Here is a 54,839-nt window from a genome sequence, read left to right as displayed (position 1 = left end):
TACATCGAATTCCGCGCGGTGAAGCAGCTCTCCTACGCCCAGGCCGAGGAGGTCAGCACCCAGGTGCAGAAGCTCTTCGCCGACGGCCAGTTCGACATCGCGACGCTGTTCTTCTCGAAGTTCAAGTCGGTGATCTCGCAGATCCCGACGGCGCAGCAGATCATCCCGGCGCAGGTCGCCGGCGAGGCCGCCCCGGCCGGCGCCGACACCGCCCCTTACGAGTTCGAGCCCGGCGAGACCGAGATCCTCGCCGATCTCCTGCCGCGCAACGTGACCATCCAGATCTTCAAGGCGATCCTCGAGAACGCCGCGTCGGAGCAGGGCGCCCGCATGTCCTCCATGGACAATGCGACGCGCAATGCCGGCGAGATGATCAAGAAGCAGACGCTCAAGTACAACCGCGCGCGTCAGGCGATGATCACCAAGGAACTCATCGAAATCATCTCGGGCGCTGAGGCGCTCTGAGCTCACGTCATTGAACGAGGACCCCATCATGGCAAAGACAGCGACCAACGCGCCGGCGGGTACCGGCCGGATCAGCCAGGTCATCGGCGCCGTCGTCGACGTGCAGTTCGACGGGCATCTGCCGCAGATCCTGAACGCGCTCGAGACCAGCAACAACGGCAACCGCCTCGTTCTCGAGGTCGCCCAGCACCTCGGCGAGAACACCGTCCGCTGCATCGCCATGGACACGTCCGAGGGCCTGGTGCGCGGCCAGGAGGTCAAGGACACCGGCCAGCCGATCGCCGTTCCCGTCGGTGACGAGACCCTCGGCCGCATCCTCAACGTCGTCGGCGAGCCGATCGACGAGGCCGGCCCGGTCAAGACCACGCTGACCCGCGCCATCCACCAGCCGGCCCCGACCTTCGCCGAGCAGGCGACGGAAGCCGAGATCCTCGTGACCGGCATCAAGGTCGTCGACCTCCTCGCCCCCTACGCCAAGGGCGGCAAGATCGGCCTGTTCGGCGGCGCCGGCGTCGGCAAGACCGTGCTCATCCAGGAGCTCATCAACAACGTCGCCAAGGCCCACGGCGGCTACTCGGTGTTCGCCGGCGTCGGCGAGCGCACCCGTGAGGGCAACGACCTCTATCACGAGTTCATCGAGTCCGGCGTGAACAAGAAGGGCGGCGGCGAAGGCTCCAAGTGCGCCCTCGTGTTCGGCCAGATGAACGAGCCGCCGGGCGCCCGCGCCCGCGTCGCCCTCTCGGGCCTGACCATCGCCGAGCACTTCCGCGACCAGGGCCAGGACGTGCTGTTCTTCGTCGACAACATCTTCCGCTTCACCCAGGCGGGCTCCGAGGTGTCGGCGCTTCTCGGCCGCATCCCCTCGGCGGTGGGCTATCAGCCGACGCTCGCCACCGACATGGGCGCCCTCCAGGAGCGCATCACCACCACCCAGAAGGGCTCGATCACCTCGGTGCAGGCGATCTACGTGCCGGCGGACGACCTCACCGACCCGGCGCCGGCCACCTCCTTCGCCCACCTCGACGCGACGACCGTGCTCAACCGCTCGATCGCCGAGAAGGGCATCTATCCGGCGGTGGACCCGCTCGACTCGACCTCGCGCATGCTCGACCCCCGCGTCATCGGTGACGAGCACTACGCGGTGGCCCGCAAGGTCCAGCAGACCCTGCAGCGCTACAAGGCGCTCCAGGACATCATCGCCATCCTCGGCATGGACGAGCTCTCGGAAGAGGACAAGCTCACCGTCGCCCGCGCCCGCAAGGTCGAGCGCTTCCTCTCCCAGCCCTTCCACGTCGCCGAGGTCTTCACCGGTGCTCCCGGCAAGTTCGTCGACCTGAAGGACACGGTGAAGGGCTTCGGCGATCTCGTCGAGGGCAAGTACGACCACCTCCCGGAGGCCGCCTTCTACATGGTCGGCACCATCGAGGAGGCTGTCGAGAAGGGCCGCAAGCTCGCCGCCGAAGCCGCCTGAGCGGCTTGAGAAAGAGGATCGCACGACATGGCGACCTTCCATTTCGAACTGGTCTCGCCCGAGCGTCAGCTCTTCTCGGGCGCCGTCGAGCAGGTGGTGGTGCCGGGTTCCGAGGGTGACTTCGGCATCCTCGCCGGGCACTCGCCCTTCGTCTCGACGCTGCGGCCGGGCATCCTGACCATCCACGCCGATGGCCAGCCGAAGCGGCTCTATGTCCGCGGCGGCTTCGCCGAGGTGTCGTCGGGCGGCCTCACCGTGCTGGCCGAGCGCGCGACGCCGGTCGAGGACCTCAACGCCGCCCATCTCGACCAGGACATCAAGAACGCCGAGGAAGACCTCGCCGACGCCAAGGACGACGCGGCGCGGCACAAGGCCTCCGAGCGCCTCGACCAGCTCAAGGGCGTCAAGGCTGCGCTGGGCACCGCCTCCTCGACGCACTGACCCGCGTTGGGTTTCAGACTTTCGCGAAGGCCGCCTCCGGGCGGCCTTTTGCGTTGGGGGGGGCGCTTGGGGTTTGAGGGGGACCCTTTGCGCGGCTGGGGGGCGTCGTCCCGTTGCCCGTGGCGCCTGCGCCTCTCCGGCTCCGGACGCAGGATGTTCCGATCAACTCGTCCCGGCAGCGCTCCGATGACCTCTCTTCGTTGGCGCTCCGATCACCTCTTCTCGCGGGCGCACCGACGACCTCCCTTCGCGGGGCGCGTCTCCCACCTCTCCCCAGCGGGGAGAGGTCGGCCGAAGGCCGGGAGAGGGGGCTTCAGACCGATCCAGAGAAGGCTCCCCCTCTCCCGCCTCGCTTCGCTCGTCGACCTCTCCCCGCTGGGGAGAGGTGGGGCGGACCGCGTCTGTCTGAGGGGTCGAAGCTCATCCGGGGGCGTTGGCGGGGGCAGTGCGGTTCGGAGCGGGCGTGGTTGCCTCGAACCGGTCCTGGTCGCGTTGCAGCGCCCAAGTGCGTCCTTCGAGGCTCGCCATAGCATCGAGCGAACGCGAGATGCGTTCGCCTCTCGCTATGCGCTCGCACCTCAGGATGAGGACGGGGGTGAGCTGCATGCTGCCGAGACGACCGGGTTGTTGTCGCATCGGCCGCGCCCGATGCCAGACACAACCCACCTCATCCTGAGGTGCGAGCGACAGCGAGCCTCGAAGGACGCACTTCGGCAATGCAGCGCGGTAGTGGGGCAGCCCCGGTTGGCGCATCAGGCGCAACACCGGAACCTGCCTCAACACCTATCACCGAGCGCGACGCTCGTCAAGGACAAAAATCCTATCTCGGGAACCCGGGAGCCTGCCGGCACTCACCCCAGATCCGTCACCTTGATCCGCTTGACCCCCAGCGCCGCCATGTCGGCCCAGGCCTTGTCCAGCGAGCCGCCGAGGTCGATGGCCCGGCAGGCCTCCTCGACAACGAAGGTTTCCAGCCCCGCCTTGGCGGCGTCCTGCGCCGTCCAGTTGACGCAGAAATCGGTGGCGAGGCCCACCAACACGGCACGGGTGACGCCGCGCTCCTTGAGGTAGCCGCCAAGCCCCGTCGCCGTCCGCCGGTCCGCCTCCATGAAGCCGGAATAGCTGTCGACCTCCTTGCGATAGCCCTTGCGGATGATGGTCTGGGCATGGGGCAGGTCGAGCCCCTCGTGGAATTCGGCGCCGGCCGAATCCCAGGTGCAGTGGTCGGGCCAGAGGACCTGTGGCCCATAGGGCATCTGCACCACCTCGAAGGGCTTCTTGCCGGGATGGCTGGTGGCGAAGGAGGAATGGCCTTCCGGGTGCCAGTCCTGGGTGAAGACGACGTTCTGGAAGCGCCGGCCGATCGTGTTGCAGATGGCGACGACCTCGTCGCCCTTCGGCACGGCGAGCCGGCCGCCGGGGCAGAAGTCGTTCTGCACATCGACGACGATGAGCGCGGTCTGGCCGTCGATGGTGGGGCGTCCCTGGCCGCGGGCGGCGCTGGTGGCGGCCGTGGCGGTGAGCACCGAGGCCCCGGCGATCATGGTGCGGCGGTCGAGGGTGAAAGATCCGGCAGCGGGTATTCGGGGTTCGGTCACGGCGGCCTCCTCAGGGGCATGGTCCTGGAGGGTGAGGCTACGCCGATCGCCGGATGGTGCGATGCGGGAGAACCCGGATGCCACTGGGTTGCGTTTAGGGTGCCGGTCGGGCCGGTTCTCAATCTTCTGGAGGATGCCGCGCCCTTGCCGTCATGCCCGGGTTCATCCCGGGCATCCACGACTTGAACACCGCCGTCTGAAGAGAATTCGTGGATGCCCGGCACAAGGCCGGGCATGACGGGTGTGTTTCCGCGAAAATACTGTCAGGCGTCGGTATTCCGGCGGCTCAACCTTGCCCCGCTCACACCGGATGGGCGAAGGGCCGGAAGGCCTCGACGACCCGCTCGTAAACGCCGCGCTTGAAGGGGATGATGAGCCCCGGGGTTGCGTGCAGGTCCTCCCAGCGCCAGGCCTCGAATTCCGGCTTGTGGTGGCCGCCGCCGGGGCGCAGCACGTCGATCTCGCTCTCGTCGCCGTCGAAGCGGAAGGCGAACCATTTCTGCGTCTGGCCGCGATACTTGCCCCGCCAGGCCTGGCCGGCGACCACCTGCGGCAGGTCGTAGGCGAACCATTCGGAGGCCTCGGCGAGCAGCGTCACCGAGCGGACATTGGTCTCCTCGAAGAGCTCGCGGCGGGCGGTGGCCAGGGGCTCCTCGCCGGGATCGATGCCGCCCTGCGGCATCTGCCAGGCATGGCTCGCATCGACATGCTCGGGCGCCGGGCCCTTGCGGCGGCCGACGAAGACGCGGCCCTGGCGGTTGAACAGGGCGACGCCGACGCAGGGCCGGTAGGGCAGGTCTTCGAAGCGGGGCATGGCGGTGTTCCGGTCGGACAGGCAGCTTAGCCGGTGGGGGAGCGGCGGGCCACTCCGGCGGAAACCGGCACCAGCAGGATGCCCTTGGCTTCCAGCGCCCGCGCCCAGCGGGCGACGCGGTCGATGGTCACCGGCAGGGCGGCGCCGACGCCGAGGGCAAAGCCGGTCTCGCGGGCCCTCGCCTCGAGGCGGGCGAGCTGGACATCGACCTCGGCCGGGGTCGGCACGCGGTCGAGATGGACATCGCCGCGCAGGGCCGGCTGCTGCAGCCCGGCGGCGATCTGCGGGATGAGGCTGCGGGCCGAGGTGCCGTCGTCGATGACCATCAGGCCGCGGCGGTTGGCCTCGCGCAGCACCGGCGCCAGCGCGCTCTCGGAGGCCGAGAACTTGGCGCCCATGTAGTTGACGATGCCGGCATAGCCCTGGAAGCGGGCCATCGACCAGTGGAGCCGCTCGATGTTGCGCTCGGCTGGCAGGGTGGTGAGCAGGGTCCGCGGGCCGGGATCGTTTTCGGGATAGTCGAGCGGTTCCATCGGCACCTGCAGGAAGACCTCGTGCCCTTCGGCGCGGGCCCTGGCCACCATGCGCTCCAGGTCGCTCGGATAGGGCGCGAAGGCGAAGGAGACCGCGCCGGGCAGCTTGGTCATCGCCTCGGCGGTGCTCTGCTGGCTGATGCCGAGGCCGCCGATGAGGATGGCGACGCGCGGCTGGGCCGGATCGGCGCCGGGAGGCAGGCGCACGGCGCGGGCATAGACGTCGCGCGGCCGGCTGCCGTCGGGGGCGACCCGCGGCAGGATTCCCTGCGCCGTGCGCTCGACGAGGCGCGGGTCGAGGCCGGCCGTCTGTTCGGGCGGCGGCGCCGCCACCCGCACCTGGCGGGACTGACCGGACATGCCGTCGATGATGGAGATGGTGTTGCCCGGCTCCTCGGCCGGCGTGGCGGCCGGCGGGGGAGAGGCCTGCTGCTGCGGCGCCGGTTCGGCGGACCGCGGCGGGGCGGCTGCGATGGCGGCGATGGCGCGCGGCTCGCCGCCGAGCGGATTGTGGATGAAGGCGATGGCGCCGGCGATGCCGAGGATCATCACGCCGACCACGCCGGCAGCGATCGGCACGAGCGGAAGCGCCGGCCACCGCCGCTTCGTCTCCTGGTCGCTGGCCACCCCGAGCGGGGCATTGAGGTCGTCGGTCATGGCGCCCGTGTCGGCGCGGTTCGGATCACCGCTCCCCTAGATCACGGGTCAAGCGTTAAACCCCGGTTAACCAAACCGCCGAAACCCTCCACCTTCCCCTGCGGCCTCGGTGATTTTACCTGTTTTGCCGGCCGTGCTACGCACGGTCCCCTAGAGGACCAGGGAAGCGGGGCGTGCGATGAGCGCGACGACCTTCGCCGGCGTCGCCGCCATCGGCGAGGCGGCAGGCACCGAAGAGCAGATGCTGGAGATCGGCCGCAAGGCGAAGGCTGCCGCGCGGCGCCTCGCCCTTGCGACGCCGGCCCAGAAGGATGCTGCCCTCGCCGCCATGGCCCAGGCCATTCGCGCCCGCTCCGCCGCCATCTGCGAGGCCAATGCCGAGGACGTGGCCGAGGCCCGCCGGCAGGGCATGACCGCCTCCTTCGTCGATCGCCTCGCCCTCGATCCGGCCCGCGTCGAGGCCATCGCCGCGGGCCTCGACCTCGTGCGCTCGCTGCCCGATCCCGTCGGCGAGGTGATGTCGGCCTGGGACCGGCCGAATGGCCTGCGCATCGAGCGCGTCCGCGTACCGCTCGGCGTCGTCGGCGTCATCTACGAGAGCCGGCCGAACGTCACGGCCGATGCCGCAGCGCTCTGCCTCAAGTCGGGCAATGCCGCCATCCTGCGCGGGGGTTCGGACAGCTTCCGCTCGTCGCGGGCGATCCACCAGGCCATCGCCGCGGGGCTGGAGAAGGCGGGCCTGCCGGCCGCCGCCATCTCGCTCGTGCCGACCCGCGACCGCGAGGCCGTCGGCCTCATGCTGCAGGGCCTCGGCGGCACGATCGACGTCATCATTCCGCGCGGCGGCAAGAGCCTCGTCGCCCGCGTCCAGGCGGAGGCCCGCGTGCCGGTCTTCGCCCATCTCGACGGCAACAACCACGTCTATGTCCATGGCGCGGCGCCGCTCGGCATGGCCCGCGACATCGTGCTCAACGCCAAGATGCGGCGCACCAGCGTCTGCGGCGCGGCGGAAACGCTGCTGGTCGACGAGGCCTGCGCCGGCACCCACCTGAAGCCGCTCGTCACCGCCCTCATCGATGCGGGCTGCGAGGTGCGCGGCGACAGCCTCACCCGCATCGTCGATCCGCGGGTCAAGCCGGCGAGCGAGGAGGACTGGTCCACCGAGTTCGGCGACGCGATCATCGCCGTGAAGGTGGTCTCCGGCCTCGGCGACGCCATCGCCCATATCGAGCGCTACGGCTCGCACCACACCGACGCCATCGTCACCACCGACCAGGTGGCCGCCGACCGGTTCCTCGCCGAGGTGGACAGCGCCATCGTGCTGCACAATGCCTCGACCCAGTTCGCCGATGGCGGCGAGTTCGGCTTCGGCGCGGAGATCGGCATCGCCACCGGCCGCATGCATGCCCGCGGGCCGGTGGGCGTCGAGCAGCTCACCACCTTCAAGTACCGGGTGCGCGGCGCGGGACAGACCCGTCCGTGAGACCGCAGGGCAGCCGCATTGCCCGCCGCCGGCCGCGGCCGGGCGCCCGCCTCGTCCTGCCGCCGCATGCGCCGGGGATGCGGATCGGCCTGTTCGGCGGATCCTTCAATCCGCCGCATGAGGCGCATCGGCTGGCGGCGCTGGCAGCGCTGAAGAAGCTCGGCCTCGACGCGGTCTGGTGGCTGGTGAGCCCCGGCAATCCCCTGAAGAGCGGCCGGGGCCTCGCCCCGCTGGATGAACGCATCGCCGCGGCGAAGCGCCTCGCCCGCCACCCGCGTATCGCCGTGACCGGCATCGAGGCGGCGCTCGGCACCCGCTACACCTCCGACACGATCGCCGCGCTCAAGGCGCGCTGCCGCGGCGTGCGCTTCGTCTGGATCATGGGGGCGGACAACCTCGCCCAGTTCCATCTCTGGCAGAACTGGCGCGGCATTGCCGCCATGCTGCCGCTGGCGGTGATCGACCGCCCGGGCGCCAGCCTTCGCGCCAGCGCCGGTGTCGCGGCCCAGACCCTCGCCCGCCATCGCCTCACCGAAAGCGACGGCCTGCTGCTCGCCGATGCCCGCCCGCCGGCCTGGATCTTCCTGCACGGATTGAAGTCGCCGCTGTCCTCGACGGCGCTCCGCGCAAAAATGCAACTTCATTCAAATTGACTCGATCGGCTTAGCCGGGGTTCAAGCCGCGGCCCCTAGTGTGCCCCCAACAGCCACAGGGGCGGCGGACACATGAACGGCCTGATTTCCAAAAAGGCGGAACAGCTTCTGTCGAGCGTCGACGTGCTGATCGTCGACGACAACCAGTTCATGCGCAAAGTCGTGCGCAACATCCTCACCAATATCGGCATCAAGACGATCCACGAGGCCGCCGACGGCCTCGCCGGCCTAGAGCACATCCGTGTCCACGCGCCGGACATCGTCATCCTCGACTGGGAGATGCCGATGCTGAACGGGGCGGAGCTGCTGCGCATCGTGCGCAATCCGCGCTCCTTCCCGATGCCGGACGTGCCGATCATCATGCTGACCTCGCATCTGGAGCGCTGGCGCGTGATGGAGGCGACGCGGCTCGGCGTGCATGAATTCGTCGCCAAGCCGATCTCCGGCAAGGCGCTGCTGGAGCGCATCATCTCCATCATCGTCAAGCCGCGGCCGATGGTGCAGCTCGACGGCTATTACGGTCCCGAGCCGCGCAAGCTCCTGGTCGAGCCCCGTCTCAAGGCGCGCGCCCAGCAGCAGCCCGCCAACGTCGCCTGACAGGCGCGACGATTTCGGCGGGAGCCTTGCACCGGCGGGTCTTGCAAGGGCCCATCGATCCGGTTCCAATCTCCTTCGAACCATTCGAAGGAGCATGACCGTGACCACCGAGACCGCCGCCGCCACGCCGCCCGCCCATCCCGCGGGCCTCTCCATGATCGAGAAGCGGCGGATCGAGGCGGAAATCCTCAAGCACGTCTACGACCAGCTCAAGGCGAGCCACGGCGTCGAGGTGGCGCGCTCCACCATCGGCGAGGCGGTGCGCCGGTCGGCCCTGGAACAGGCCTCGCGCTTTGCCGCGCAGCAGGGCAGCACCTCGCTGCAGGCCTTCATCGACATGCAGTCGCTGTGGACCGCCGAGGGCGCGCTGACCATCGAGGAGGTCGGCCGCTCCGAGAGCACCTACGCCTTCAACGTGGTGCGCTGCCGCTATTCCGAGATGTACAAGGCGATGGGCCTCGGCGAGATCGGCGGGCTGCTCTCCTGCCAGCGCGACGGCACGTTCTGCGAGGGCTATGACCCCAAGCTGAAGCTGGAGCGCACCCAGACCATCATGCAGGGCGCCTCGCATTGCGACTTCCGCTTCACCTACGAGGCCGACCAGCCGAAGGCGTGAGGAGAAGGCTGAGGGGCGCCGCGTTCTTCGTGGCTGGTGCCTTGGCTCGCCCCTCACCCTTCCCTCTCCCCGCAAGCGGGGAGAGGGGTCAACAGCGTCATGACTCCCTCGACGACGGTGAGGCCTGCGCGACGCAGACGAACTGCCGCGACGCCGACGTCCCCTCTCCCCGCTTGCGGGGAGAGGGAAGGGTGAGGGGTCCGGCACCACGGTCCAACACTCCCTCCGCCTCCTGCCACCTCGGGGGTGGCGCGGCGCGGCACGGATCGCCATAAGGTCCCCATGGCGGAGGCGATTCACCAGGTAGACGAGACGGGCATGGGCGCACAGCCCATCCGCGGACGTGTCACGCGCCTCGCCCTCTCCCGCTTCCGCAGCTACCGCGCCGCGACGCTCGAGCCGCGCGCCGATCTGGTCGCGCTGGTCGGCCAGAATGGCGCGGGCAAGACCAATGTGCTCGAGGCCCTCTCCTTCCTGACCCCTGGCCGCGGCCTCAGGCGCGCCACCCTCGCCGAGGCCGCCCATGACCAGGGCGATGGCGGCTGGGCGGTCAGCGCCACCGTCGAGGGCCCCTATGACGAGGCGGTGCTTGGCACCGGCATCGACGGCGGCGATCCGGAGACGCGCTCGCGCCAGTGCCGCGTCGACCGCGTGCCGGTGGGCTCGGCCGCCGCCTTTGCCGATCATGTCCGCGTTGTCTGGCTGACCCCCGCCATGGACGGGCTGTTCCTCGGTTCGGCCGGCGAGCGGCGGCGTTTCCTCGACAGGCTGGTGCTGGCGGTCGACGCCGACCATGGCAGCCGGGTCAATGCGCTGGAGCGGTCGCTTCGCTCGCGCAACCGCCTGCTGGAGGAGGTCGCCCCTGATCCGGCCTGGCTCGACGCGGTCGAGCACGAGACGGCCGAGCTTGCGGTAGCGGTGGCTGCCGGCCGCGCCGAGACGGTGAGGCGCCTTGCCGGGCTCATCGAGGCGACCAAGGATCCGGCCTCACCCTTCCCCTTCGCGCTGCTCGCCCTCGACGGCACCCTCGAGGCCGGCGTGCTGGAACGCCCTGCGGTGAGCGTGGAGGACGAGTACCGCGCCGTGCTGCGCGACAACCGGCATCGCGACCGCGCCGCTGGCCGGACCACGGCCGGGCCGCACCTGACCGATCTCCTGGCGGTGCACGGGCCCTCCGGCGCGCCGGCCGAGCGGTGCTCCACCGGCCAGCAGAAGGCGCTGCTGATCGGCCTGGTGCTGGCCCATGCGCGGCTGGTGGCGGAGATGGCCGGCTTCACGCCGGTGGTGCTGCTCGACGAGGTGGCGGCCCATCTCGACCCGGCGCGCCGCGCCGCGCTCTACGACGCGCTGGAGGGCTTGCGCGCCCAGGTCTGGATGACCGGGGCCGACCCGCAGGCCTTCGAGGCCCTCGCGGCCCGCGCCGATATCTTCACCGTCGCCGACGGCGTCGTCTCCCGCTGATCCCCCCAAACGACGAAGCCCGCCACGAGGGCGGGCTTCGATGCATGTTCCGGTCGCTTGCCCGTCAGTGGGCGGCCGAGGCCTCGGTGCGGCGGCGGCGCACGATGAGGCCGATGGCCACCACCAGCACCGCGCCGGAGACGGCGGCGATGTAGTGCGGCAGCGGAGCGGCCTTCCAGCCGACGGCGGGGTTGACCAGGTCCTGGACAACGAGGGCCGGGTTGAAGGCCTGGAGCTGCTTCAGGACGAAGGGGTCGTTCAGCAGCATGTCGCCGGCGATCCAGCCGAGCAGGGCCGCGCCGGCCCAGACGAAGAGCGGGAAGCGCTCGATGATGCCGAGGATCAGCGCCGAGCCGAAGATGATCAGCGGGATGGTGAGCGCCAGACCGAAGACGAAGAGCCAGACATTGCCGTGCGAGGCGGCGGCGATGGCGAGCACGTTGTCGAGGCTCATCACCGCATCGGCGATGGCGACGGTGCGCACCGCGGCCCACAGATTGTCGGTCTCGGCGATCTCGCCATGGCCGCCCTCTTCCTCGCCGATCGCCAGCTTGGCGGCGATCCAGAGCAGCAGCAGGCCGCCGACGAGCTTCAGGAAGGGGATGGCGAGCAGATAGGTGATGATCAGGGCGAAGATGATGCGCAGGCCGACGGCCGCACCGGCGCCGAGCAGGACGCCCATCTTGCGCTGCTTCTCGGGCAGGCCGCGGCAGGCCAGCGCGATGACGACCGCGTTGTCGCCGGAGAGCAGGAGGTCGATCCAGATGATCTGGAGAAGGCCGATCCAGAATTGATTGTCCATGCCGCGTCCATCCGATGCGACCGCGGAAGGGCGGCCGGGGGTGGTGCGACATAATACGTAATTGTGCCGATGTCAGCAGGGGCCCGCAGTTTTTTTGCGAGCCCCGCCGGGATCAGACGGCTTCGGCCGTTCGCGTGCGTCGAATCAGGTAGGCGATGCCGATGACGATGGCCGCTCCGACCACTTCGGCCGGCAGCTCGAAGCGATGGACCACCTCGCCGCCGAGATAGCCCTTCACGATCGGGTCGTTGAGCATCATGTCGCCGGCCAGCCAGCCGAGCAGGCCCGCGCCGGCCCAGACGAGGATCGGCAGGCGCTCCAGCAGCTTCATGATGAGCGAGGCGCCGGCGACGATCAGCGGGATCGAGATGATCAGGCCGATGACCAGCATCGCCTTGCTGTCGCGGGCGACGGCGGCGATGGCCAGCACGTTGTCGAGGCTCATGACAGCATCAGCGATGGCGACCGTCTTCACCGCGTGGAAGAGCTTGTCGGAGGCCTGGATGTGGTCGTCGCCCTCACCCTCGTCGGTGACGAGCTTCACGGCGATCCAGAAGAGGAGCAGGCCGCCCGCGAGCCGCAGGAAGGGCATGTCGAGGAGCGTGGCGACGAAGAGCGTGAAGACGACGCGCAGCGCGATGGCGACGCCGGCGCCCAGCACCATGCCGATCAGCCGCTGGCGTTCGGGCAGGCCGCGACAGGCCAGAGCGATGACGACCGCATTGTCGCCGGAGAGGATGATGTTGATCCAGATGACCTGGAGAAGACCGATCCAGGTCAGAGTCGAGAAATCCATGGGGGCGCCCTACCGTTTGGGCGTCAAAACTAGGCAATTGCCGCCTTCATGGACATACGCAGTTGTTGCTACGTAAGGGCTTTTGCTCAGCAGGCGGCTTCTCGAAATTACGTACGTGGAAGAATCTACGTACGTAATTTCAATTAATCGTCGAGCTCCTTGGAGGGCTGCGGGAACCACCACGCGTCATGCCCGGCCTTGTGCCGGGCATCCACGAATTCTGTCGATGACGTTGTGTTCAAGTCGTGGATGGCCGGGACAGGCCCGGCCATGACGGTGGAGTTTGGGTGGAACTGCGACGGGCGGGCCGGACTGCCGTACCGGCCCCTCACCCTTCCCTCTTCCCGCGAGCGGGGAGAGGGTGACGACAACGTCTCACGGCTTCTTCGTCGTTCTGCCTGGCAGCTTGGTTGCCGATAAGCGCGCGACGCTCGTTGCCCCCTCTCCCCGCTTGCGGGAAGAGGGAGGGGTGAGGGGCCCTTTCGCCCGCGAAAGCTGCGAAGGCCCGCGAACCCTCTCGTGACGGGTTACGCCAGGGCGTCGGCCACCGCCTTGCCGCAACCGACCGTGTCGGCCGTGCCGCCGAGGTCGCGGGTGCGGTACTCGGCCTTCGCCAGAACCTCCTCGATGGCACGGACGATGGCCGCGGCCGCCTCCGGCTCGCCGAGATGGTCGAGCATCATCGCCGCCGACCAGATCTGGCCGATGGGATTGGCGATGCCCTTGCCGGCGATGTCCGGGGCCGAGCCGTGGACCGGCTCGAAGAGCGAGGGGAACTTGCGGTCCGGGTTGATGTTGCCCGACGGCGCGATGCCGATCGTGCCGGTGCAGGCCGGGCCGAGGTCGGAGAGGATGTCGCCGAAGAGGTTCGAGGCGACGACCACGTCGAAGCGGTCGGGGTTCAGCACGAAATGCGCGGTGAGGATGTCGATGTGGTACTGGTCCACGGCGACGTCCGGATAGGCCTTCTTCATCTCGGCGACGCGCTCGTCCCAGTAGGGCATCGAGATCGAGATGCCGTTGGACTTGGTGGCGCTGGTCAGCTTCTTGCGCGGCCGCTTCATCGCGAGCTCGAAGGCATATTTCAGGATGCGGTCGACGCCGATGCGGGTCATCACCGTCTCCTGCAGCACGAATTCGCGCTCCGTGCCCGGGAACATGCGCCCGCCAACCGAGGAATACTCGCCCTCGGTGTTCTCGCGCACGACGAAGAAGTCGATGTCGCCGGGCTTGCGGTTGGCGAGCGGCGAGGGGACGCCCGGCATCAGCTTCACCGGGCGCAGGTTCACGTACTGGTCGAACTCGCGGCGCATCAGCAGCAGCGAGCCCCAGAGCGAGATGTGGTCGGGGATCTTGTCGGGCATGCCGACGGCGCCGAAGAAGATGGCGTCCGAGCCGCCGATCTTCGCCTTCCAGTCCTCGGGCATCATGCGGCCGTGCTTCTCGTAATAGTCCCAGGACGAGAAGTCGTGGTGGTCGAGATCGACCGAGAAGCGGAACTTGCGCGCCGCGGCCTCGAGAACGCGCAGGCCCTCGGGCATGACCTCCTTGCCGATGCCGTCGCCGGGAATGACGGCGAGCTTGTAGGTGTTGGAACGGGCCATGGGGATCTCCTCGAGCCTCGCGCGCCGTGATCCGGGCGCCGCGCACTTCACGTCATGCCCGGCCTTGTGCCGGGCATCCACGACTTTGTCTCGCGCCGTCGTGGTCCAGTCGTGGATGGCCGGGACAAGCCCGGCCATGACGCGACGAGGGACCGTTCCAGCCGTTGGGGCGGCATAGACGGGCTGCGCCCGGCAGGCTAGAGGCCGGCGAGCCGACCTGCTATTCGTTGTCGGCGCGGATGGCGGCGATTACCGCATCGGTGACCTTGCGCGTCGTCGCCTGGCCGCCGAGATCCGGCGTGTGAAGCGACGCGTCGGCGGTGACGCGTTCGATGGCGCGCATCAGGCGGGCGGCGGCGCCGAACGCCCCGAGATGGTCGAGCATCATGGCCGATGACCAGAAGGTGCCGATGGGATTGGCGATGCCCTTGCCCATGATGTCGAAGGCCGAGCCGTGGATCGGCTCGAACATCGAGGGGAATTCGCGCTCGGGATTGAGGTTTGCGGTCGGGGCGATGCCCAGCGAGCCGGCGAGGGCCGCGGCGAGGTCGGAGAGGATGTCGGCGTGGAGGTTGGTCGCCACCACCGTGTCGATGCTCTCGGGCTTGAGCGTCATGCGCATGGTCATGGCGTCGACGATGGCCTTGTCCCAGGTCACGTCCGGGAATTCCTTGGCGACCTCCACGGCGATCTCGTCCCACATCACCATGGCATAGCGCTGGGCGTTGGACTTGGTGACGACGGTGAGGAGCTTGCGCGGCCGCGACTGGGCGAGCCGGAAGGCGAAGCGCATGATGCGGGTGACGCCGGCGCGGGTCATCATCGACACGTCGGTCGCCGCCTCGATCGGCAGGCCCTGGTGAACGCGGCCGCCGACGCCGGCATATTCGCCCTCGGAATTCTCGCGGACGATGACCCAGTCGAGCTCCGGCCCGGTGACGTGGCGCAGCGGCGAGGTGATGCCCGGCAGGATGCGGGTCGGCCGCACATTGGCGTACTGGTCGAAGGGCTGGCAGATGGCGAGCCTCAGGCCCCAGAGCGTGATGTGGTCGGGAATGTCGGGATGGCCGGCTGAGCCGAAGAGGATGGCGTCGTGGCGGCGGATCTGCTCGCGGCCATCCTCCGGCATCATGCGCCCGTGCTTCTTGTAGTACTCGCCGCCCCAGTCGAAATGGTCGAAGGCCATGGCGAAGCCACCGTCGCGGGCGGCAAGGGCCTCGAGCACCTCGACGCCGGCGGACACCACCTCGGTGCCGATGCCGTCTCCAGGAATGGCGGCGATGCGATAGGTCTTCATGGGGCGTCGGTCCTCGGGCGCCGGATGGTCGTCGGGGCGGTGTGATGCGCCCTCCGATACCGGCTTGTCAATGATCCATTGCAGCTTCCATGGAAGATGATATGGATGTTTCAGCTTTGCCGGTGACCTCCAGTGACCCTGTCGCGCTCCTCCGATCCGCCCAGCCGCCCGTCCCGGGGCGACGACGCCTATGCCGCCATCAAGGAGGCGATCCGCGACGGCACCTTTGCGCCCGGCTACCAGGCGTCGGCGCAGGAGATCGCGCTGCGCCTCGGCGTCAGCCGCACCCCTGTCCACGAGGCGCTGCTGAAGCTGCAGGAGGAGGGGCTCGTCCGCATCGTGCCGAAGCGCGGCATCGTCATCTGCGCCCTTGCCCCCGACGATGTCCGCGAGATCTACGACGTGATGATCGCCATCGAGGGCCGCGCGGCCGAACTCGCCGCGGGCCTGTCCGAGGAGCGCCGCGCGGCGGTGGCCGATGCGCTGGCCGCGGCGACGGACCGCATGGAAGCCGCGCTCGCGGCGGGCGACATGCGGGCCTGGGGCGTGGCGGATGAGGACTTCCACCGCGGTCTTGTGGAAGCCTGCGGCAATGGCCGCATCGACCGCATCGCCCGCACCGTCGCCGACCAGATGCACAGGGCCCGCATGCTCACCTTGAACCTGCGCGGCAACCTGACGGCCTCCACGGCCGAGCACCGGGCCATCGCGGCGGCCATCCGCGGCGGCGACGGCGCCGCGGCCGACCGGGCCGCGCGCGCCCATCGCCAGCGCACGCAGGGCGAACTCCTGCCGCTGCTCGCGGCCTGGGGCCTCAAACATCTCTGATCCACCAGGGCAGCCGGGCCAACCGGCGCTCCATCACCGGAGGAACGACATGACACGACTGACCCGACGCACCACGCTCGCTCTTGCCGCCCTGGCCGGTCTTGCCGCCATGCCGGGGGCGCAGGCCCAGACCTTCCCGGACCGCCCCATCACCCTCGTCGTGCCCTTCGCCGCGGGCGGGCCGACCGACATCATCGCCCGCATCATGGCCGAGCACATGGCCCGCACGCTTGGCCAGTCCATCGTGGTGGAGAATGTCGCGGGGGCCGGCGGCACCACCGGCTCGACCCGCGTCGCCCGCTCAACGCCCGACGGCTACACGCTCGTCATGGGCAATCTCGGCACGCATTCGGCCTCGGTCGGCCTCTATCCGCGCCTCGCCTATGATCCGCGCACCGATTTCGAGCCGGTGATCAATGCCGCCGGCACGCCCATGCTGATCGCCGCCCACAAGGACTTCCCGGCCAATACGCTGCAAGAGCTCATCGCCCTCATCAAGGCCAATCCGGGCCGCTACAATTACGGGCATGGCGGCGTCGGCTCGACCTCGCACCTGACCTGTGTGTTCTTCCACCACCTCGTCGGCGCACCGGTCCAGCACGTGCCGTTCCGCGGCTCCGGCCCGGCCATGGCGGCGCTGCTCGGCAAGCAGCTCGACTATGTCTGCGACCAGACGGTCGGCATCGTGCCGCAGCTCGCCAACCTCAAGACCTTCGTGGTGGCGACGCCCGGCCGCCTGCCGACGGCGCCCGATGTGCCGACCAGCGCCGAGGCGGGCCTTGCCGCCTTCCAGGCGGTCGGCTGGAACGCCATCTTCGCGCCGAAGGGCACGCCGAAGGAGATCGTCGACCGGCTGAACGCCGCCGGCCGCGCGGCGCTGGCCGATGAGGGCGTGCGCCGCCGTCTGCTCGAGCTCGGCTGCGAGATCCCGGATGCGGCCGGCCAGACGCCGGATGCGCTGCGGGCGCATGTGGCGGCGGAGGTCGACAAGTGGACGCCGGTCATCCGGGCCGCGGGTGTGACCGCGAACTGAGGCTCGGCGGTGTCGCGCGAGACAGCAGCGACATCGATCATGCGCCTGAGCCTCACCCGTCATGCCCGGCCTTGTGCCGGGCATCCACGACTTCCCTTCAAGCGGCTGTGTTCAAGTCGTGGATGGCCGGGACAAGCCCGGCCGTACCGGTCGAGGTGCACCCGCCCCAAGACTGAGGGGCGCCGACCTTCACCTCTCCCCAGCGGGGAGAGGTCGGCCGCAGGCCGGGAGAGGGGGCTCTGTAGGGGCAACGCTCTCCGCCTCTCCCGCCTCGCTGCGCTCGTCGGCCTCTCCCCGCCGGGGAGAGGCGGCGCTCCAGCCCGCGGACCTCACCTCAGCCGAAGAACGCCTCCAGCTCCCCGGCAACCTCCTCGGGAAGCTCCTCGGCGAGGTAATGCCCGCCGGGCAGGGCGCGGCCGGAGACCTCCACCGCCCGCTGCCGCCAGAGCTCCAGCGCGTCGAAGCAGCGCTCGATGACGCCATGCTGGCCCCAGAGCACCCGCATGGGGCAGGCGACCTTCCTGTCGCCGTCGGCATCGTCATGGGCGATGTCGATGGTGGCGGCGGCGCGGTAGTCCTCGCAGCTCGCATGGATGGTGGCGGGGTCGCGGAAGCAGCGCAGGTATTCGGCGAGCGCCTCCGGCGTGAAGGGCGACAGGCCGGCCGAGCCCGAGCCGCATTTCTTCAGCCAGTAGGCATCCGGGTCGGCGGCGATCATCCGCTCGGGGAAGGGCGCGGGGGTGATGAGGAAGAACCAGTGCCAGTAGGCGCGGGCGAAGGTGTCGGTCGTCCCGGCATACATCTCGCGGGTCGGCGCGATGTCGAGGACGCAGAGCTTCCTGACCCGCTCGGCATGGTCGAGGGCGAGGCGGTGGGCGACGCGGGCGCCGCGGTCATGGCCGCAGACGAAGAAGGTCTCGTGGCCGAGGGCCGACATCACCTCCGCCATGTCCTTAGCCATGGCGCGCTTGGCATAGGGCGTGTGGCCGGCATCGGTCGCCGGCTTGCCGCTGTCGCCATAGCCGCGAAGGTCGGCGGCGACGACGGTGAAGCGCTCGGCGAGCCGGGGTGCGACCTTGTGCCAGAGCACGTGGGTCTGCGGGTAGCCGTGGAGCAGGAGCAGCGCCGGGCCGGTGCCGCCGGTGCGCAGCCGGATGGTCGTGCCGGACGTGGCGATGTCCAGTTTCCTGAAGCCGGGGAAGAGACGGTCCGTCACCGCATGCTCGATCATTGGTCCTCCTCGGTGCCACACCCTGATGCCGCACCCATTGCCGCGAAGCGTCGCAGCCCTAGCTCCTGACTATCCAACCCGCCGGGAATTGGCTATGCCGGGCCGGAACCGGGCATAACACGACCCGGATGCGGACTTTCCAGAGTTCAGGAGGACCTCCATGAATCGTCGTCATCTCGTTGCCGCGACCGCTGCGGCCCTCGTCGCCGGCGCCATGCCGGCTGCCGCGCAGACCTATCCGGCACGGCCCATCACCATGATTATCCCGTTCGCCGCCGGCGGCCCGACCGACGTCGTCGCCCGCATCGTGGCTGAGGCCATGTCGAAGAACCTCGGCCAGGCCATCGTCATCGAGAACGTCGCCGGCGCCGGCGGCACCACCGGCTCGACCCGCCTCACCCAGGCGGCTCCGGACGGCTACTCGATCATGATCGGCCATACCGGCACCCACGCCGCCTCGGTCGCGCTCTATCCGAACCTGCGCTACAACCCGGTCTCGGATTTCGCGCCGATCGGCCTGGTCAACACCAACGCCATCCTGATCACCGCCAAGAAGGCGCTGCCGGCGAACAACCTCACCGAGTTCGTCGCCTGGCTGAAGGCCAATGAGCGCACCGCCAACAACGCCCATGCCGGCATCGGCTCGGTCAGCCACACGACCTGCCTCCTGCTGCACGCCATCATCGGCGTGAAGCCGCAGTCGGTCCCCTATCGCGGCACCGGCCCGGCCATGAACGACCTCGTCGCCGGCCAGGTCGACTATCTCTGCGACCAGGTGGTCAACGTCGCCCCGCAGGTCCGCGCCGGCACGATCAAGGCCTTCGCCGTCGCCCAGCCGCAGCGCAACGCCGCCCTCCCCGACGTCCCGACCACTGCCGAGGCCGGCCTGCCCGCCTACCAGGTCGTCGTCTGGAACGCGATGCTCGCGCCGAAGGGCACGCCGGATGCGATCGTCACCCGCCTCAACCAGGCCCTCGTCGCCGCGCTGAACGATGATGGCGTAAAGGCCCGCCTCGCCGAACTCGGCGCCGACCTGCCGACCGGCAACCTCGCCACCCCCGCTGGCCTGCGCGCCTTCCTCGAGGCCGAGATCGCCAAGTGGACCCCGGTCATCAAGGAGGCGGGCGTCACCGCCTCCAACTGAGGACGCGGCCGACAGCCGGCCACCGACCCTCTCGAACCGAAAGGCCCCGTCGTCACCGGCGGGGCCTTCTGCTTTGTGGGGGATCAGCGGGGGGCGGGAAGGCGCTGGTCGAAGCGTCGCGACCATTCGCTGAGGATCCGGTCGCGGTTCTGCGCCATCCAGGAGAAGTCGCTGCGCAGCATGCGGGCTTCGGCGAAGGGCGGATAGTTCGCCGGCTTGTTGGCGACGTCCCGGTGCGCCACCACGGCGTAGAACTGGGCATAGAGCTCGTTGGCGCGCTTGCTCGCCGCCCAGTCGGCGATCCGGCGGGCGGCTGCGGCCTGGGCCGGTGGCCGGTTGCGCATCAGCGCGAAGGCCTCCATCTCCCAGCCCGCCCCGTCCTCGGGCACCACGACGTCAATGGGCGCGCCATTGGTTCGCTCGCGGGCGCCACGCATGTCGAAGGACAGGCCGACGACGCGCTCGCCGCGCCCGGCCTGGACGCAGGGCGCGCTGCCGGAATGGGTGTAGAGCGCGATGCTCTCGTGCAGCTGTTCCATGAACCGCCACGCCGCCTCCTCGCCCATCATCTGGATCCAGCCCGAGACCAGCAGGAAGCCGGTGCCGGAGGAGGCGGGATGCGGCATGACGATGCGCTGGCGCAGCGAGGGATGGAGCAGGTCGCTCCAGCGGTTGATGGCGGGCGCGCCGACCTTGCGGGCCTCGTCGCGGTTGAAGCAGATGGCCGCTACATAGGCGTCCATGCCGGTCCAGCGATAGGCCGCGCTGCGGTCCTGGAAGGCGGGCTTGAGCTGGTCCACCCCTGCGGGACGATAAGGCTCCAGAAGGTCCTGTTCAGCGAAGAGCAGCAGGCTGGTGGCCGCAAGGCCGAGGATCATGTCGGCGCGGGGCGTCGCGCGTTCGGCCAGCACGCGGGCGGTGATAACGCCGGTCGAGTCGCGCACCCAGCGCACCTCGATATCCGGCATGTCGGTCTCGATCGCCTGTTTGAGGACGGAGAGCTGATCCGTCTCGACTGCCGAGTAGAGCGTCACCAGCGTGCGTTGCTGGGCAGCGGCCGGCGCCGCAGCAGCGACAAGCGACACGGCGATGGCGGCGAGCCAGCCTCTCAGCCCCGATTTCGCCCCCCCGACCATGCGCCCTCCCGCTTCGCGACGATCAGTCTGGCACCGGAGCTTCGCCTATTCCACCAGGACCGCGCGGAAATCGTTGACGTTGGTGTGTGACGGCCCGGTGACAACGAGCCCGTCGACGGCGGCGAAGAAGCCGAAGCCGTCATGGCGGTCGAGGAAGGCGCGGGGGCTGAGGCCTTGGGCTTCGGCGGCCGCGAGGATGGCGGGCGTCACCAGCGCGCCGGCATTGGCCTCGATGCCGTCGATGCCGTCCGTGTCGAGGGCGATGGCGTGGATGCGGTCGCGCAGGGGCCGCGGTAGCGGCTGGATGGCGGCGGCGAAGGCGAGCGCGAACTCGGAATTGCGGCCGCCGCGCCCGGTCGTGCCATCGCGCGGCAGGGTCACGGTGGTCTCGCCGCCGGAGAGGATCAAGAGCGGGGCAGGGAAGGGCAGGCCATGCTCCAGCACCGAGCGGGCGAGCGCCGCGTGGACCTGCGCCACGTCCCGCGCCTCGCCCTCGATCGTGTCACCGAGGACGAGGGTGCGCAGGCCCTCCCGCTCGGCGATGGCCTGGGCCGCCCGCAGGCTCTCCACCGGACGGGCGATCATGCGGATGTCGAGACCATCGGCGAAGGCGGGGTGGTCCGGCTTCACGCTCTCGCACACCGGGCTTTCGAGATGGGCCATGACCGCGGAAGGCAGGTCCATGCGGTAGCGCCGGACGATGGCGAGGGCTTCCTCGCGCGTCGTCGGGTCCGGCACGGTGGGGCCGGAAGCGATGACGGCCGGGTCGTCGCCCGGCACGTCGGAAATGGCGATGGTGACGAGCTTCGCCGGATGGGCCGCCGCGGCGAGGCGTCCGCCGGCAATGGCTGAGACATGCTTGCGCACGCAATTCATCGCGGTGATGTCGGCGCCGGAGGCGAGGAGGGCGGCATTGACGGCCTTGAGGTCGTCGAGCGTGAGGTCGCCGCCGGGCAGCGCCAGCAGGGCCGAGCCGCCGCCGGAGATCAGCGCCACGACCAGGTCGTCGGCCTTCAGCCCGTCCAGCCGTGAGAGGATGCGCCGGCTTGCAGCGAGGCCGGCGGCATCGGGCACGGGGTGGGAGGCTTCCAGCACCTCGATGCGCGAGCAGGGCACGGCATGGCCGTAGCGGGTGACGACGGTGCCCTCCAGCGGCGCCGGCCAGAGCTTCTCGAAGGCGGCGGCCATGCTGGCGGCAGCCTTGCCCGCGCCGACCACCACGGTGCGGCCGGCCGGCACCTGCGGCAGGTGCTCGGCGATGCGATCCGGCAGGGCGGCGCGGATGGCGGCATGGCCGAGGGAGAGGAGGAAAGCGCGGGGATCGGTCACGGCGGGGTCCTCATTCATTGCCGGTGGCGCCGCGGTTGAAGCGCTGGCGGATGCGCTGCAACAGCATGTCGCGCACCTGGCGATAGGCGGCGAGCCGCTGCTCGCGCGAGCCTTGCGCGAGCGTCGGATCGGGGGTCGGCCAGTACTCGACCTCCATGTCGTTGGTGCGGGTGAGGTCGAGGGCGCGGTGATGGGCGTCGGGAGCGAGGGTGACGACGAGGTCGAAGTTCAGCCCCTCCCATTCCTCCAGCTCCTCGATGGTCTTGGGCCGGGTCTTCTGGGTGTCGATGCCGATCTCGTCCATCACCGCATCGACGAAGGGGTCGTGCTCGCCTTTGTGGACGCCGGCGCTCTCGGTGAAGATCCGCTGGCCGAAGAAATGCTTCATGATCGCGGCGGCCATGGGCGAGCGCACCTGGTTCATGCCGCAGGCGAAGAGCACGGCCTGGGGGTTCTTGCGCCGGTCCGAGACCACCTCAGCCCTTCCAGTGCAGGACCGAGACGAGGGTGAAGAGGCGGCGGGCCGTGTCGAAGTCGAAGTCGAGCTTGTCCTTCAGCCGCTCGCGCAGGGTCTCCGAACCCTCGTTGTGCAGGCCGCGGCGGGCCATGTCGATGGTCTCGATCTGCGACGGGGTCGCGTGGCGGATGGCATCGTAATAGCTGTCGCAGATCATGAAGTAGTCCTTCACGATCCGCCGGAAGGGCGTCAGCGACAGGATGTGGGTGACCACCTGCCGGCCATCCTCGTGCTTCACGTCGAGGACCAGCTTGCCGTCGGACAGCGAGATGTGGAGCGTGAAGGGGCCGCTCTCCACGCCGACCGGGCAGAAGCTGTTCTCCTCCAGCAGGTCGTAGATGGCGATGGCCCGCTCGTGCTCGATGTCGGGCGAGGAGCGGCCGATGGAGGCCTCGTCGATCGTGACCGCCACGAGGCGCCGGCCGGGTGCCTTGCCTCCGTCCTGTCCCTCCCGATCGGTCATGGTCGTCCTTTCCGGTGGATCAGCCGCCGAGGTTCATGCGGATGGCGACGGAGCGGGCATGGGCGGCGAGCCCCTCCGCTTCGCCGAGCGCGATGGCGGCGGGCCCGAGGGCGCGCAGCTGGTCCGGTCCGCATTTGAGGATCGAGGTGCGCTTCATGTAGTCGAGCACGCCGAGGCCGGAGGAGAAGCGCGCCGAACGCGCCGTCGGCAGGACGTGGTTCGATCCGCCGACATAGTCGCCGATGGCCTCGGGCGTATGGCCGCCGAGGAAGATGGCGCCGGCATTGCGGATGCGGCCCGCCAGGGCGTCGCCGTCGGCGGCGATGATCTCGAGATGCTCGGCGGCGATCCGGTCGGCGAGCGGCACGGCCTCGTCCAGGGTCTCGACCTCGATCACCGCGCCGTAGTCGCGCCAGCTGGCGCCGGCGATCTCGGCCCGCGGCAGGGTGGCGAGCTGGCGGGTGACGGCGGCCTCGACCGCTGCGCCGAGAGCGGCATCGTCGGTGATGAGCAGCGACTGGGCGGCGGCATCGTGCTCGGCCTGGGCGAGGAGGTCGGCGGCGATCCAATCGGGATTGGCGGTGCCGTCGGCGATCACCAGGACCTCGGAGGGGCCGGCGATCATGTCGATGCCGACCGTGCCGAAGACCTGCTTCTTGGCGGCGGCGACATAGGCGTTGCCCGGGCCCATGATCTTGGCGACCGGGCGGATCGTCTCGGTGCCATGGGCGAGGGCGAAGATCGCCTGGGCGCCGCCGATCCGGTAGATCTCGTCGACGCCGGCAAGCTCGGCCGCGGCGAGGACCAGCGGGTTCAGCGTGCCGCCGGGGGCGGGCACCACCATGACCACGCGCGGGCAGCCCGCGACCTTGGCCGGGACGGCGTTCATCAGCACCGAGGAAGGATAGGCCGCCGTGCCGCCCGGCACATAGAGGCCGACCGCCTCGATGGCGGTCCAGCGATAGCCGAGCTCGACGCCGAGCGCGTCGGTGAAACGGTCATCCTTCGGCTTCTGCCGCTCGTGATAGGCGCGGATGCGGTCGGCGGCGAGGCGAAGCGCATCGAGGGTGCGCGGGTCGCAGGCGGCGACCGCCGCAGCGATCTCCTCGGGCGTGACGCGCAGCGTCGCCGGGGTGAGCATCAGCTTGTCGAACTTGGCGGTGTATTCGATCACCGCCGCATCGCCGCGGGCGACGACATCGTGGCCGATCGCGCGCACGACATCGTTCACCTCTTCCGACACCTCGCGTTTCATCGCCAGCAGGCTGGCGAAGCGGGTGTCGAAATCGGGGTCGCGGGTCGCGAGGCGCAGGGGCATGAGGGGGCCTTTCGGATCGCAGGCAGGCATGGGGGAGGCTCCCCCTCCCGTCAAGTCCCGGAGCGCTCGCCTGCGGAGCGGCCGGTATCCCGCAGCGGGGGCTTGAAGCGGCCCGGAGCCTTCGCCATGGTCCGCGGCCGGAGAGACCCCATGACCGATGCGACCCGCGACACGCCTGCCCCGCTGCCCGGCATGATGCCGGGGAACCTGCCGGAAAATGCGCCTCAGGCGCGGGATTTCAAGCCGGTGGAATGGGCGCGCGACCTGCTGCGCACCATCCGCACCGGCGCGCTCGGCACGCTCGACCGCAATACCGGCCATCCCGTGACGACGCTCGCCAATGTCGCCACCGACACGGATGGCGCGCCGGTCATCGCCATCTCGAAGCTCTCCAGCCACACCGCCAATCTCGCGGCGGACGGTCGCGCCTCGCTGCTGCTGGCGCGCATGGGCAAGGGCGACCCGCAGGCCCATCCGCGGCTCACCGTGCTCGGCCGCTTTGTGCCGGTGACGGACGAGTCAGTGCGGGCGCGGCTGCGCGGCCGGTTCCTCGCCCGCCATCCGAAGGCGCAGATCTACATCGACTTCCCGGACTTCTCGCTCTGGCGGATGGAGGTCGCGGCGGCGCATCTCAATGGTGGATTCGCCCGCGCTGCGGACCTCACGGCCGCGGACCTGATGCTCGACGTGGCGGATGCCGGGGGACTGATGGAGGCCGAGGCGGGCGCGATCGAGCACATGAACGACGACCATGCCGAGGCGGTGGCGCTCTACGCCACGGTGCTCGCCGGCGAAGAGCCGGGCCCGTGGAAGCTGACCGGTGTCGATCCCGAGGGATTCGACCTCGGCGCTGGCGACCGGACGGCACGGGTGCTGTTCCCGGAGAGGATCACCACCGGCGAGGCGCTGCACAAGGTGCTGGTGCAGATGGCGCGGCAGGCGCGGGCGAAGGGGTAGGGTCCGTCGAGGTCAGGCGCGCCCCTCACCTCTCCCCAGCGGGGAGAGGTCGGCCGAAGGCCGGGAGAGGGGGCTGTTCGTTTGCGCGAAGGCTCCCCCTCTCCCGCCTCGCTGCGCTCGTCGACCTCTCCCCGCCGGGGAGAGGTGAACGCGGTGCCGTCCCCGTCATGGACGGGCCTGACGGTTGGAGGTTCCGGCGCCCAGTGGATGAGGGCTCGCAGCCGGTCGCTTTACGCCAGATATCCCTGCAGCACCTGGTCGACGATGCCATCGGCCAGCGTCTCGCGATGGGCGCGGGTTTCGCCATGCCGGGGCGAGTACCAGACGGCGACCCAGTTGATGGCGCCGAGCAAGGTGCGCATGGCGAGCGAGGGATCGGGCGCGGCCAGCGAGCCATCCGCCTTGCCGGCCGCGAAGGTGCGGCGGAAGGCGTCCTCATAGGCGCGGCGCAGGTCCATCAGCTCTTCCAGCGTCGCCCGGTGCTCGGCGCTGGTCTCGCCGAAGCGATAGAGGTCGACGCCCAGCGTAAGGTTCCGCTGGAAGGTCTGCGTCTCCATCATGCAGAGCACATGGGCGCGGGCCATGCGCCGCAGCCGCGCCGCGGCCGTGCCCGGTCCCGTCTCGTGCACGCCGGCCTCGCGCGCGAGGATCGAGATGGCCCGCCGGAACACCTCGAAGAAGAGCTCCGGCTTCGAGCGGAAGTGGTGATAGACGCGGCCCTTGGTGGCGCCGAGCATGTCGGCGACGTCGTCCATCGAGGTCGCCTCGTAGCCGCGCCGCATGAAACATTCGGCGGCGGCGGCGAGAACCTCCTCGCGCCGGTCGGGGCTCCCCCCGTCATTGGCTGCGATCGGATGCGCGGTCATCCCGCCTCCGGCAGCGCATGGTCGGCGAACTGGCGGCGCAGGGTCAGCTTGGAGATCTTGCCCGTGGCGGTGAGCGGCAGCTGGTCGACGAAGACCACGTCGTCGGGGAGCTGCCATTTGGCGATGGCCTTCTCCAGCGTCGCCAGCACCTCGGCCTTGGTCGGCTCGGCGCCGGGCGCCTTCACGGCGACGAGGAGCGGGCGTTCCTGCCATTTGGGATGGGGTACGCCGATGACGGCGCAGGCGGCGATGCCGGGATGGCCCATGGCGGCGTTCTCGACATCGATGGAGGAGATCCACTCGCCGCCGGACTTCACGAGGTCCTTGGTGCGGTCGACGATGACGAGATAGCCGTCGGGCGTGATCTTGGCGACGTCGCCGGTGCCGAACCAGCCCTCGGCGTCGAAGGCGCGGGCGCTGGCCTCTGGGTTCTCGTAGTAGCCGGAGATGATGCCGGGGCCACGGACGAAGAGCTCGCCCGAGGCCTCGCCGTCATGGGGCAGGTGCTTGCCCGCCTCGTCGACGATCTTGAGTTCGACGCCGAACATGCGGCGGCCCTGGCGCCCCTTAAGGTCGATGCGCTCCTGCAGCGGCTTGTCCCGGTCCTTGGTGGCGAGGATGCCGAGCGTGCCGACAGGGCTCATCTCGGTCATGCCCCAGCCATGGACGATCGAGACGCCCATGGTCTCGAAGGCCTCGATCATGGCGCGCGGCGCCGCCGAGCCGCCGATGATGACCTCGCCGAGAGCGGCGGGCTTGCGGCCGCGCTTCTCGATCTCCTGCAGCAGGCCCATCCAGACGGTCGGCACGCCCCAGGAGGAGAAGACCTGCTCGGTCTCCATGAGGTCCCAGAGGTTCGGGCCGTCGAGCTTCACGCCGGGCATGATGAGGTTCAGGCCGGTGATCGGCGCCGTGTAGGGCAGGCCCCAGGCATTGACGTGGAACAGCGGCACGACGGGCAGGATGGTCTGGCCGGTGCGGAGGCCCGGCATGCCCGAGGTCAGGGTGAAGAGCGCGTGCAGCATGACCGAGCGCTGCGAATAGAGCGCGCCCTTAGGCTCGCCGGTGGTGCCGGAGGTGTAGCAGAGCGAGACGGCCGCGTTCTCGTCGATGCGCGGCCAGGCGATGGAGGTCGGCTGCCCTGCCAACAGGTCCTCATAGGCGAGCACGCCCTCGAGCCCCTCGCCGGTCGGCAGATGCGCGCGATCGCACATCGCCACATAGACGAGGTCCTTCGGCCAGTGCGCCCGCATCTTGGCGACGAGGGGCGCAAGGTTGATGTCGAAGAACAGCACGCGGTCCTTGGCGTGGTTGACGATGTAGACCAGCTGCTCGGGGAAGAGCCGCGGATTGATCGTGTGGCAGACCGCGCCGATGCCGCCGACCGCGTAGTAGAGCTCGAAGTGCCGGTAGCCGTTCCAGGCGAGGGTGGCGATGCGGTCGCCTTCCCTGACGCCGAGGGCCTTGAGCGCATGGGCGAGCTGGGCGACGCGCGGCGCCGTCTCGGCATAGGTGGTGCGGTGGATTCCGCCCTCGATGGTGGCGGAGACGATCCGCGCATCGGGGTGCATCTCGGCGCCATACTCGATGGCCGCGGACACGTTCAGCGGCGTGTCCATCATCATTCCGCGCAACATCGCGGCATCCTCCCTCATGTCGCGCCTTTGCGGCGTCGTTGCTTCGTCGGGGACCTGAGGCCCTCTGCCGGAAGGGGGACGGGCCGAGAGCCCGGACCACCCGGCGGGGGGCTCGACAACAGCCGGGCACCCGAACATACTCCAGAGTATGTTCCTGCCTTGGCAGGGCCGTCAACGACGACAAGCAGGGGGCCGCCGACAAGGCCAAGGCGCCCGCGGGAGGATGCCGATGGATGCCCTCGAAGCCTTCAGGCGCGAGACGCGCGCCTGGCTCGATGCCAATTGCCCCGCCGAGATGCGCACGCCCGTTTCCGGCGATGACGACATCTGCTGGGGCGGCCGCAACTTCGTCTTCAAGTCGGAGGCCCAGAAGGTCTGGCTCGCCCGCATGGCCGAGCGCGGCTGGACCGTGCCGGGCTGGCCCAAGGCCTATGGCGGCGGTGGCCTCTCCCACGAGGAGGTCAAGGTCCTGAAGGAGGAGATGCGGGCCATCGGCGCCCGGTCGCCGCTGGAAAGCTTCGGCATCTGGATGCTCGGCCCCGCGCTGCTCGCCTTCGGCTCCGAGGAGCAGAAGCAGGAGCACCTGCCGCGGATCGCCCGCGGCGAGATCCGCTGGTGCCAGGGCTATTCCGAGCCGAATGCCGGCTCCGACCTCGCCTCGCTGCAGACTCGCGCCGAGGATGCCGGCGACCATTTCGTCGTCACCGGCTCGAAGATCTGGACGAGCTATGCCGACAAGGCCGACATGATCTTCTGCCTGGTGCGCACGGACTTCTCCGCGCCCAAGCATCTCGGCATCTCGTTCCTGCTGTTCGACATGACCTGGCCGGGCGTTTCGACCAAGCCCATCCTGCTCATTTCCGGCAAGTCGCCGTTCTGCGAGACCTTCTTCGACGGCGTGAAGGTGCCGAAGGCCAACCTCGTCGGCACGCTGAACCGCGGCTGGGACATCGCCAAGTACCTGCTCACCCATGAGCGCGAGATGATCGGCGGCGGGGGCGGTGGCCTCCTCGGCGGCCGCTCGCCGGGGCAGGTCGCGGCGCAGGAGATCGGCACGGATGGCGAGGGCAAGCTCGCCGACGCCTTCCTGCGCGCCGATGTCGCCCGCGCCGAGGTCGATGCGCTGGCCTTCGCCGCCACCATGGCCCGCTACAAGGACGAGGCCGCCTCGGGCGGCAAGGGCGTCGGCGACCGCTCCGCCGTGCTCAAGTACTACGGCACCGAGTTGAACAAGCGCCGCCACGAGCTGCTGATGCGGACCGCCGGCCATGAGGGCCTCGAATGGGAGGGCGCGCGGTCGAATGACGGCGAGCGCCCGCGCGGCTGGCTGCGCACCAAGGCCAATTCGATCGAGGGCGGGACGTCGGAGGTGATGCTCGACATCGTCGCCAAGCGCCTCCTCCAGCTGCCGAATGCGTGAGGCCGACATGCTCGTGCTCAATGACGACCAGGTGATGCTGCAGGACGCCGCCCGCGGCTTCGTTTCCGAGAAGGCGCCGGTCGCGGCGCTGCGCAAGATCCGCGACGAGAAGATCGCCGACGGCTTCGACCGCGGCCTCTGGCGCTCCATGGCCGAGATGGGCTGGACCGGCGTGCTCGTGCCGGAGGACCAGGGCGGGCTCGGCTTCGGCTTCGTCGGCGCCGGGGTCATCTGCGAGGAAATGGGCCGCACGCTCACCGCCTCGCCCTTCCTCTCGACCGCCATGATGGCCGCCACGGCCCTGTCGCGCGCGGGGTCGCCCGCCCAGAAGGAGCGCTGGCTTCCCGCCATCGTCGCGGGCGAGGCTGTCATCGCCACCGCCGTGGACGAGGGCCGTCGCCACGATCCCGCCGGGACGGCGATGCGGGCTGAGCGCCATGGCAACGGCTTCCGCCTGTCCGGCACCAAGGCCTATGTGGTCGATGGCCAGGCCGCCGATGCGGTGCTGGTCGCCGCGCGGACGGCCGGTTCGGCCGGCGAGACGGGCGGCTTCAGCCTCTTCCTCGTCGAGACGGCGACCCGGGGCCTTTCCGCCGAACGACTCTCGACCCTGGACTCTCGTGGTGCCGCCGAACTCACCTTCGATGGCGTCGAGGTGACGGCCGATGCGGTGGTCGGCGAGGTCGATGACGGCTTTCCCCTGCTCGAGATCGTCCTCGGCGCCGGCCGTGCCGGCCTTGCCGCCGAACTCTCGGGCAATGCGCAGGAAAGCTTCGACCGCACCATGGCCTACCTGCGCGAGCGCAAGCAGTTCGGCCGCACCATCGGCGCCTTCCAGGCCCTCCAGCATCGCGCCGCCCATCTCTTCTGCGAGGTCGAGGTGGCGCGCTCGGCGGTGCTCGCCGCGCTGCAGGCGCTCGATGCCGATCCGGCTGGCGCATCGCTCGCCGTCTCCGTCGCCAAGTCGAAGGCCTCCTCCGTCGCCCGCCTTGCGGCGCAGGAGGCGGTGCAGATGCATGGCGGCATCGGCATGACGGACGCCATCGATATCGGCCTGTTCATGAAGCGGATGCAGGTCGCCTCCACCCTCTACGGCGATGCCGATTTCCATGCCGACCGCGTCGCCCGGGCGCGCGGTTTCTGATCCCGAGGACGACAATGGCAGAGCAAGTGACGATCGATGACCTGAAGGGCCGCATCGGCCAGGAGGTCGGTGTCTCCAAGTGGTTCGACGTTCCCCAGAGCGCGATCGACGCCTTCGCGGACCTCACCCACGATCACCAGTTCATCCATATCGACGTGGAGAAGGCGAAGCAGACGCCCTTCGGCGGCACCATCGCCCACGGCTTCCTCACCGTCTCGCTGCTCTCCGCCATGGCCTATGACGCGCTGCCGGACATTGCCGGCCGCACCATGGGCGTGAACTACGGCTTCGACCGGCTGCGCATGATGAGCCCGGTCAAGGCGGGCGCGCGCATCCGCGGCCGCTTCGTGCTGAAGGCGCTCGATTCGAAGTCGTCGCAGCAGCACCAGCTCACCCATGCGGTGACCGTCGAGATCGAGGGCGCCGAGAAGCCGGCGCTCGCCGCCGACTGGGTCACGCTCGCCTTCACGCAATGAGGACTGCCCCATGACCATTCGCTTCGACGGACGCGTCGCCATCGTCACCGGCGCCGGCAACGGCCTCGGCCGATCCCATGCCCTCGGCCTCGCGGCGCGCGGCGCCAAGGTGGTGATCGTCGATTTCGGCGGCGCCCGTGACGGCACCGGCGGCTCTACGGAAGCCGCCGAGAAGGTCGTTGCCGAGATCAATGCGGCGGGGGGCGAGGCCATCGCCCATGGCGCCAATGTCGCCGATTTCGGCCAGGTGCAGGACATGGTGAAGCGCACCATGGACACCTGGGGCCGCATCGACATCCTCATCAACAATGCCGGCATCCTGCGCGACAAGACCTTCACCAAGATGGAGCTCGCCGATTTCGAGGCGGTGGTCGACGTGCACCTGATGGGCACGGTCAACTGCACCAAGGCGGTGTGGGACATCATGCGGGCGCAGAACTACGGCCGCATCCTCTTCACCTCGTCCTCCTCGGGACTCTACGGCAATTTCGGCCAGGCCAATTACGGCGCCGCGAAAGCCGCCATGGTCGGCCTGATGAACGTGCTGCACCAGGAGGGCGCGAAGACCGACATCCGCGTCAACACGCTCGCCCCGACGGCGGCGACGCGCATGACCGAGGAGTTGATGACGCCGGAGACCCTGGCGCTGCTGAAGCCCGAGGCGATCACCCCGGGCGTGCTCTTCCTCGTCAGCGAGCAGGGCCCGTCGCGCACAATCCTCTGCGCCGGCGCCGGCGCCTTCGCCCGCACCATCATCTACGAGACCGACGGCATCTGGCTGGACGAGGCCGAGCGCACGCCCGAGACCATCGCCGCGCGCTTTGCCGACATCTCCAACCCCGATGGCCAGAAGGCACTGCAGGGCGCCTTCGAGCAGACCACCAAGTTCGCCATGAAAGCCGCCGCGGCCAAGGGCATTGCCCTGCCGCCGCGCGGCTGAGCCCCCGTTTCAGGATCCCGTCAGGAGAGACCCATGCGTGAAGCCGTCATCGTTTCCACCGCCCGCACGGGCCTGGCGAAGTCCTGGAAGGGCGCGCTCAACAACACCCATGGCGCGTCCATGGGCGGCCATGCCGCGAGCCATGCCATTGCCCGCGCCGGGATCGATCCCGGCGAGGTCGAGGACGTGATCGTCGGCTGCGCCACGCCCGAGGGCGCCACCGGCGGCAACATCGCCCGCCAGATCGCGCTTGCCGCCGGCTGCCCGATCAATGTCGCCGGCATGACGATCAACCGCTTCTGCTCCTCCGGCCTGCAGACGATCGCCACCGCCGCGCAGAACATCATCGCTGGCGAGGCGGACATCTATGTCGCCGGCGGCGTGGAATCGATCTCGCTGGTGCAGAACCAGGCCAACAAGTCGAACTACCAGGACCCCGCGCTGAAGGCGAAGAAGCCGGAGATCTACTGGTCCATGCTGCAGACCGCGGAGATGGTGGCCAAGCGCTACGGCATCCCGCGCGAGCGCCAGGACGAGTATGGCGTCGAGAGCCAGCGCCGGGCCGCCGCCGCGCGCCAGGGCCGCAAGTTCGACCAGGAGATCGTCCCGTTCACGACGAAGATGATCAAGACCGAGGTCAACGAGAAGAAGGAGGTCGTGCGCACCTGGGAGGAGGAGGTGACCCTCACCGAGGACGAGGGCATCCGCGCCGACACGACCTACGAGGGCGTCGCCAAGATCCGCCCGGCGCTCGAGGGTGGCGTCATCTCGGCCGGCAATGCCAGCCAGTTCTCGGACGGCGCCTCCATGGCGGTGGTGATGGAGGCGAAGCTCGCCGAGAAGCGCGGGCTCACGCCCCTCGGCATCTTCAAGGGCTTCGCCGTGGCGGGCTGCGAGCCGGACGAGATGGGCATCGGCCCGGTCTTCGCCGTGCCGAAGCTGCTGAAGCGCGCTGGCCTCACCGTCGATGACATCGACCTGTGGGAGCTGAACGAGGCCTTCGCCGTGCAGGTGCTCTTCTGCCGCGACAAGCTCGGCATCCCCGCCGACCGGCTCAACGTCAATGGCGGCGCCATCGCCGTCGGCCATCCCTACGGTGTCTCGGGCGCGCGCCTTGCCGGCCATGCCCTCATCGAGGGCAAGCGCCGCGGCGCCAAGCACGTGGTCGTCACCATGTGCATCGGCGGCGGCATGGGCGCAGCCGGCCTGTTCGAGGTCGCCTGACACAACCACGCCTCGGCCTTCCGTCGGAGACGACGGGGGGCCGGGCGCCGTGGCAGTGTCCCGCTGCCGCTCGAGACCCGGGCGGCGCGCTTGGCCCCAAGCGCCCGCCTCGCAGTCCCTGGGAGTTCCGCCTTGGCCACGCCAGCGCCGACATCCGCCATGATCATCGACGAAGCGGCGCTCGGCGCCTATCTCGAGGCCCATTGGCCGGGCTTCCGCGGGCCGGTGAAGGCGGAGAAGTTCGCCGGCGGGCAGTCGAACCCGACCTTCATGCTGAGCCATGCGGGTGGCCGCGCCGTGCTGCGCAAGAAGCCGCCGGGGCAGCTCCTCAAGTCCGCCCATGCCGTCGACCGCGAATATCGCGTGATGAAGGCGCTCGGCGGCACGGCCGTTCCCGTGCCGAAGATGCATGTCCTCTGCGAGGACGAGAGCGTCATCGGCACCGCCTTCTACGTGATGGAATTCGTCGATGGCCGGATCATCTGGGACCCGGCGATCCCCGAGGTCTCCAACGAGCAGCGTTCGGCGATCTATGACGCCATGAACGCGGCGCTCGCCGCCCTGCACATGGTGGATCCGGCGGCAGTCGGCCTCGCCGATTTCGGCCGGCCCGGCAACTATTTCGCCCGCCAGCTGTCGCGCTGGACGGAGCAGTACCGCGCCTCGGAGACCGAGCACCTGCCGGACGTCGACCAGGTCATCACCTGGCTCGAGAGAAACCTGCCGCCGGATGACGGCCGTTCGTCGCTGGTCCATGGCGACTACCGCATCGACAACATGATCTTCGCCAAGTCGAGCCCGGAGCTCCTCGCCATCCTCGACTGGGAGCTCTCGACCATCGGCCATCCCTTCGCCGACATCGCCTATCAGTGCATGCACTGGCGCCTGCCCCATGCCGGCTCGTTCCGCGGCCTCGCCGGCATCGACCGCAAGGCGGTGGGCATCCCGACCGAGCAGGACTATGTCGCCCGCTACTGCCTGCGCACCGGCATCGACGGCATTCCCAACTGGGACTTCTACCTTGCCTTCTCGCTGTTCCGCATGGCGGCGATCCTGCAGGGCGTGCTGAAGCGGGCGCTGTCCGGCAATGCCTCCAATCCCGAGCGCGCCATGCAGGTGAAGGACAATATCCCGATCCTCGCGCGCATGGCCGTGGACGTCATCGAGAAGGGGCCGTGATGACCGAGGTTCGCCGCTACGAGGGCAAGGTCGTCCTGATCACGGGCGCCGCCAGCGGCTTCGGCCGTCGCGCCGCCGAGCGCTTCGCGGCTGAGGGCGCGTCCCTCGTCCTCGGCGACATCCAGGAGGCGGGCCTTTCCGAGACCCAGCGCCTCGCGGAAGCAGCCGGCGCCAGGGTCGTCACGCGCGTGACCGATGTCGGCAACGGCGAGGCCGTGTCGGCCCTGGTTGCCGCCGGCACCGACGCTTTCGGCCGCCTCGATGTCGCCCTCAACAATGCCGGCGTCGCCCATGCCACGATGAAGCTCGTCGACACCGACGAGGCGCTGATGCGCCGGATGCTCGACGTCAATGTCATGGGCGTGTTCCATGGCATGAAGGCCGAGATCCCGGTGATGGAGCGCCAGGGCGGCGGCGTCATCCTCAACACCGCCTCCGTCGCTGGCATCACCGGCGCGCCGCTGCTCGCCGCCTATGCCGCGGCCAAGCACGCGGTGATCGGCCTGACCAAGACGGCAGCCGCCGAGACGGCCCGCAAGGGCGTGCGCATCAACGCCATCTGCCCGGCCTTCGCCGAGACGCCGATGCTGACCCAGTCCCTGGCGCAGCCCGGCCGGACGCAGGAGGAGATGGTCTCCCGCCTCGTCCAGACCATGCCGATGCGCCGCGCCGGCACGGCGGACGAGATCGTCCAGGCCATGCTGTGGATCTGCTCGGCGGAGAATTCCTTCATGACCGGCCACGCCCTCGTGGTCGATGGCGGCCTCACCGCGCTCTGAGGCCGTTCCTCAGTTCACCGTCCGGTGGGCGAAGGGGCTGTCGAGCGAGAAGGCCGGGATCTCCGCATGGAAGGTCTCGTTGCGCTCGCTGACCATCAGATAGTGTCCGGCCATGATGCCGGTCGGCGTGGTGAGCGGGCAGCCGGAGGAATACTCGAAAGCGGCGCCCGGCTCGATGATCGGCTGCTCGCCGACGACGCCCGGACCGCGCACCTCCTGCAGCCGCCCGATCTCGTCGGTGATGCGCCAGTAGCGGGCGCGCAGCTGTACCCGCTCGCCCGACAGGTTCAGGATCTCGACGTGATAGGCCCAGAAGAACTGGTTGGAATCCGGTTCCGACCGGTCGGGCAGGAATTCCGGCGTCACGGTGACCTGGATGCCCCGCGTCAGCGCGCGATACATCATCTGCCTCCCTCGGCTCGCCCGACAGGCTCGCCAAGCCGGCGAAGACTGTCAACCGCGGGAGGTGCCGCGGGAGGGCGTCAGGCCGGCATGTCCGGGAAGGCGTGGCGGCCGTCGGCGCCGAGCGGCAGCGGCTTCACCCAGAGCACCGCGTCCATCATGAGATCCGCGTAGAGATGGGGGAAGAGCGCCCCGCCGCGCGAGGGCTCCCAGCGCAGCGCCTCGCCGAGGCGGGCGGCGTCGACCGCCACGAGGACGAGATCGGCCTGTCCGGCGAAATGCTTGGCGGCCGTCTCGACAGCCTGCGCGGCCGTGGAGAAGTGGATGTAGCCATCGGCGAGGTCCACCGGCGCACCGGTGAAGCGGCCGGCGGCCTCCGCCTGCTGCCATGCCGCGCGCGGCGAGATCTTATAGATGGTGGGGGTCATGACATCACCGGCGGATGGATGGGATCCGCTCGGACTTGCCGTGGATTGACAGGCGCTGTCAAGGCCAATAGTCCTAGCAACGGATGTTCTTCCTGACATCTAGGGCATGGCCGTGGCTTCTCCGCGGCATGCCGGGAGGCCTCATGTTCTCGCACGCCGACATCTGGGCGGCCATTGATCGCCTGGCGGAGGCGAATGGCCTGTCCGCCTCGGGCCTGGCCAAGCGCGCCGGGCTGGACGCCACCACCTTCAACAAGTCGAAGCGCGTCATGCTGGACGGCCGCGAGCGCTGGCCCTCGACGGAATCGCTGGCGAAGGTGCTCAATGCCACCGGCACGAGCTTCGGCGAATTCGTCGCCATGGTGGGTGGCGCGCGCATGGCGACGCGCCCGCTCCCCATCCTCGGTTTCGCCCAGGCCGGCGCCGGCGGCTATTTCGACGCCAGCGGAATGCCCGCCGGCAAGGGCTGGGACGAGGTGTCCTTCCCCGACGTGCCGGAGGAGGCGATCTACGCCCTGGAGATCCAGGGCGATTCCATGCTCCCCGTCTATCGCGACGGCGACCGCATCGTGGTCTCGCCGACCGCGCCGATCCGCCGTGGGGATCGGGTCGTGGTGCAGACCGCCGAGGGCGAGATCATGGCCAAGGAGCTCAAGCGCCAGACCAACAAGACGATCGAGCTCACCTCGCTCAATGCCGACCATGCCGACCGCAGCTTCGCCGTGTCGGAGGTGGCCTGGATGGCGCGGATCATGTGGGTGAGCCAGTAGGGGGCGGCGCGCTCCGGCAGGTCGCGGTCTTCAGTGCCCCACCCGCACCCTCCCCTCTGGCGAGGGGAGGGGACTTCGACGCCGCGCCTCGTCTATCGCGGTTGGGCCAGGCGCAACGGTTCAAGGCAGTCGGTGATGTCGTGGTCTCCCTCCCCTCGACAGAGGGGAGGGTGAGGGTGGGGCATTCCGTCGCCGCATCACCCCGTCATGCCTGGCCTTGTGCCGGGCATCCACGAATTCTCGAAGGGCGGTGGTCAAGTCGTGGATGGCCGGGACAAGCCCGGCCATGACGGAGAGGGAAGCGTCGGCCTACCCGAAGTCGCTCGGCCCCTCCTGGCCTCAGCCCTTCACGAACTCGCCGGCCAGCGCCTTGCGGATCAGCGCGCGGGTCTCGTCGAGGCCGTAGAGCACCGCGAAGGAGCCGAAGCGCGGGCCCTTCTCCTGTCCCAGCAGCACCTTGTAGATGGCCGAGAACCACTCCGCCGAGACGCCCGGCTTCTCCGGCGTCGCGCCCTTGGCCTTGAGGTCCTGGTAGCGCGGAATGGCGCGGCCGACGTCGTAGACGGCGCCCTGCACGTCCTCGGCACTGGCGTCCTTCGGGAGCGCCATGATGGCGGCGGCGAGCGCCTCCAGCGCCTCGCGCTCGACCTCGTCGGCGGCCTTGTAGACCTTGGTCGGCTTCACGAAGTCGTGGAAGTAGCGCACCGCATAGCCGGCGAGCTCGTCGAGCTTCGGGTTTTTCTCCGGCGAGGCGTCCGGCGCATAGCGGCGGATGAAGCCCCAGAGCACGCTGGTCTCCGGCGCATTCGACACCGAGACGAGGTTCATCAGCATGGAGAAGGAGATCGGCACCTCCACCGCCGGCGGCGCGCCGGAATGGATGTGCCAGGCCGGGTTCATCAGCCGCGCCTTGTCGTCCTGCGCGGGGAACTTCTCGACGAAGGTCAGGTAGTCGTCGACATTGCGGGGAATGACGTCGAAGTAGAGCCGCTTGGCGCTCTTCGGGTTCTGGTACATGAAGAGCGACAGGCTCTCCGGCGAGGCATAGGCCAGCCAGTCCTCGATGGTGAGGCCATTGCCCTTGGACTTCGAGATCTTCTGGCCGTTCTCGTCGAGGAAGAGCTCGTAGTTGAAGCCTTCCGGCGGCGTGCCGCCGAGCGCGCGGCAGATCTTCCCCGACTGCGTCACGGAATCGATCAGGTCCTTGCCCGCCATTTCGTAATCGACGCCGAGCGCCGTCCAGCGCATCGCCCAGTCGGGCTTCCACTGCATCTTGGCATGGCCGCCGGTGACCGGCGTCTCGTAGCGCGTGCCCGAGGCCGGGTCGCGCCAGACGATGGTGCCCTTCGCGACGTTGCGCTCCTCCACCGGCACCTGCATGACCACGCCCGATTCCGGGTGGATCGGCAGGAACGGCGAATAGGTGGCGCGGCGCTCCTCGCCGAGGGTGGGGAGCATGATCGCCTGGATGGCGTCGAAGCGCTCAAGGGCCGTCATCAGCGTCGCATCGAAGGCGCCCGACCGGTACATGGCGGTCGACGAGACGAACTCGTAGTCGAAGCCGAACTGGTCGAGGAAGCCGCGCAGGCGGGCGTTGTTGTGGGCGCCGAAGCTGTCATGGGTGCCGAAGGGATCGGGCACGGCGGTGAGCGCACGGCCGAGATGCTGGGCGAGCAGCTCCTTGTTCGGCACGTTGTCCGGCACCTTCCTCAGGCCGTCGAGATCGTCCGAGAAGGCAACGAGGCGCGTCGGCACCTTGTCCTCGGTCAGCAGGCGGAAGGCGTTGCGCACCATGGTGGTGCGGGCGACCTCGCCGAAGGTGCCGATATGCGGGAGTCCCGAGGGCCCGTAACCGGTCTCGAAGATGATCGGGCCGTCCTTCGGCGTCTTCTCGAGGCGCGCCACGAGTTTCTTCGCTTCCTCGAACGGCCAGGCGGTGGAGACGCGGGCGGCCTCCAGGAGGGCAGGCGTGATCGGGAGCGCGGGCAACATGGCGGGGTCCGGGCGGCAAGCGAAGGAAACGGGTGGGTTGCAATAGGGCGGGGGGGCTAGAAGGTCAATGAATGCCGCTGCCGCCACGACGCCGGCTGCGGCCTCTGCTAGGCTCGCTGCGTGACCACCTTCGTCCTCTTCGACACCGCGCTCGGCACCGTCGGCCTCGCCTGGGGCGAGGGCGGCATCGTCGGCGTGCGCCTGCCGGCGGCAAGCCGCGAGGCGACGCGCGCGAGCCTTCTCGCCCGCCATCCTGCGGCGGTGGAGGCTGGGCCGCCCGCCGCCATCCGCGCGGTGATCGACCGGATCATGGCATTGACCCGCGGCGAACGCGTGGACCTTGCCGATGCGCCGCTCGACCGCGCCGTTCTCGCCGACTTCCCCGCCCGCGTCTATGACGTGGCCCTCGCCATCCCGCCGGGCGAGACGCTGACCTATGGCGAGGTTGCCCGCCGCATCGGCGAGCCGGGCGCCGCCCAGGCGGTGGGCCGGGCCCTCGGCGCCAATCCCTGGCCGATCATCGTGCCCTGCCATCGCGTGCTCGCCGCGAGCGGTGGCACGGGCGGCTTCTCCGCGCCGGGCGGCGTCGCGACCAAGCTGAAGCTGCTGTCGATCGAGCGGGCGCGCACCTCCGCCGCGCCGACGCTCTTCGACGACGATCCGGCCTTCGGTCTTGCGATGAAGCCGCGCGCCTGAGCGCTGCTACGCCACCACGTGGCCGAGGGCCGCGCGGTTCGCGGCAAAGGCCCGGTCATATTCGATCAGCGCCGCCACCTCGTCTCGCGCCTCTTCGCCGTAGAGCCGGCCGATGATGTGCAGCGTCGCGTCGATGGCGAGCGACACGCCGCCGCCGGTGACCACGCCGCGATCCTCGACCACGGCCGCCGCCACCGGATCGCTGCCGCTGGCGAAGCGGGAGATGAGCGTCAGAGGCGCGTCCGTTTCCGCCCCGACGGCGCGCCGCCGCGTGGTGAGGCGCCGCCCGTCGAGGGCGCCGGAGGCGGCGAGGATCAGCGCCCCGGTGCAGACGGAGGCAAGGCGCGACGGATCGATGCCGCGCAGGAAGGCGAGCATGGCGGGATCGGTGACCTGCTCGCGCCAGCCGGGTCCGCCGGTGACAATGTAGGTGTCGCAGGTGGGCGCTGCCGCGAAGCCGGCATCCGCAATGATCGTGAGGCCGCCGGCCAGCGCCACCGGACCTGCGGCTGCCGCGATGGTCACGGCGCTGATCCCGGGCAGGACGCGCCGCGCCATGGAGACCACGCCGGTCGTGCCGCCGATGTCGATGGGCTCGACGCCGGGATAGACGATGACGCCGATGCGCGCGGGCTCGTGCCGAGGTCTGATCATGGGGACCCTCCTCGCCTGTCCCATGCAACGGCCGGGCCGCGCGCAGGGCAGCCACCCGCCGGGGCGGTCCCGGGTGGCATGGTGGTTGCGAATGGAACCAGTGGAAGCGCCGCGATGGCCGCGGCCCGACCGTCCCCGGAGGTTCCGCATGAAACGCCGAGACGTGCTCACTTCGACCGGTGCCGCCCTTTTGGCGGGCGCCGCGGTCGCCAGCCCCGCCATCGCCCAGTCACTTCCGACCATTCGATGGCGCGCGACGTCGAGTTTTCCGAAAAGCCTCGACATCACCTATGGCGCGGCGGAGCAGTTCTGCCGCCATGTGAGCGAGCTGACGGAGGGGCGCTTCACCATCCAGCAATTCGCGGCCGGCGAGATTGTGCCCGGTCTGCAGGCACTCGATGCGGTCTCGAACGGCACCGTGGAGGCCGCCTATACCGGCATGCTCTTCTACGTGGGCAAGGATCCGACCTTCGCGCTCACCGCTTCGGTGCCGTTCCTCATGAACCCGCGGCAGCAGCACGCCTGGTACTATCACGGCGGTGGCCTCGCCATGACCAACGCCTTCTTCCAGAAGCACAATGTCTATGCGCTGCCCTGCGGCAATACGGGGATGCAGTGGGGCGGCTGGTTCCGCAAGGAGATCAAGAGCGTCGGCGACCTCTCGGGCCTCAAGATGCGGATCGCGGGACTGGCCGGCACGATCGCCGCCCGTCTCGGCGTCGTGCCGCAGCAGATCGCGCCCGGTGACATCTATCCGGCGCTGGAGCGCGGCGCGATCGACGCGGTGGAGTATATCGGCCCCTACGACGACGAGAAGCTCGGCTTCAACAAGGTGGCGCAGCGCTACTACGCCCCCGGCTGGCAGGAGGGCGGCACGGTCTTCCACGGCGTCTTCAACCTCGCCAAGTGGAATGAGCTGCCCCCGCTCTACAAGAAGGCGGTGGAGGTGGCGGCGCAGGCAGCGACCACCGACATGCTCGCCCATTATGACCAGAAGAACCCGGAAGCGCTGATGCGCCTCGTCGCCCAGGGCGTGCAGGTCTCGCTCTTCCCCCAGGAGGTGCTGGAGCGGCTCTATGTCGAGGCCGAGGCCTATTACAAGGAGGTCAGCGCGACCAATCCCGAGTTCGGGCGGATGCTGGCCCATCAGCGGGAGTTCCAGCGCAAGGGCAACATGTATCATCAGGTCGCGGACTTTCAGTACGATCTGATGATGCTGCGGCTGCGTCGCAGCTAAAGCCCCTGGAGGACGGCCCATGACCATCCACACGACGCCGGAGGCGGCTCCCGCCTTCGATCCGGAGGCGGTGAGCTATGTCGCCTCCATCGATGCGGTCCGGGCTGTCCATCCCGCGCCGATGTCGCGAGCGACCGACAAGGTCATCACGCGCCTCGACAAGCACTGCCGGGCGATCATCGCCCGGTCCACCTTCGTCATCGTCGGCACCCATGGGCCGAAGGGCGCCGACGTCTCGCCGCGCGGTGACCCGGCGGGCTTCGTGCGCGTGCTCGATGACCGGCATCTCCTCCTGCCGGACCGCATCGGCAACAACCGCTTCGACTCGCTGGAGAACATCTTCGCCACCGGCATCATCGGCATGCTCTTCGTGGTGCCGGGGATGGCGGAGGTGCTGCGCGTCAATGGCCGCGCCCGCGTCACCGACGACGTGGCCCTGCTTGCCGATTCAGCCGTGCAGGGACGGGCGCCGAAGATCGGCGTGCTCGTCACCGTGGTGGAGGCCTATCTGCACTGCGCCAAGGCGGTGAACCGGGCCTCGCTCTGGGATCCCAGCCGCTACATCAACCGGGACGACCTGCCGAGCTATGGCGCCATGCTGGTGGACCACTGCGAAGGGCTGACCCAGGAGGAAAGCGAGCGGCAGGGGGCCGAGATGGCCCGCCGCGGCATGTACTGATGCGGCTCAGTAAACGCCGCCGGGAAAGGCCTTCAGCACCAGTTCGGCATAGATGCCCTTCTCCCACAGCCGCTGGAGGGCGTGGTTGATGGCGCGGCGCAGGGGCTCGTTGCCGCGGCGCATGACGATGGCGAGCCCCTCGCCGAAATAGCGGTTCTCGGTGAAAGCGCCGCCGAGGAAGCGGCAGCAATCCGCCGAGGCCTCGCCGATGATCCAGAAGCCGGAGGCGACGCCATCGGCGAAGAGCACGTCAACATCGCGTTCCAGCAGCGCCTTGCGGGCGGCGGCGATGTCGGGGAAGCGTCGCAGCGAGGAGGTCGGGTAGAAGGTCGCGGCATAGGCCTCGTGGGCCGAGCCCTGCACCACCGCGATGGAGCGACCGGCGAGCGCCTCGGGTGTCGCCTCAGTCAGCCGCGTGTCCTTGCGCATGACGAAGCGGGCCGGGGTGTCGAGATAGCGGTCGGAGACCTCGAAGCGCCGGCGCAGGTCCGGCGTGATGGCGAGCGAGGCGATGACGGCATCGCCCGCATTGCGGTCGAGCCCCTCGGTGAGCAGGTCCAGGCGCCGCGCCTGGATGGTGCAGGGGATCTTCAGCTCCTCGCAGATGGCGCGGGCGAGATCGACATTGAAGCCGGCCGGGCGGCCATCGGGGCCGGGGAAGCCGAAGGGCGGCAGTTCGTCGTCGGTAAGGAAGCGGATCTGCGGCACGCGGGTGAGGTCGACGCGGTCGGTGCGCCGGCGCGGGTCCCAGTAGCCAGGGATGAGCACGCTCGGGGCGCCGGCCTCGGCCGCCGGCGGGGCAGAAGGCGCCTGCGCCTGCGACGGCGCGCCCGTGGCCAGCAGGATCGATGCAATCAGGATCAGCAGAGGCGCCATCGCGCACGTCATCCGTGTTCGTCCGACTGATGCCGGATCACCGGCCGCTTATAGCCTCGACTGCAGCGTTCCGGGAGGGGCCGGCTGGGGGGCGCGGATCATGCGCTTTGTCGAGGAGGGGCGTCCGGCAGGCGGCGGGGCGTCATGGGCACAGCCGTCGCGCCGTGCTGCGCCCATGCCGCGACCGGACCGCTCGCTCGTCCCGCCGCCCAGCCAGCCCCGCCTCCTCGACGAACTGGTCGACCCGCTGCACTGGGAGCGGGTCGAGTGGGTGGCGCGGCGCTGGGGCGTCGATCCGCTCGATGCCGCCATCGGGCTTGGCCTCATCACCCCCGAGACGATGATCGACCGGCTTGCCCGCCGCATCGGTGCCGGCGTCATCCGGCCCGAGGCGACGCTCCGCATCGCTGCGGATCCCTCCGACTGGCGCGCCCTGCGGGAGCGTGGCTGGGTGGCCATCGACCGGCCGGTCGGCGGCATGGCGGTGCTCGTCGCCCCCGATGGCGCCACGGCCGAGCGGCTCGCGGCGGGGCGGGTCGCTATTGCGGGCGGAGCCCTGCCGCTGGTGCTGGCAACGCCTGCCGCCTTCTCGACGCTGCTGCGCCGCTGGGCAGAACCGGTCTGGGTCGAGGAGGCGGTGACCGGCCTTGCGCGGCGCGATCCTCAGGCCTCCGCCGCTGACCGGGGTCTGATGCGGCGGACCGCGGCTGGGCTCGGGCTGTGTCTCGCGGGCCTGTGCGCGGCGCTCGCCCTTGCGCCGCCGCCCTTCGCGCTGGCCGCCGGGGCAGCGGTCGGCGTGCTCGTCGTGTTGTGGTCGGTCATTCGCCTGTCGGCGTCAGCGATCCATCCACGACCGTTACCGCGCCATGCGCTCTCCGACGCCGAACTCCCCCGTTACACAGTCCTGTGCCCGCTTCACCGCGAGGCTGCGGTGGTGCCAGCCCTGCTCGCGGCTCTTGCGGCCCTGGACTATCCCAGGGCCAAGCTCTCGATCCTGCTGCTGGTCGAGGCGGACGATCCGGAGACGCGGGCCGCCATCGCCGCCTGCGCACCTGACCCGGCTGTCCAGGTCGTCGTCCTGCCGCCGGAGGGCCCGCGCACCAAGCCGAAGGCGCTGATGCTTGGTCTGGCCCTCGCCGATGGCGACCATGTCGTCGTCTATGATGCCGAGGACCGGCCGGGGCCCGGTCAACTCCGCGAGGCGGCTGAGACTTTCGCAGCGGCGGATGAGCGCCTGGGCTGCCTGCAGGCGCCACTCACCATCGTGGATGCGCCGGGGCTGTTGTCGCGTTTCTTCGCGGCGGAATACGAGGCGCTGTTCCGTGTGCTGCTGCCAGCGCTCGCCCGCTGGAACTGGCCCCTGCCGCTCGGCGGCACCTCCAACCATTTCCGCAGGTCCGCCCTGGTCGCGGCCGGCGGCTGGGACCCCTACAACGTCACCGAGGATGCCGATCTCGGCTTTCGCCTCGCGCGCCATGGCTTTGCGACGGGCACGATCACCACGCCGACCCGGGAGGAGCCGCCGGCGACCCTCGCCGGCTGGCTTGGCCAGCGCGCCCGCTGGTTCAAGGGCTGGATGCAGACGCTCGCCGTCCTTGCGCGCCGGCCGCTGCGCCTTCGCCGGGAGCTCGGCATAGGCGGCTGCCTGGCCCTCGGCGCGACGCTGGCCGGATCGTTGCTCGCCGCGCCCGTCCATCTCGTCGCGCTTGTGGCGCTGACGGCCGGCTGGGCGCTGCAGGGACCGCCGCCCTGGCTCGGCGCGGCGGCCCTCGTCTTTGCCGCCGGCTATGGCGGCAGCCTCGTCTTCCTCGCGGCCGGCCTGGTCCGGGGCGGGCGCTCCGGCCTGCTGCCGTGGCTGCCGCTCCTGCCCGTGGTCTGGCTCGCCATGGGCCTTGCCGCGCTGATGGCGCTGCGCCAGCTCTGGTCGCGCCCGTTCCACTGGGAGAAGACTGCCCATGGGGGCATTGTCTGGCCGGAGGATCGCCCCGCCGCGGGCCTCGCCACGCCCGGCGAGCAGGAGGTGCTGGAGCGGGTCCGCGTGCTGACCGAGGTGGCGCTGGCCAGCCGGCGGCACCAGCCGCGGGATGTTGCGGCGGCGCTGAGGCGGCACGCCGCGCGGCTCAGGCAGTCCGAGGCTTCACCGTCGATGGTAGCGGGGCTCGAGGCGATGGCCCGGGATCTTGGCGGGTCCGCCTCCCGTGCATCTCCGTCAATCGAACGAGGTTGAGCCCGTCTGTGCGACCTTGCCTCCGTCGCTGCGCCGCGACATGGTCCGCCGCCGTAACGAGGGGGCATAGGCATGAGCGAGGGTGAAGCACCGGCCGCGGTCCGACCGAGCGACCGCCACAGCGCCTTCCATCGCCTCATCGGTTGGGAGGTGGTGGAGTGGAGCGACGGCCACGCCGTCATGCTCTGCCCGGTGCGCGAGGAGTTCATGAACCGCGGGGGCGGCCTGCATGGCGGCCTCGTCGCGACGCTGATGGACTCGGCTGGCGGCTATGCGGCTCTGGGTGGCCCGCCGAAGGACCCCGATGCGGTCGACGGCCGCGGTGTCACCCTGTCGCTGACCGTGAACTATCTCGGCACGGCGCGGGAGGGCACGCTCAAGGTCACCGCCACCCGCACGGGCGGCGGAAAGAGCGTCGCCTTCGTCACCATCCGGTGCGAGGACGACAAGGGCAATCCGATCGCCGAGGGCGTCGGCACCTTCCGGCGATTCCAGCGGGAGGGCTGACGCCTCACTCCGCGAGGTCGAACTCGCCCGGCGCGAAGCGATAGCTCGTCGAGCAATATTCGCAGGTGACGGTGATCGCACCGTCCTCGACCATGTCGCGGCGTTCATCGCCCGAGAAGCTGCGGATGATGCCGTTGATGCGGTCGCGCGAGCAGGTGCAGTGCTCGCGCACGTCCTGCGCGTCGAACACCCTGACGCCACGCTCGTGGAACAGGCGGAACAGCAGCCGCTCCGGCGACAGGTTGCGGTCGACGAGCTCGTCGTCGCCGATCGTGTCGGTGAGGGCGCGCGCCTCGGCCCAGGCCTCGTCCGGCTCGGGGATGGCGGTGCCATCCGGGGCATCGCCCGGATCGAGGTCGCGATGGCCGGTCGAGGCCTTGGGCAGGTGCTGGACGAGCACGCCGCCGGCGCGCCAGGCGCGGGTCAGGCCCTCGTCGCCGGCGACGAACTCCTCGGCCGCGGCGAGGCGGACGCGGGTGTCGATCTGCTCGGACTGGCGGAAATACTGGTCCGCCGCCTTCTCCAGACCCTGGCCGTCCAGCGAGACGATGCCCTGGTAGCGCTGCATGTCGCCGCCCTGGTCGATGGTCATGACCAGCTGGCCGTCACCGAGGAGGGCGGCCGGCTCGGCATGGCCGGCGGCGATGGCGGCATCGACCGCCTCGGCATCGAAGCGGGCCAGTGCCCGGACGCGGTCAGGCGTGGCGACGTCGACCACCACCATGCGGACCGGGCCGTTGGTCTGCGTCTGAAGGATCAGCCGGCCGTCGAACTTGAGGCCGGAGCCGAGCAGCAGGGTGAGGGCGGTCGCCTCGGCGAGGACGCGGGCCACCGGCGCGGGATAGCCGTGACGATCGATCATGGTCGACACGGAGCGGCCGAGACGGATGACGCGGCCGCGCAGATCGATTTCTTCAACCTGGAAAGGCACGACAATGTCGTCGGCGCCGTGGGTGATGTCAGGTATCGTGGACATGCCGGCTATATGAGCCTTCCGGGCGCGGAATGCGAGAGGCAGATGCGGCGTGGAGCGGGGGCACTGCCGATCACGGGGCCGTGACCGTTCTCCGGAGAACTACGCAGGATTTTCAAGGGGCCCGGTCCGTCATGCCGGGTCGATCGTTGCGTCAGGGTCACACCCGCATGGCAAATCATGGCGCGACGGGGTGTGCGTCTGCCATGCCATTGCGCAGCGGTAGATGGTTACGCTCTATCGATTCGTCCGTTTCGCGACGGTCGGGTGCCACATGCCGTGCCGCCCACCGACGCGCACAACTTCGGGGTTCCCTCATGCGGCGCTTCTTGCCCGTTCTTGCTGCCCTTGCGGCGCTCGCCTTCTCCGGCGCAGCGTCCCAGGCGCAGACCGTCAATTTCGGCTATGGCGACCAGGTCATCTTCGACCCGGCCACCGGTGGCCCGATGACCATGCGCCCGCGGACCGATGGTGGCCCGCGTCCGTCGGCCGGCGTCTCGGCCATTCCGCGCGAGACCGTGCAGTTCTCCGGTCGCTATGCCCCGGGCACGATCGTCATCAACACCCAGGAGCGCCGCCTGTATCTCGTCCAGGCTGGTGGCACCGCCATCCGCTATGGCGTCGGCGTCGGCCGTCCGGGCTTCTCATGGGGCGGCAACCAGACCATCACCCGCAAGGCCGAGTGGCCGGATTGGCGTCCGCCGGCCCAGATGCTGCGCCGCCGCCCCGACCTGCCGCGTTTCATGGCCGGTGGTCCGGACAATCCGCTCGGCGCCCGCGCCATGTATCTCGGCTCCTCGCTCTACCGCATCCACGGCTCGAACGAGCCGCACACGATCGGTACCGCGGTGTCCTCGGGCTGCTTCCGCCTGACCAATGACGATGTGATCGATCTCTACAACCGCGTCCGTGTCGGTACCCGGGTCATCGTTCTGCGCTGATCGTGCCCCTCTTTCTGTTCGCGACAGGCCGGCGGCGACGCCGGCCTTTTGCATTTTCGGACCTCGGGTTGGCTTTGGGCGCCTGAGGCCCCATTTTGGACGAGAACCGAATCGGAACATTCCCCGCCCATGACCGACCCTGCCGCCTTCCGCCAGCCGAGCCTTGCCGAAAGGGCCATGGCCGCGCGTGGGCAGCAGGCGGCCGCCGCCTATCTCAGCGGGCTCAACCCGGAGCAGCGCGCGGCGGTCGAGACGCTGGATGGCCCGGTGTTGGTCCTCGCCGGCGCCGGCACCGGCAAGACGCGGGTGCTCACCACCCGCATCGCCCATATCCTCTCCCAGCGCCGCGCCTATCCCTCCGAGATCCTCGCCGTCACCTTCACCAACAAGGCCGCGCGCGAGATGAAGGAGCGCATCGCCCACCTCGTCGGCGAGGCGGTGGAGGGCATGCCCTGGCTCGGCACGTTCCACGCGACCGGCGTGAAGATCCTGCGCCGCCATGCCGAACTCGTCGGGCTGAAGCCGGGCTTCACCATCCTCGACACGGATGACCAGATCCGCCTGCTCAAGCAGCTCATCCAGGCCGAGAACATCGACGAGAAGCGCTGGCCGGCGCGGATGCTCGCCTCCGCCATCGACGGCTGGAAGAACCGCGCGCTGACCCCCGACAAGGTGCCGGCGGGCGAGGCGGCGTCCTATGCGAACGGCCTCGGCCTGAAGCTCTATGCCGACTACCAGGCGCGGCTGAAGGTGCTCAACGCCGTCGATTTCGGCGATCTCCTCCTGGAGGCCATCCGCCTGTTCCGCGAGAACCCGGAAGTGCTGGCGGAGTATCAGCGCAAGTTCCGCTTCATCCTCGTCGACGAGTACCAGGACACGAACGTCGCCCAGTATCTCTGGCTGCGGCTCCTTGCCCAGCGCCAGGAGGGCCGGCCGCAGAACATCTGCTGCGTTGGCGACGACGACCAGTCGATCTATGGCTGGCGCGGCGCCGAGGTCGACAACATCCTGCGCTTCGACAAGGACTTTCCGGGCGCCACCGTCATCCGGCTGGAGCGCAATTATCGCTCGACCGGCCATATCCTCGCGGCCGCCTCCCACCTCATCGCCCACAACGAGGGCCGCCTCGGCAAGACGCTGTTCACCGACGGCGAGGATGGCGAGAAGCCGACCCTGACCTCGGTCTGGGATTCGGAGGAAGAGGCGCGCTCGATCGGCGAGGAACTGGAGCAGCTGCAGCGCTCCGGCCACCTGCTGAACGAAACGGCGATCCTCGTCCGCGCCTCGTTCCAGATGCGCGAGTTCGAGGACCGGTTCATCACCATCGGTCTGCCCTACCGTGTCATCGGCGGCCCGCGCTTCTACGAGCGTCTCGAGATCCGCGACGCGCTGGCCTATCTGCGCTGCGTCGCGCAGGCCTCGGACGATCTCGCCTTCGAGCGCATCGTCAACACGCCGAAGCGCGGCCTCGGGGACGCGACGCTGCAGCAGCTCCACGACTTCGCGCGCGCGAACGGCGTGCCGCTCATGCAGGCGGCCCGCGTGCTGGTGGAGACCGAGGAGCTGAAGCCCAAGGTGCGCCGTGCGCTGAAGGACCTCACCGAGCAGTTCGACCGCTGGGCCGGACAGATCGAGGCCATGCCGCATTCCGAGCTGGCCCAGCTCGTGCTCGACGAGAGCGGCTACACGGAGATGTGGCAGAAGGACAAGACCGCGGAAGGTGCGGGGCGGCTGGAAAACCTCAAGGAGCTCGTGCGCTCCATGGAGGAGTTCGAGAACCTCTCGGGGTTCCTCGAGCATATCGCCCTCGTCACCGAGGCGCGCGGCGATGCCGAGACCGAGGACGCGGTGTCGATCATGACCCTGCACTCCGCCAAGGGGCTCGAGTTCGAGACGGTGTTCCTCCCCGGCTGGGAGGAGGGGCTCTTTCCCCACCAGCGCTCGCTCGACGAGAACGGCCGCGCCGGTCTCGAGGAGGAGCGGCGCCTCGCCTATGTCGGCATCACCCGCGCGCGGCGGCGGGCGAAGATCTATTTTGCCGGCAACAGGCGCATTCACGGCCTCTGGCAGTCGACGGTGCCCAGCCGCTTCGTCAACGACCTTCCCTCGGCCCATGTGGAGATCAGCGAGGGGCTCGGCACCTCGGGCTATGGCGGCATGGGCCGCGGCGGCTTCGGCCAGAGCCGCTTCGACAAGGTCGAGAGCTTCTCGTCGAGCTATTCGACGCCCGGCTGGCTGCGCGCCCAGGCGCAGCGCTCCCTGCACGAGGCGCAGGCGCGATTCACCGGTCGCACGGGGAGCCAGGCCTTCGGATCAAGCTATGCCGAGGGGCGCGGCGGCTTCCAGGGCCGGCTCACCGACCGCTCGGGCGGCGGCAAGACCATCGATGGCGAGCTCGTCGCCAAGTCGACCGGCGAGCCCTCGCGCTACCGGCCGGGTGACCGGGTGTTCCACCTCAAGTTCGGCTATGGCGAGGTGACCGCCGCCGAGGGCAACAAGCTCACGGTGCAGTTCGACAAGGCCGGCGAGAAGAAGGTGGTCGACAGCTTCGTCCAGGCGGCGTGAGTGGAATTGTCGGTCGATAGTGCCTGTTTAAGAGACGGCTGCCTGTCAAATACATCAACGTTCTGCTTGGCCCCACATGTGGATAGATGTGGACACGTTCGGTCAGTCAGCCGGATAAGAGCAGACACCGCGCGGTATTGTTATGGTCTGATCTGCCATAGCAGGTACCCACGCCATGCTTCGCGACAGTCGTGACATTATCCGCCGTCTTGAACGCGAGGGGTTTGTGCTGCGCGCTGTGAAGGGCTCGCACCACAAGTATCTCCATCCTGAGACCCGTCGGATGGTGATCGTGCCCCACCCCAAGCGAGACTTGCCGCTCGGAACGGTGTATTCCATCTATCGTCAGGCGGGCTGGGCCCGCGATCGGTAGTCCAAGCCTTCGTCGCGCCATGCCGAGCTACATCGCCCTTGTCCATAAGGACCCCGACAGTTGCTATGGCGTCCAGTTCCCGGACGTTCCCGGTGTCTTTTCGGCAGCCGACGAGATCGAGGATCTTGTGGCCAATGCGGTTGAGGCGCTTGAACTGGGCGCCGAGGACTGGGAGGAGACCCATGGATCTCCTTTCCCCCTTCCGCGGACCATCGACCAGTTGCGCGACGATCCCGACTTCCGAGAGGCTGCGGTGGACGCCCTGCTTCTGATCGTCCCCTTCGATCCGCCGTCCCGCCGCGCCGCCGCGGAGTAGTGCCTCACCGCGCCCGCTGCTGGATGACGCCGTACCAGCCGAGCCCCGCATAGGTCTCGTAGCCCGGGGTCAGGTGGAACGCGGTCGTCGTGCCCTGCGCATTCACGGCAAAGCCGGCGCGCCGCCCGCCGGTGTCGAAGGCCACGGTCTCGCTCAGCACGCCCTTGCCGTCGGAGCTGGCGATCACGCGCTTGCGCGCATCGACCAGCATGACGCGGCTGCGCCGGGCCTCGTCCTCGCTGAGCCGCACGCCCTGGACGATGGCGCGGGCCTGGGGTTCCCAGTCGAAATGGATGGCCAGCACGCCGAGCGGCATGCCGTGCATCGCGCCGCCCGCGCGCACGGCCGTGGCATAGGTCGCGACCTCGGCGTCGCGCAGCTGGGCGGAGCGGGCTACATCCGCCACGGTGTAGTCGTCACCGGTGGCAAGGCCCATGGCGCGGTTGAACCAGGCCTCATGGCGCACGGACTGTCCGGCCACTGGAAAGCGATCCGGCCGCCCGGAGGCAATGATGCGGCCCTCCCGGTCGCAGAGCCAGATGTCGAGATAGACCGTGTAGGCGCCGAGGATGACGGCGAGCCGGCTCGATGCATGGGCTGCGCGGTCGGGCGCAGGCTCGGTCAGGGCGTCGACCACGGCGGAGTCCGTCGCCCACCAGCGCACGTCGCAGGTCCGCTCATAGAGGTTGCGGTCCATGAGCTCGATCGCGTTGAGGGAGAGGTCGACAAGGCGCTGGCCGGCCGCCTGGCTGCTCATCGCGAGGGTCATGGTCTCCAGCTCCTGCATCTGCCGGGCAAGCTCGGCGGAGAACTGCTGGGCGATCGCCCCGACACGTCCCGAGATCTCGCGAACCTCGGCGGCGACGACGGCAAAGCCGCGGCCATTTTCTCCGGCGCGGGCCGACTCGATGAGCGCATTGAGGGCCAGCATCCTCAGGCCGTCGGTGATCTTGTGGATGTCGTCGATCTTGGCGGCGGTGCTGCCGCGCACCGATCGGGTGGCCGCGAGGATCGTCTCGAGGGTGGGCGCTGCCTCCTCGGTGGCGCGGGAAGCAATGGCAGAGGCGGTAATGGCGGACATGGCTTCGGCGACCTGCGGACAGGGAGAGTTTCTGCGCTGGAATCTGCTGCCGGCATCCTTACCGAAATCTAAACTTCCCTAGGGGAATGCAATTTGTAACAGATTGAAATTACACTATAAATATGGATTGCATACAATTTGAGCAGTAGATGATGAAAATTCCCCACCACCCGCAGATTGCAGGCCGCCAATACCGGTAACGCCAGGGGTTGGTGACAGCGACGCGGACGATCGGCTATCACGCCATCATGCTCGAAGGCCTGCACCCCGTCGCCCCCACCCATCTGATGCGGCTCGAAACCTCCGAGCGCGCAGCACGCAAGGTCGGCGACCTCATCGGCGAGATGTTCGATCCTGCCGAGACGGCGGTCGCGGCCTTCGAGGCCCCCGACGGTCAGATCTGGCTGGTCGAGGTCTTCTTCCGCGAGGCGCCGGACGAGGATCATGTGCGCGGCCTGGTGAAGGCCGCCGCGGGCGATGCGGTCGCGGCCTGCGTCACGTTTCACGCCATCGAGTCCCGCGACTGGGTGCGTGCCTCGCTTGACGGACTGAAGCCGGTCGAGGCCGGTCGCTTCACGGTGTTCGGCTCCCATGACCGCGACAAGGTCGCGCCCAACGCCATCCCCATCGAGATCGAGGCGGCGCTCGCCTTCGGCACCGGCCATCACGGCACGACCCTTGGCTGCCTGCGCGCGATCGACCGGCTGGCCAAGGCGCGCCGGTCGTTCCGCCCGCTCGATGTCGGCACCGGCACGGGCGTGCTCGCCATTGCCGCCGGCCTGCGCCACCGCGTGTCGGTCCTCGCCTCAGACATCGACGCGGTGTCGGTCGAGGCCTCGCGTGACAATGCCGCGCTCAACAAGGCGCGCGGCTATGTCCAGGTGATCCACGCGGCGGGCCTGAAGGACGGCCGTTTCCGCAATGGCGCGCCTTACGACCTCGTGCTCGCCAACATCCTGCCGCGCCCGCTGGTCGGCATGGCGACGGACCTCGTGCGCCTCGTCGCGCCCGGCGGGTGGGTCGTGCTGTCGGGCATCATCCCGCCCCACGCCAATCTCGTCATCTCCGCCTATCGCGACCGCGGCCTCAGGCTCGTCGTGCGCGAGACCATCGAGGGCTGGGTGACGCTGACCATGCGCCGCGGCGGCTGAAGCGCCGTTCAGGCCTTCTTCGGCTCGGTCCGGCGGCTGGCGGCCTCGTTCTCCGCGGTCTTCGCCTCGGCGGAACCCGGCTTGGCCTTCTGCAACTCGGCAATGCGCCGCGCCGCGCGCTCCACCGCTGCCTCGTCCTCGTCCCGTGCCATGGTCACCTCCCCGTTATCCGCTGCCGTGATGCTGCGCCGAGCGGTCAACTTGCCCCGCCCGGGCACGGGTGATCAACTCCGCCGCCGTCCACCGGGTCCTCTCCCATGCGCATCGTGAAGACCATCGTCAAATGGGCCACCGCCCTCGTCCTGCTGCTGGTGGCCGGCGTTCTCGGGGTGGGGCTCTGGTATGTCCGCTCCGTCGAGCCGCAGGTGGCCGGCACGATCACCCTGCCGGGCTTCCAGAAGCCGGTGGAGGTGCTGCGCGACCAGGAGGGCGTGCCGCACATCTTTGCCGAGAGCGACCTCGATGCGGTCGCCGCGCTCGGCTTTGTCCACGCCCAGGACCGGCTGTGGCAGATGGAGATGAACCGGCGCATCGCCAGTGGCCGCCTGTCCGAACTCGTCGGCGCGCCGGGGCTGGAGACGGATCGCTTCCTCAGGACCATCGGCATCCGCCGCGCCGCCGAGGCCATCTTCGCCAATCTCGATGCCGAGACGCGGGTGCAGCTTGCCGCCTATGCGCGCGGGGTGAATGCCTATCTCACCACCCGGTCCTCGCCGCTGCCGCCCGAATTCTGGCTGCTGCGGGCCCCGGCTCCTGAGCCCTGGACGCCGATCGATTCCATTGGCTGGTCGCTGATGATGGCGCTCGATCTTGGCGGCAATTTCAACGCCGAGATCACCCGGATGCGGCTCGCCCAGCGGGGCCTCACCATGGAGCAGATCGGCCAGTTCCTGCCGCCCTATCCCGGCGAGACCTGGCCGGCGCTGCCGGACTACACCGCGCTCTACCGCTCGCTCGGCGGCCAGACCCAGCGGGCGGCAGCTCTCATCCGCGCCTTTGATTTCGGCATCGAGGGCCTCGGCTCCAACAACTGGGTCGTCTCCGGCGCCCGTTCCGAGACCGGCAAGCCGCTGCTCGCCAATGATCCGCATCTCGGGCTGTCTGCGCCAGCGCTCTGGTACTTTGCCCGCCTCACCTCGCCCGCCGGCACGGTGATCGGCGCGACATTGCCGGGCGTGCCGAGCGTCGTCCTCGGTCGCAACGATCGCATCGCCTGGGGCTTCACCAATACGGGGCCGGACGTGCAGGACGTCTTCATCGAGAAGGTCGACCCGGCCGATCCCACCCGCTACCAGACCCCGGACGGCTGGGCCCGCTTCGAGACGGTGCGCGAGGTCATCCAGGTGCGCGGCGCGCCGGACGAGGTGCTGAATGTCCGCATCTCCCGCCACGGCCCCATCATCTCGGACGGTGCGTCGGGCGGCGCCACGCAGGCCGTGCCGCAGGGCCACGCGCTGGCGCTGCAATGGACGGCGCTGTCGCCCGACAATCTGACGGTGCAGGCCTTCGCCCGGCTCAACGCGGCGCGCAACTGGGAGCAGTTCCGCGAGGCCGCCCGTCATTACGCCGTGCCTCAGCAGAACATGGTCTATGCCGATGTCGACGGGAACATCGGCTTCATCGCTGCGGGGCGCGTGCCGGTGCGTCGTCCCGACAACGACCTGAAGGGCCTGTTCCCGGCTCCCGGCTGGGACGCCCGTTACGACTGGGCCGGCTTCATTCCGTTCGAGGAGCTGCCGCAGGAGTTCAATCCGGCCCGCGGCTATCGCATCACCGCCAACGAGCGGATCACGCCCGAGGGCTATCCGCACCACATCACCTTCGAATGGTCCACGCCGCAGCGCGCCGACCGCATCGCCGAATTGCTGGCCGCCACCTCGCGCCACGGCATGGCGAGCTTCCGCGCCATCCAGGCGGATCACCGGTCCAACGCCATGCGCGAGGCGCTGCCGCTCCTCCTCGCCGCCCACCCGAAGGGCGAGGCCGAGCGGGCGCGGCAGGTGCCCGAGACAGTCCGACAGGTGGTCGCCGCGCTGGCCAGCTTCGACGGCACCATGGCGAC

Annotated in this window: 54 protein-coding genes (2 of these 54 only partly in view); 31 read left to right on the top strand and 23 right to left on the bottom strand. The window is 69.5% G+C overall.

From position 1 onward, the window contains the following. The 3 genes in view from C8P69_RS16720 to C8P69_RS16710 are tightly spaced (at most 28 nt apart) and all read left to right on the top strand, a layout consistent with a single transcriptional unit that may run on beyond the window. Positions 1-465, top strand: the 3' portion of a protein-coding gene (locus C8P69_RS16720; protein WP_108178564.1) for a F0F1 ATP synthase subunit gamma. Its footprint begins 414 nt before the window's first position; the window shows 465 of its 879 coding nt (coding positions 415-879); the start codon falls outside the window, past its left edge; it ends in the stop codon at positions 463-465. Between the two features lie 28 nt (positions 466-493). Next, a complete protein-coding gene (gene atpD / locus C8P69_RS16715; protein WP_108178563.1) occupies positions 494-1,936 on the top strand; it encodes a F0F1 ATP synthase subunit beta in 1,443 nt (480 codons plus the stop codon). 27 nt (positions 1,937-1,963) lie between these two features. After that, a complete protein-coding gene (locus C8P69_RS16710; protein WP_108178562.1) occupies positions 1,964-2,377 on the top strand; it encodes a F0F1 ATP synthase subunit epsilon in 414 nt (137 codons plus the stop codon). 851 nt (positions 2,378-3,228) lie between these two features. On the opposite strand, the gene pncA is transcribed toward C8P69_RS16710, so the two are convergent. The 3 genes from pncA to C8P69_RS16690 form a co-directional block, all read right to left on the bottom strand. Beyond that, positions 3,229-3,921 (bottom strand): bifunctional nicotinamidase/pyrazinamidase, encoded by a 693-nt coding sequence (gene pncA / locus C8P69_RS16705; RefSeq protein ID WP_108178561.1) that lies wholly within the window; start codon positions 3,919-3,921, stop codon positions 3,229-3,231. Between the two features lie 355 nt (positions 3,922-4,276). Next, positions 4,277-4,789: an RNA pyrophosphohydrolase gene (locus tag C8P69_RS16695; protein WP_108178559.1), complete on the bottom strand. Its 513-nt coding sequence runs from the start codon at positions 4,787-4,789 to the stop codon at positions 4,277-4,279. Between the two features lie 26 nt (positions 4,790-4,815). After that, positions 4,816-5,979: a divergent polysaccharide deacetylase family protein gene (locus tag C8P69_RS16690; protein ID WP_108178558.1), complete on the bottom strand. Its 1,164-nt coding sequence runs from the start codon at positions 5,977-5,979 to the stop codon at positions 4,816-4,818. 178 nt (positions 5,980-6,157) lie between these two features. On the opposite strand from C8P69_RS16690, the gene C8P69_RS16685 reads away from it, so the two are divergent. The 5 genes from C8P69_RS16685 (at position 6,158) to recF (ending at position 10,789) form a co-directional block, all read left to right on the top strand. Further along, positions 6,158-7,462 (top strand): glutamate-5-semialdehyde dehydrogenase, encoded by a 1,305-nt coding sequence (locus C8P69_RS16685; protein WP_108178557.1) that lies wholly within the window; start codon positions 6,158-6,160, stop codon positions 7,460-7,462. Between the two features lie 77 nt (positions 7,463-7,539). Further along, positions 7,540-8,115, top strand: coding sequence for a nicotinate-nucleotide adenylyltransferase (locus C8P69_RS16680; RefSeq protein WP_108178600.1), 576 nt, complete (start codon positions 7,540-7,542; stop codon positions 8,113-8,115). Between the two features lie 72 nt (positions 8,116-8,187). Then, the gene (locus tag C8P69_RS16675) at positions 8,188-8,712 is read left to right on the top strand and encodes a response regulator (protein WP_108178556.1); all 525 of its coding nucleotides are present in this window, start codon (positions 8,188-8,190) and stop codon (positions 8,710-8,712) included. Positions 8,713-8,812: 100 nt separating this feature from the next. After that, positions 8,813-9,328, top strand: coding sequence for an L-2-amino-thiazoline-4-carboxylic acid hydrolase (locus tag C8P69_RS16670; RefSeq protein WP_245902088.1), 516 nt, complete (start codon positions 8,813-8,815; stop codon positions 9,326-9,328). A 318-nt stretch (positions 9,329-9,646) separates the two neighbouring features. Beyond that, entirely contained in the window at positions 9,647-10,789 is a 1,143-nt protein-coding gene (gene recF, locus C8P69_RS16665) for a DNA replication/repair protein RecF (protein WP_108178554.1), read from the top strand. 64 nt (positions 10,790-10,853) lie between these two features. Here recF and C8P69_RS16660 read toward each other — a convergent pair whose 3' ends face one another. From C8P69_RS16660 to C8P69_RS16645, 4 genes are all read right to left on the bottom strand, one after another. Further along, complete coding sequence (locus C8P69_RS16660) at positions 10,854-11,591, bottom strand: TerC family protein (RefSeq protein ID WP_108178553.1); 738 nt, start codon at positions 11,589-11,591, stop codon at positions 10,854-10,856. A gap of 112 nt (positions 11,592-11,703) precedes the next feature. Next, positions 11,704-12,387, bottom strand: a complete 684-nt coding sequence (locus tag C8P69_RS16655; protein WP_108178552.1) for a TerC family protein — start codon at positions 12,385-12,387, stop codon at positions 11,704-11,706. Between the two features lie 527 nt (positions 12,388-12,914). Continuing rightward, positions 12,915-13,991, bottom strand: coding sequence for a tartrate dehydrogenase (locus tag C8P69_RS16650; RefSeq protein ID WP_108178551.1), 1,077 nt, complete (start codon positions 13,989-13,991; stop codon positions 12,915-12,917). 220 nt (positions 13,992-14,211) lie between these two features. Then, a complete protein-coding gene (locus C8P69_RS16645) occupies positions 14,212-15,288 on the bottom strand; it encodes a tartrate dehydrogenase (protein ID WP_108178550.1) in 1,077 nt (358 codons plus the stop codon). 132 nt (positions 15,289-15,420) lie between these two features. Here C8P69_RS16645 and C8P69_RS16640 point away from each other — a divergent pair, with 132 nt between their 5' ends. Together C8P69_RS16640 and C8P69_RS16635 are read left to right on the top strand one after the other, a co-directional pair. Further along, the gene (locus tag C8P69_RS16640) at positions 15,421-16,116 is read left to right on the top strand and encodes a GntR family transcriptional regulator (protein ID WP_108178549.1); all 696 of its coding nucleotides are present in this window, start codon (positions 15,421-15,423) and stop codon (positions 16,114-16,116) included. A 49-nt stretch (positions 16,117-16,165) separates the two neighbouring features. After that, positions 16,166-17,149, top strand: a complete 984-nt coding sequence (locus tag C8P69_RS16635) for a tripartite tricarboxylate transporter substrate-binding protein (RefSeq protein ID WP_108178548.1) — start codon at positions 16,166-16,168, stop codon at positions 17,147-17,149. Positions 17,150-17,483: 334 nt separating this feature from the next. On the opposite strand, the gene C8P69_RS16630 is transcribed toward C8P69_RS16635, so the two are convergent. Beyond that, positions 17,484-18,380 carry an alpha/beta fold hydrolase gene (locus C8P69_RS16630; RefSeq protein WP_108178547.1) on the bottom strand — a complete coding sequence of 299 codons (897 nt, stop codon included), beginning with the start codon at positions 18,378-18,380 and terminating at the stop codon, positions 17,484-17,486. A gap of 160 nt (positions 18,381-18,540) precedes the next feature. Between C8P69_RS16630 and C8P69_RS16625 the strand changes: the two genes are divergently transcribed. After that, entirely contained in the window at positions 18,541-19,524 is a 984-nt protein-coding gene (locus tag C8P69_RS16625) for a tripartite tricarboxylate transporter substrate-binding protein (protein WP_108178546.1), read from the top strand. A gap of 83 nt (positions 19,525-19,607) precedes the next feature. Here the strand turns inward: C8P69_RS16625 and C8P69_RS16620 are convergent, their stop codons facing one another. From C8P69_RS16620 to hisD, 5 genes are read right to left on the bottom strand one after another with little or no spacing between them, the layout of a single operon-like run. Further along, a complete protein-coding gene (locus tag C8P69_RS16620; RefSeq protein ID WP_108178545.1) occupies positions 19,608-20,660 on the bottom strand; it encodes a putative 2-aminoethylphosphonate ABC transporter substrate-binding protein in 1,053 nt (350 codons plus the stop codon). A 45-nt stretch (positions 20,661-20,705) separates the two neighbouring features. Further along, positions 20,706-21,989 carry a glycerate kinase type-2 family protein gene (locus C8P69_RS16615; protein WP_425440763.1) on the bottom strand — a complete coding sequence of 428 codons (1,284 nt, stop codon included), beginning with the start codon at positions 21,987-21,989 and terminating at the stop codon, positions 20,706-20,708. Positions 21,990-21,999: 10 nt separating this feature from the next. Next, the gene (locus C8P69_RS16610; protein WP_108178543.1) at positions 22,000-22,464 is read right to left on the bottom strand and encodes an arsenate-mycothiol transferase ArsC; all 465 of its coding nucleotides are present in this window, start codon (positions 22,462-22,464) and stop codon (positions 22,000-22,002) included. Position 22,465: 1 nt separating this feature from the next. Beyond that, positions 22,466-22,969: a UPF0262 family protein gene (locus tag C8P69_RS16605; protein WP_108178542.1), complete on the bottom strand. Its 504-nt coding sequence runs from the start codon at positions 22,967-22,969 to the stop codon at positions 22,466-22,468. Positions 22,970-22,988: 19 nt separating this feature from the next. Continuing rightward, positions 22,989-24,287, bottom strand: a complete 1,299-nt coding sequence (gene hisD, locus C8P69_RS16600) for a histidinol dehydrogenase (protein ID WP_108178599.1) — start codon at positions 24,285-24,287, stop codon at positions 22,989-22,991. Positions 24,288-24,437: 150 nt separating this feature from the next. Between hisD and C8P69_RS16595 the strand changes: the two genes are divergently transcribed. Further along, a complete protein-coding gene (locus tag C8P69_RS16595; RefSeq protein WP_245902087.1) occupies positions 24,438-25,244 on the top strand; it encodes a HugZ family pyridoxamine 5'-phosphate oxidase in 807 nt (268 codons plus the stop codon). Positions 25,245-25,474: 230 nt separating this feature from the next. Here the strand turns inward: C8P69_RS16595 and C8P69_RS16590 are convergent, their stop codons facing one another. Both C8P69_RS16590 and C8P69_RS16585 read right to left on the bottom strand, forming a co-directional pair. Beyond that, positions 25,475-26,110 (bottom strand): TetR/AcrR family transcriptional regulator, encoded by a 636-nt coding sequence (locus C8P69_RS16590; RefSeq protein WP_108178541.1) that lies wholly within the window; start codon positions 26,108-26,110, stop codon positions 25,475-25,477. Beyond that, positions 26,107-27,747, bottom strand: coding sequence for a long-chain-fatty-acid--CoA ligase (locus tag C8P69_RS16585; RefSeq protein ID WP_245902086.1), 1,641 nt, complete (start codon positions 27,745-27,747; stop codon positions 26,107-26,109). Before C8P69_RS16585 ends, C8P69_RS16590 begins: the two co-directional genes overlap by 4 nt. Positions 27,748-27,976: 229 nt before the next feature. On the opposite strand from C8P69_RS16585, the gene C8P69_RS16580 reads away from it, so the two are divergent. The 7 genes from C8P69_RS16580 to C8P69_RS16550 all read left to right on the top strand — a co-directional run bounded on the left by C8P69_RS16580 (position 27,977) and on the right by C8P69_RS16550 (position 34,909). Further along, a complete protein-coding gene (locus C8P69_RS16580) occupies positions 27,977-29,167 on the top strand; it encodes an acyl-CoA dehydrogenase family protein (RefSeq protein WP_108178540.1) in 1,191 nt (396 codons plus the stop codon). A 7-nt stretch (positions 29,168-29,174) separates the two neighbouring features. Next, a complete protein-coding gene (locus tag C8P69_RS16575) occupies positions 29,175-30,311 on the top strand; it encodes an acyl-CoA dehydrogenase family protein (protein ID WP_245902085.1) in 1,137 nt (378 codons plus the stop codon). Positions 30,312-30,325: 14 nt separating this feature from the next. After that, positions 30,326-30,787 (top strand): MaoC family dehydratase, encoded by a 462-nt coding sequence (locus tag C8P69_RS16570; RefSeq protein ID WP_108178539.1) that lies wholly within the window; start codon positions 30,326-30,328, stop codon positions 30,785-30,787. 10 nt (positions 30,788-30,797) lie between these two features. Beyond that, a complete protein-coding gene (locus tag C8P69_RS16565; protein WP_108178538.1) occupies positions 30,798-31,727 on the top strand; it encodes an SDR family NAD(P)-dependent oxidoreductase in 930 nt (309 codons plus the stop codon). A 33-nt stretch (positions 31,728-31,760) separates the two neighbouring features. Next, entirely contained in the window at positions 31,761-32,951 is a 1,191-nt protein-coding gene (locus C8P69_RS16560; RefSeq protein WP_108178537.1) for an acetyl-CoA C-acyltransferase, read from the top strand. 159 nt (positions 32,952-33,110) lie between these two features. Continuing rightward, positions 33,111-34,130: a phosphotransferase gene (locus C8P69_RS16555; protein WP_108178536.1), complete on the top strand. Its 1,020-nt coding sequence runs from the start codon at positions 33,111-33,113 to the stop codon at positions 34,128-34,130. Next, positions 34,130-34,909 carry an SDR family NAD(P)-dependent oxidoreductase gene (locus C8P69_RS16550; protein WP_108178535.1) on the top strand — a complete coding sequence of 260 codons (780 nt, stop codon included), beginning with the start codon at positions 34,130-34,132 and terminating at the stop codon, positions 34,907-34,909. Before C8P69_RS16555 ends, C8P69_RS16550 begins: the two co-directional genes overlap by 1 nt. A gap of 9 nt (positions 34,910-34,918) precedes the next feature. Here the strand turns inward: C8P69_RS16550 and apaG are convergent, their stop codons facing one another. Next, complete coding sequence (gene apaG, locus C8P69_RS16545) at positions 34,919-35,311, bottom strand: Co2+/Mg2+ efflux protein ApaG (protein ID WP_108178534.1); 393 nt, start codon at positions 35,309-35,311, stop codon at positions 34,919-34,921. 80 nt (positions 35,312-35,391) lie between these two features. Beyond that, positions 35,392-35,739 carry a DUF952 domain-containing protein gene (locus C8P69_RS16540; RefSeq protein ID WP_108178533.1) on the bottom strand — a complete coding sequence of 116 codons (348 nt, stop codon included), beginning with the start codon at positions 35,737-35,739 and terminating at the stop codon, positions 35,392-35,394. Between the two features lie 143 nt (positions 35,740-35,882). On the opposite strand from C8P69_RS16540, the gene C8P69_RS16535 reads away from it, so the two are divergent. Beyond that, the gene (locus C8P69_RS16535) at positions 35,883-36,509 is read left to right on the top strand and encodes a S24 family peptidase (RefSeq protein WP_108178532.1); all 627 of its coding nucleotides are present in this window, start codon (positions 35,883-35,885) and stop codon (positions 36,507-36,509) included. Between the two features lie 339 nt (positions 36,510-36,848). Here the strand turns inward: C8P69_RS16535 and C8P69_RS16530 are convergent, their stop codons facing one another. Continuing rightward, positions 36,849-38,501, bottom strand: coding sequence for a lysine--tRNA ligase (locus C8P69_RS16530; RefSeq protein ID WP_108178531.1), 1,653 nt, complete (start codon positions 38,499-38,501; stop codon positions 36,849-36,851). Positions 38,502-38,621: 120 nt separating this feature from the next. Between C8P69_RS16530 and C8P69_RS16525 the strand changes: the two genes are divergently transcribed. Then, positions 38,622-39,197 carry a methylated-DNA--[protein]-cysteine S-methyltransferase gene (locus C8P69_RS16525; protein ID WP_108178530.1) on the top strand — a complete coding sequence of 192 codons (576 nt, stop codon included), beginning with the start codon at positions 38,622-38,624 and terminating at the stop codon, positions 39,195-39,197. A 6-nt stretch (positions 39,198-39,203) separates the two neighbouring features. Here C8P69_RS16525 and C8P69_RS16520 read toward each other — a convergent pair whose 3' ends face one another. Further along, complete coding sequence (locus tag C8P69_RS16520) at positions 39,204-39,851, bottom strand: DJ-1/PfpI family protein (RefSeq protein ID WP_211353837.1); 648 nt, start codon at positions 39,849-39,851, stop codon at positions 39,204-39,206. Positions 39,852-39,999: 148 nt separating this feature from the next. Between C8P69_RS16520 and C8P69_RS16515 the strand changes: the two genes are divergently transcribed. Then, positions 40,000-41,088, top strand: a complete 1,089-nt coding sequence (locus tag C8P69_RS16515) for a TRAP transporter substrate-binding protein (RefSeq protein WP_108178529.1) — start codon at positions 40,000-40,002, stop codon at positions 41,086-41,088. Between the two features lie 19 nt (positions 41,089-41,107). Then, positions 41,108-41,767, top strand: a complete 660-nt coding sequence (locus tag C8P69_RS16510) for an MSMEG_1061 family FMN-dependent PPOX-type flavoprotein (protein ID WP_108178528.1) — start codon at positions 41,108-41,110, stop codon at positions 41,765-41,767. A 6-nt stretch (positions 41,768-41,773) separates the two neighbouring features. Here C8P69_RS16510 and C8P69_RS16505 read toward each other — a convergent pair whose 3' ends face one another. Beyond that, the gene (locus tag C8P69_RS16505; protein WP_245902084.1) at positions 41,774-42,643 is read right to left on the bottom strand and encodes a transporter substrate-binding domain-containing protein; all 870 of its coding nucleotides are present in this window, start codon (positions 42,641-42,643) and stop codon (positions 41,774-41,776) included. Positions 42,644-42,818: 175 nt separating this feature from the next. Between C8P69_RS16505 and C8P69_RS16500 the strand changes: the two genes are divergently transcribed. Together C8P69_RS16500 and C8P69_RS16495 are read left to right on the top strand one after the other, a co-directional pair. Further along, positions 42,819-44,870 carry a glycosyltransferase gene (locus tag C8P69_RS16500; RefSeq protein WP_170118275.1) on the top strand — a complete coding sequence of 684 codons (2,052 nt, stop codon included), beginning with the start codon at positions 42,819-42,821 and terminating at the stop codon, positions 44,868-44,870. Between the two features lie 72 nt (positions 44,871-44,942). After that, positions 44,943-45,377 carry a PaaI family thioesterase gene (locus C8P69_RS16495; protein ID WP_108178525.1) on the top strand — a complete coding sequence of 145 codons (435 nt, stop codon included), beginning with the start codon at positions 44,943-44,945 and terminating at the stop codon, positions 45,375-45,377. A 4-nt stretch (positions 45,378-45,381) separates the two neighbouring features. Here the strand turns inward: C8P69_RS16495 and C8P69_RS16490 are convergent, their stop codons facing one another. After that, the gene (locus tag C8P69_RS16490; protein WP_108178524.1) at positions 45,382-46,353 is read right to left on the bottom strand and encodes an Hsp33 family molecular chaperone; all 972 of its coding nucleotides are present in this window, start codon (positions 46,351-46,353) and stop codon (positions 45,382-45,384) included. A gap of 314 nt (positions 46,354-46,667) precedes the next feature. Between C8P69_RS16490 and C8P69_RS16485 the strand changes: the two genes are divergently transcribed. The 4 genes from C8P69_RS16485 (at position 46,668) to C8P69_RS16470 (ending at position 50,545) form a co-directional block, all read left to right on the top strand. Next, complete coding sequence (locus tag C8P69_RS16485; protein WP_108178523.1) at positions 46,668-47,291, top strand: L,D-transpeptidase; 624 nt, start codon at positions 46,668-46,670, stop codon at positions 47,289-47,291. Between the two features lie 129 nt (positions 47,292-47,420). Then, positions 47,421-49,856, top strand: coding sequence for an ATP-dependent helicase (locus tag C8P69_RS16480; RefSeq protein ID WP_108178522.1), 2,436 nt, complete (start codon positions 47,421-47,423; stop codon positions 49,854-49,856). 175 nt (positions 49,857-50,031) lie between these two features. Further along, the gene (locus C8P69_RS16475; protein WP_108178521.1) at positions 50,032-50,229 is read left to right on the top strand and encodes a type II toxin-antitoxin system HicA family toxin; all 198 of its coding nucleotides are present in this window, start codon (positions 50,032-50,034) and stop codon (positions 50,227-50,229) included. A 19-nt stretch (positions 50,230-50,248) separates the two neighbouring features. Further along, positions 50,249-50,545 (top strand): type II toxin-antitoxin system HicB family antitoxin, encoded by a 297-nt coding sequence (locus C8P69_RS16470; RefSeq protein ID WP_108178520.1) that lies wholly within the window; start codon positions 50,249-50,251, stop codon positions 50,543-50,545. A 4-nt stretch (positions 50,546-50,549) separates the two neighbouring features. On the opposite strand, the gene C8P69_RS16465 is transcribed toward C8P69_RS16470, so the two are convergent. Beyond that, the gene (locus tag C8P69_RS16465; protein WP_108178519.1) at positions 50,550-51,626 is read right to left on the bottom strand and encodes a methyl-accepting chemotaxis protein; all 1,077 of its coding nucleotides are present in this window, start codon (positions 51,624-51,626) and stop codon (positions 50,550-50,552) included. A 248-nt stretch (positions 51,627-51,874) separates the two neighbouring features. Between C8P69_RS16465 and C8P69_RS16460 the strand changes: the two genes are divergently transcribed. After that, positions 51,875-52,777 (top strand): 50S ribosomal protein L11 methyltransferase, encoded by a 903-nt coding sequence (locus C8P69_RS16460; protein WP_108178594.1) that lies wholly within the window; start codon positions 51,875-51,877, stop codon positions 52,775-52,777. Positions 52,778-52,785: 8 nt separating this feature from the next. Here C8P69_RS16460 and C8P69_RS23920 read toward each other — a convergent pair whose 3' ends face one another. Next, the gene (locus C8P69_RS23920; protein WP_170118274.1) at positions 52,786-52,929 is read right to left on the bottom strand and encodes a hypothetical protein; all 144 of its coding nucleotides are present in this window, start codon (positions 52,927-52,929) and stop codon (positions 52,786-52,788) included. A 105-nt stretch (positions 52,930-53,034) separates the two neighbouring features. Here C8P69_RS23920 and C8P69_RS16455 point away from each other — a divergent pair, with 105 nt between their 5' ends. Continuing rightward, positions 53,035-54,839: the 5' portion of a penicillin acylase family protein gene (locus tag C8P69_RS16455; protein ID WP_245902083.1), read on the top strand. Its footprint extends 643 nt past the window's final position; 1,805 of the gene's 2,448 nt are visible here — the first part of the coding sequence; its start codon is at positions 53,035-53,037; its stop codon lies off the right edge, out of view.

This window comes from Phreatobacter oligotrophus (genome assembly GCF_003046185.1).
Classification (GTDB): domain Bacteria; phylum Pseudomonadota; class Alphaproteobacteria; order Rhizobiales; family Phreatobacteraceae; genus Phreatobacter; species Phreatobacter oligotrophus.
Note: the sequence above shows the minus strand (reverse complement) of the source record. Positions and strands in the feature narration are given on the sequence as shown.

What these genes read in the sequence shown, in the direction of transcription:
- C8P69_RS16695 (WP_108178559.1), bottom strand. Translation starts at nt 4,789, where the DNA reads ATGCCCCGCTTCGAAGACCTGCCCTACCGGCCCTGCGTCGGCGTCGCC.
- C8P69_RS16515 (WP_108178529.1), top strand. Translation starts at nt 40,000, where the DNA reads ATGAAACGCCGAGACGTGCTCACTTCGACCGGTGCCGCCCTTTTGGCG.
- C8P69_RS16635 (WP_108178548.1), top strand. Translation starts at nt 16,166, where the DNA reads ATGACACGACTGACCCGACGCACCACGCTCGCTCTTGCCGCCCTGGCC.
- C8P69_RS16540 (WP_108178533.1), bottom strand. Translation starts at nt 35,739, where the DNA reads ATGACCCCCACCATCTATAAGATCTCGCCGCGCGCGGCATGGCAGCAG.
- C8P69_RS16495 (WP_108178525.1), top strand. Translation starts at nt 44,943, where the DNA reads ATGAGCGAGGGTGAAGCACCGGCCGCGGTCCGACCGAGCGACCGCCAC.
- C8P69_RS16580 (WP_108178540.1), top strand. Translation starts at nt 27,977, where the DNA reads ATGGATGCCCTCGAAGCCTTCAGGCGCGAGACGCGCGCCTGGCTCGAT.
- C8P69_RS16560 (WP_108178537.1), top strand. Translation starts at nt 31,761, where the DNA reads ATGCGTGAAGCCGTCATCGTTTCCACCGCCCGCACGGGCCTGGCGAAG.
- C8P69_RS16620 (WP_108178545.1), bottom strand. Translation starts at nt 20,660, where the DNA reads ATGGTCGGGGGGGCGAAATCGGGGCTGAGAGGCTGGCTCGCCGCCATC.
- C8P69_RS16655 (WP_108178552.1), bottom strand. Translation starts at nt 12,387, where the DNA reads ATGGATTTCTCGACTCTGACCTGGATCGGTCTTCTCCAGGTCATCTGG.
- C8P69_RS16690 (WP_108178558.1), bottom strand. Translation starts at nt 5,979, where the DNA reads ATGACCGACGACCTCAATGCCCCGCTCGGGGTGGCCAGCGACCAGGAG.
- C8P69_RS16505 (WP_245902084.1), bottom strand. Translation starts at nt 42,643, where the DNA reads ATGGCGCCTCTGCTGATCCTGATTGCATCGATCCTGCTGGCCACGGGC.
- C8P69_RS16470 (WP_108178520.1), top strand. Translation starts at nt 50,249, where the DNA reads ATGCCGAGCTACATCGCCCTTGTCCATAAGGACCCCGACAGTTGCTAT.
- recF (WP_108178554.1), top strand. Translation starts at nt 9,647, where the DNA reads ATGGGCGCACAGCCCATCCGCGGACGTGTCACGCGCCTCGCCCTCTCC.
- C8P69_RS16570 (WP_108178539.1), top strand. Translation starts at nt 30,326, where the DNA reads ATGGCAGAGCAAGTGACGATCGATGACCTGAAGGGCCGCATCGGCCAG.
- C8P69_RS16465 (WP_108178519.1), bottom strand. Translation starts at nt 51,626, where the DNA reads ATGTCCGCCATTACCGCCTCTGCCATTGCTTCCCGCGCCACCGAGGAG.
- C8P69_RS16535 (WP_108178532.1), top strand. Translation starts at nt 35,883, where the DNA reads ATGTTCTCGCACGCCGACATCTGGGCGGCCATTGATCGCCTGGCGGAG.
- C8P69_RS16480 (WP_108178522.1), top strand. Translation starts at nt 47,421, where the DNA reads ATGACCGACCCTGCCGCCTTCCGCCAGCCGAGCCTTGCCGAAAGGGCC.
- C8P69_RS16645 (WP_108178550.1), bottom strand. Translation starts at nt 15,288, where the DNA reads ATGAAGACCTATCGCATCGCCGCCATTCCTGGAGACGGCATCGGCACC.
- hisD (WP_108178599.1), bottom strand. Translation starts at nt 24,287, where the DNA reads ATGCCCCTGCGCCTCGCGACCCGCGACCCCGATTTCGACACCCGCTTC.
- C8P69_RS16590 (WP_108178541.1), bottom strand. Translation starts at nt 26,110, where the DNA reads ATGACCGCGCATCCGATCGCAGCCAATGACGGGGGGAGCCCCGACCGG.
- C8P69_RS16685 (WP_108178557.1), top strand. Translation starts at nt 6,158, where the DNA reads ATGAGCGCGACGACCTTCGCCGGCGTCGCCGCCATCGGCGAGGCGGCA.
- C8P69_RS16475 (WP_108178521.1), top strand. Translation starts at nt 50,032, where the DNA reads ATGCTTCGCGACAGTCGTGACATTATCCGCCGTCTTGAACGCGAGGGG.
- C8P69_RS16630 (WP_108178547.1), bottom strand. Translation starts at nt 18,380, where the DNA reads ATGATCGAGCATGCGGTGACGGACCGTCTCTTCCCCGGCTTCAGGAAA.
- C8P69_RS16605 (WP_108178542.1), bottom strand. Translation starts at nt 22,969, where the DNA reads ATGACCGATCGGGAGGGACAGGACGGAGGCAAGGCACCCGGCCGGCGC.
- pncA (WP_108178561.1), bottom strand. Translation starts at nt 3,921, where the DNA reads ATGATCGCCGGGGCCTCGGTGCTCACCGCCACGGCCGCCACCAGCGCC.
- C8P69_RS16565 (WP_108178538.1), top strand. Translation starts at nt 30,798, where the DNA reads ATGACCATTCGCTTCGACGGACGCGTCGCCATCGTCACCGGCGCCGGC.
- apaG (WP_108178534.1), bottom strand. Translation starts at nt 35,311, where the DNA reads ATGTATCGCGCGCTGACGCGGGGCATCCAGGTCACCGTGACGCCGGAA.
- C8P69_RS16555 (WP_108178536.1), top strand. Translation starts at nt 33,111, where the DNA reads ATGATCATCGACGAAGCGGCGCTCGGCGCCTATCTCGAGGCCCATTGG.
- C8P69_RS16585 (WP_245902086.1), bottom strand. Translation starts at nt 27,747, where the DNA reads ATGTTGCGCGGAATGATGATGGACACGCCGCTGAACGTGTCCGCGGCC.
- C8P69_RS16625 (WP_108178546.1), top strand. Translation starts at nt 18,541, where the DNA reads ATGAATCGTCGTCATCTCGTTGCCGCGACCGCTGCGGCCCTCGTCGCC.
- C8P69_RS16530 (WP_108178531.1), bottom strand. Translation starts at nt 38,501, where the DNA reads ATGTTGCCCGCGCTCCCGATCACGCCTGCCCTCCTGGAGGCCGCCCGC.
- atpD (WP_108178563.1), top strand. Translation starts at nt 494, where the DNA reads ATGGCAAAGACAGCGACCAACGCGCCGGCGGGTACCGGCCGGATCAGC.
- C8P69_RS16650 (WP_108178551.1), bottom strand. Translation starts at nt 13,991, where the DNA reads ATGGCCCGTTCCAACACCTACAAGCTCGCCGTCATTCCCGGCGACGGC.
- C8P69_RS16460 (WP_108178594.1), top strand. Translation starts at nt 51,875, where the DNA reads ATGCTCGAAGGCCTGCACCCCGTCGCCCCCACCCATCTGATGCGGCTC.
- C8P69_RS16675 (WP_108178556.1), top strand. Translation starts at nt 8,188, where the DNA reads ATGAACGGCCTGATTTCCAAAAAGGCGGAACAGCTTCTGTCGAGCGTC.
- C8P69_RS23920 (WP_170118274.1), bottom strand. Translation starts at nt 52,929, where the DNA reads ATGGCACGGGACGAGGACGAGGCAGCGGTGGAGCGCGCGGCGCGGCGC.
- C8P69_RS16485 (WP_108178523.1), top strand. Translation starts at nt 46,668, where the DNA reads ATGCGGCGCTTCTTGCCCGTTCTTGCTGCCCTTGCGGCGCTCGCCTTC.
- C8P69_RS16500 (WP_170118275.1), top strand. Translation starts at nt 42,819, where the DNA reads ATGCCGCGACCGGACCGCTCGCTCGTCCCGCCGCCCAGCCAGCCCCGC.
- C8P69_RS16550 (WP_108178535.1), top strand. Translation starts at nt 34,130, where the DNA reads ATGACCGAGGTTCGCCGCTACGAGGGCAAGGTCGTCCTGATCACGGGC.
- C8P69_RS16595 (WP_245902087.1), top strand. Translation starts at nt 24,438, where the DNA reads ATGACCGATGCGACCCGCGACACGCCTGCCCCGCTGCCCGGCATGATG.
- C8P69_RS16710 (WP_108178562.1), top strand. Translation starts at nt 1,964, where the DNA reads ATGGCGACCTTCCATTTCGAACTGGTCTCGCCCGAGCGTCAGCTCTTC.
- C8P69_RS16575 (WP_245902085.1), top strand. Translation starts at nt 29,175, where the DNA reads ATGCTCGTGCTCAATGACGACCAGGTGATGCTGCAGGACGCCGCCCGC.
- C8P69_RS16660 (WP_108178553.1), bottom strand. Translation starts at nt 11,591, where the DNA reads ATGGACAATCAATTCTGGATCGGCCTTCTCCAGATCATCTGGATCGAC.
- C8P69_RS16490 (WP_108178524.1), bottom strand. Translation starts at nt 46,353, where the DNA reads ATGTCCACGATACCTGACATCACCCACGGCGCCGACGACATTGTCGTG.
- C8P69_RS16510 (WP_108178528.1), top strand. Translation starts at nt 41,108, where the DNA reads ATGACCATCCACACGACGCCGGAGGCGGCTCCCGCCTTCGATCCGGAG.
- C8P69_RS16680 (WP_108178600.1), top strand. Translation starts at nt 7,540, where the DNA reads ATGCGGATCGGCCTGTTCGGCGGATCCTTCAATCCGCCGCATGAGGCG.
- C8P69_RS16520 (WP_211353837.1), bottom strand. Translation starts at nt 39,851, where the DNA reads ATGATCAGACCTCGGCACGAGCCCGCGCGCATCGGCGTCATCGTCTAT.